The sequence below is a fragment of the Craterilacuibacter sinensis genome (assembly GCF_009831765.1).
GTDB classification, from domain to species: domain Bacteria; phylum Pseudomonadota; class Gammaproteobacteria; order Burkholderiales; family Chromobacteriaceae; genus Craterilacuibacter; species Craterilacuibacter sinensis.
In genome coordinates this window covers 56,539-108,576 of sequence record NZ_WSSB01000002.1, presented here as the reverse complement: position 1 = coordinate 108,576, position 52,038 = coordinate 56,539, and the positions used below count along the sequence as shown (strand labels likewise).

Below are 52,038 nucleotides of genomic sequence, written 5' to 3'. Positions count from 1 at the left end.
GGAACCGGGAACCGGGAACCGGGAACCGGGAACCGGGAACCGGCTTCAGCGTGATGAAAAAGCAGGCGCCATGTCAAACGCCGCGAGTCCCTGATCCCGAGTCCCCTATCCCGCTACTGTCTTACAGATCGGTAATCGCGCTCACCTGCCAGCGCTTGGGCATGGCTTTGCCCTTGCGGCCGCGCTTGCCTTCAAACTCGCCCAGGCTCAGCTTCTCGTCGGCCACCTTGCCGCGCACCGAAGTGGTGGCAAGCAAGGCTTTCTCGCCGGCCACTAAGCCCACGGCGGTCAGCGCATCCCCCTCTTCCAGCGCCATCAGCATCAGGCCGCGGCCCTTGGCCAGCTCTTTCAACTCGCTGGCAGGGAAGGCCAGCAGACGGCCCAAGGTGCTGGCGGCAACCAGCTTGCAGCTATCCAGCGCCGCGCCAACCCGTACCGGCGTCAGTACCGTGTCGTGCTCGTCCAGCGTCAGGAAGGCCTTGCCCGCCTTGACCCGGCCGGTCATGTCCGACACCTTGGCCACGAAGCCGTAACCGCCCGAGCTCGCGACCACAAAGCGCGCATCGTCAGGCGCGGCCAGCAATTGCGCCAGCTTGGCACCATCCTGCATATCAAGCAGCGAAGTGACCGGCGCACCGTCACCACGCCCGGTCGGCACCGCCGCCGCATCGATGGTGTAGGCGCGCCCCTTGGTGTCGAGCACCACCACCGGCCACACCGTGCGCGTTTCCACCACGCAGGCCAGACTGTCGCCATCCTTGAACGACAAGGCAGACAAGTCGACATTGTGGCCGACGCGCGCACGCAGCCAGCCCTTTTGCGACAGGATCAGCGTCACCGGCTCGTCGGCAACGGTCTGGTTAAGCACCGCACGCTCGGCAGCCCTGATTTCGGTACGGCGCGCATCGCCATACTTGGCGGCATCCTTGCGGATTTCGTCGGACAGCAGGGCACGGAATGCTTCCGGATCGGCCAGCAGATGGCGCAATGCATCGCGCTCTTCGCGCAACTCGGCCAGTTCCTTTTCCAGCTTGAAGCCTTCGAGGCGGGCCAGCTGACGCAGGCGGATCTCGAGAATATCGTCGGCCTGCAGTTCGGACAGGCCGAAGGCCCGCATCAGATCAGGCTTGGGCTCGTCTGCCTCGCGGATCACGCGTATCACTTCATCGATATGGATAAAGGCGATCATGCGCCCTTCCAGAATGTGGATACGCTGACCGACCTTGTCCAGGCGGTAGTTCAGCCGGCGGGTGACGGTGGTGTGGCGGAAGTCCAGCCACTCGGACAGGATGGCTTTCAGCCCCTTCTGCCCGGGTCGCCCATCCAGCCCTATCATCACCATATTCATCGACACATTGCCTTCAAGACTGGTCTGCACCAGCAAGGTATTGATGAATTCGTCCGGATTCTGCCGGCTGGATTTAGGCTCGAACACCAGCCGCACCGGGCAGGCGCTGTCCGATTCGTCACGTACCCGGTCCAGCATGGACAGCATCAGGCTCTTGAGATTCTGCTGGTCCAGCGACAGCGTCTTCTTGCCCGATTTGACCTTGGGGTTGGTTGCCTCTTCAATTTCGGCCAGAACCTTCTGCGCGCTGGAGCCCGGCGGCAGCTCGGTCACGATCACGCGCCACTGGCCACGCGCCAGCCGCTCGATTTCCCACTTGGCACGCACGCGCACCGAACCGCGCCCGCCTTCATAGGCAGACAGGATATCGGCTTCGGGGGTAATGATCTGGCCACCACCGGGAAAGTCCGGCCCCGGCACATAGGCCATCAGCTCGGAGGTCGTCAGCTCCGGCTTGGCCAATAGCGCCAGCGCGGCGCGCGCCACTTCGGTCAGATTGTGCGGCGGGATCTCGGTCGCCATCCCCACCGCGATGCCGGATGCGCCATTGAGCAGCACCATGGGCAGGCGTGCCGGCAGCAGCGCCGGCTCGTCGAATGCGCCGTCGTAGTTGGGCACGAAGTCGACGGTGCCCATGTCGATCTCGGACAGCAGCAACTCGGAAATCGGCGTCAGCCGCGCCTCGGTGTAACGCATGGCCGCCGCACCGTCGCCATCGCGCGAACCGAAGTTGCCCTGACCGTCGACCAGCGGGTAGCGCAGGGTAAAGTCCTGCGCCATACGCACCATGGCTTCATAGGCCGAGCTGTCGCCGTGCGGGTGATATTTACCCAGAATCTCGCCGACCACGCGCGCCGACTTCACCGGCTTGGCACCGGCTACCAGCCCCATGTCGCGCATGGCGTACAAAATGCGACGCTGTACCGGCTTCTGGCCATCGGCCACCTCCGGCAGCGCACGCCCTTTGACCACGCTCATCGCGTATTCGAGATAGGCACGCTCGGCATAATGATCCAGCGCAATCCAGCCATCGCCTTCCTCTTCCGTCTCCACCACGGGAGCGGGCGGGACAGGCGGCTGGGCAGCGTTCGGGACAGGGGCAAACAGATCGGGTTCGTCGTTCATCTGGCAGGCAGTTCCGCCACAAGGGCGGCCATGATATGTTGGTGAGATTAATACTTGGGGGAGATTGTACTATGGCAACTTCGCTGACGTGGCACTGCCACGGTTTTGACGGCTTTTCCATCCACACCCTGTACGCAGCACTGGCCTTGCGCGACCGGGTATTTGTGGTGGAACAGGACTCCATCTATGGCGATATCGACGGGGTCGACCCGGACTGTCTACACCTGTGCGCCTATGATGGGCAAGGCCGGCTGGCCGCCTATGCCCGCCTGATCGCCCCCGGCGACAAATACGAGGGTGCCAGCGCCATCGGCCGCGTAGTGCTGGAGCCGGCCTTGCGTGGCACAGGCTTGGGTAAAGCGTTGCTGGCCGAAGCGGTACGCCAGTGTGAAAGCCACTGGCCGGACAGTCCGGTCATGCTGTCGGCGCAGGCCGATAAACTGGGCTTCTACCAGACATTCGGCTTCAAAGCGGTGAGCGAGCCCTACGACGATGGCGGCATCCTGCATGTGACCATGCGCCGCGACTAAGCCGGGAGCCGGGAGCCGGGAGCCGGTTTCAGCGTGACGAAAAAACCGGCCCCACACCAAACTCCACGGATCACGAGTCCCTGATCCCTACTCCCCGAACACCGCCTTCCAGCTGGTGTAGCTGGTGACGTACATCACCGGAAACCACAACAGCAGGCCGAGGAAAAAGGGCAGCATGGCCAGGAACAGCATGACAGCCAGCATCAGGCCGCAAATCAGCAGCGCCTTCCAGTTGGACAGGCCGGCCTTGAGGCTGGCGCGGCAGGCGGCAATCGGGGCCAGCCCCTGCATCACCACCAGCGCCGGCGCAAACCAGTAAGCCATGCTGACAATAAACATCGGCACGCCGAACACCAGCAGCATCATCAGCATGGAGGCCGTGCCAGGCGTCTCGCCCTCGGCCGGCATCACCATCAAGCCCATGCCGCCCAACAACAGGGCCAAGGCCACCATGACCATCGCCGCGACCATGCACAGCGCCAGATAAACCAGCGCTACCCCCAAAAGCGGCTTGGGCTGGTCGCGAAAACCGGCAAACAGATCGGACAGCTCCAGCTCGCCGCCGGCTTCGGCTTTTTTCGCCGCCAGAATAAAACCGCCGGCAAAAATGGGCGACAACAGCAAGGGCAAGAGCCCGCCAATCATGGGAATCATGCTGACGCCGATATGGATGACCAGATACACCAGTGCCAGCAGTATCCAGGTCACCGGCTGTTCGCGCACCAGACGGAAGGCGGCGACAATCCACTGCCAGCCTTGGCCGGCGGGCAACAGGCGCGGGCCGGATGGACGCGCAACAGGCGGGGGCGTCATTTCAAAATCGGACATGGCTTGAATTCTCCGGCAAAAATTTTTCTGATATTGCTTAAAGAGTCGGCAGAAAAGATGCTTTCGTCAATGTCTGTCGCCGTGGCTGGTTGCCGCAATGCGACATAACAGCGATAATTTCGCCACTTTTTGATGGATGGATACCCCGTCCATCCCCGTCTTGCTAACTCTCTCGAGGTTTTTCGCATGGTCTCCCGTACCGAGCTCGCCAACGCGATCCGCTTTCTGGCTATGGACGCAGTCGAGAAGGCCAAATCCGGTCACCCCGGTGCCCCTATGGGCATGGCCGACATCGCCGAAGTGCTGTGGCGCGATCATCTGAGCCACAACCCGGCCAATCCGGACTGGGCCGACCGCGACCGCTTTGTGCTGTCCAATGGCCACGGCTCGATGCTGATCTACAGCCTGCTGCATCTGGCCGGCTATGACCTGTCCATCGACGACCTGAAAAACTTCCGCCAGTTGCACAGCAAGACGCCGGGGCATCCGGAATACGGCTACGCACCGGGCGTGGAAACCACCACCGGCCCGCTGGGTCAGGGCATCACCAACGCGGTGGGCATGGCGCTGGCCGAGAAGATGCTGGCTGCCGAATTCAACCGTGATGGCCACACCATCGTAGACCACCACACCTGGACCTTCCTCGGCGACGGCTGCCTGATGGAAGGCATCAGCCACGAAGCCTGCTCTCTGGCCGGTACCTGGGGCCTGGGCAAGCTGATCGCGTTCTGGGACGATAACGGCATCTCCATCGACGGCGACGTCGAAGGCTGGTTTACCGACGACACCCCGGCTCGCTTCGAAGCCTACGGCTGGCAAGTGATCCGCGGTGTGGACGGCCATGATGCAGTCGAGCTGCAAACCGCCATCGAGACCGCCAAGAAAGAAGGCGCGCGTCCGACGCTGATCTGCTGCAAGACCACCATCGGCTTTGGCGCCCCAAACAAGCAAGGCGGCCACGATGTACACGGCGCGCCGCTGGGTGCAGCCGAAATCGCCGCCGCCCGCGAAAACCTCAAGTGGCCGCACGCGCCGTTCGAAATTCCGGCCGATATCTACGCCGCGTGGAACGCACGCGAGGCCGGCGCCAAGCGCGAAGCCGCCTGGAACGAACGCTTTGCCGAATACAGCCGCGCCTACCCCGAGCTGGCAGCCGAATTCACCCGCCGCATGGCAGGCGAGCTGCCGGCACGCTGGGCCGAGCACAAGGCCGCCGCTTTGGCGCGCATCAATGAAGCCGCGCAGACCGTCGCCACGCGCAAGGCCAGCCAGATCGCCATCGAAGCGTTCTCGCCGCTATTCCCCGAGTTTGTCGGCGGCTCGGCCGATTTGACCGGCTCCAACCTGACCAACTGGTCCGGCTCGGAGTGGATCGATAACGAAGGCAACGGCAACTACATCAGCTACGGCGTGCGCGAATTCGGCATGGCCGCCATCATGAACGGCATGACGCTGCACGGCGGCCTGCGTCCGTACGGCGGCACCTTCCTGATGTTCAGCGAATACGCACGCAACGCGCTGCGCATGGCGGCGCTGATGAAGATCAACCCGATCTTCGTGTTCACCCACGACTCGATCGGCCTGGGCGAAGACGGCCCGACCCACCAGCCGGTGGAGCAGACCGCGACCCTGCGCTACATCCCGAACATGGATACCTGGCGTCCGTGCGACACGCTGGAAACCGCCGTGGCCTGGGCCAGCGCAATTGAACAGGACAAGCGTCCGAGCAACCTGATCCTCAGCCGCCAGAACCTGCCTTTCGTCGGCCGCGATGCACAGCAGATCGCCGACGTGGCACGCGGTGGCTATGTGCTGCGCGATGCCGCCGCCCCTAAAGCCATCCTGATCGCCACCGGCTCCGAAGTCGAGCTGGCACTGAAGGCGCAGGAAGCGCTGGCCGCAGAAGGCGTGGCCGTACGCGTAGTGTCGATGCCGTCGACCAATGTATTCGACCGTCAGGACAAGGCTTACCAGGCCAGCGTCTTGCTGTCGGGCGTGCCGCGCGTCGCCATCGAAGCCGGCATCTCCGACTTCTGGCGCAAGTACGTCGGCCTCGAAGGCGACGTGGTCGGCATCGACACCTTCGGCGAGTCGGCGCCCGCGCCGCTGTTGTTCAAGGAATTCGGCTTCACCGTCGACAATGTGGTCGCCAAGACCCGCGCCGTAATCGGCTGACAGACAGGCCACCCCGTCAGGGGTGGCCGTTTTTTTGCATTCCGCTTCCCCCCTATTCTCGGAGAGAAACTCGATGACCATCCGCGTTGCAATCAACGGCTACGGCCGTATCGGCCGTCAGGCCCTGCGTTCCATCTACGAATACAATCTGCGCGGCGATTTCGAGATCGTGGCAGTCAACGCCTCCGGCGATCTGGCGACCAACGCTCACCTGACCTCGTACGACACCGTGCACGGCCGCTTCGCCACGCCGGTTTCGTTTGAAGGCACCAACCTGATCGTCGACGGCGACGTGATCCCGTTCTTCTCCACCCGCAACCCGGCCGAACTGCCATGGAAAGAACTGAACGTCGACCTGGTGCTGGAATGCACCGGCGCGTTCACCTCCAAGGAAAAGTGTCAGGCTCATATCGATGCCGGCGCCAAGAAGGTACTGATCTCGGCCCCGGGCGGTGACGACGTCGATGCGACCGTCGTGTTCGGCGTCAACCACGACGTGCTGCGCGCCGACATGACTGTCGTTTCCAATGCCTCGTGCACCACCAACTGCCTGGCACCGGTGGCCAAGGCGCTGAACGACACCATCGGCCTGAAGAAAGGCCTGATGACCACCATTCACGCCTTCACCAACGATCAGGTGCTGACCGACGTGCGCCACAAGGACCTGCGCCGCGCCCGTTCCGCCACCGAAAACATGATCCCGACCAAGACCGGCGCCGCCAAGGCCGTCGGTCTGGTGCTGCCGGAACTGAAGGGCAAGCTCGACGGCTTCGCCGTGCGCGTGCCGACCATCAACGTATCGCTGGTTGACCTGACCTTCGAAGCCGGCCGCGACACCACGGTCGAAGAAGTAAACGCCATCGTCAAGGAAGCCGCCGACGGCAAGATGAAGGGTGTACTGGGCTACAACACCCTGCCGCTGGTTTCCAGCGACTTCAACCACAGTACCGAAGGCTCGACCTTCGACGCCACCCTGACCAAGGTCACCGGCGGCAATATGGTCAAGGTCCTGGCCTGGTACGACAACGAGTGGGGCTTCTGCCAGCAGATGCTGCGCACCGCCAAGGCGATGTTCAGCTGCTGATCAGCTGAGGGGTAGGGTGGGTTACGCCGCCGCAGGCGGCTAACCCACCCTACCCCGCGCAACGACACAACGACACAACGACACAACGAAATTACCATGCCCGACTACCGCCGCCTGTGGCGGCCCGGCGGCACCTATTTCTTTACCGTGACGCTGCTTGAGCGCCACGACAACCGGCTGCTGGTCGAACATATCGACCTGCTGCGCGCTGCAGTCAGCAAGGTTAAACAGGACTACCCGTTCACCATCCACGCGTGGGTGGTATTGCCCGAGCACCTGCACTGCGTGATCGAGCTGCCCGAAGGCGATGCCGATTTCGCCACGCGCTGGCGGCTGATCAAGTCCAGCTTCAGCCGGGCACTGCCACAAGGCGAAACCCGCTCGGCCTCGCGCCTGAAACATGGCGAGCGTGGCATCTGGCAGCGGCGTTATTGGGAACACCTGATCCGCGACGAAAACGACTTCGTGCGCCATGTGGATTATGTGCATTACAACCCGGTGAAACACGGCTGGGTGGAACGGGTCAGCGATTGGCCGTATTCGACCTTCCACCGCCATGTTACACAGGGTTTTTATCCGGCCGATTGGGGCGATGCCCCGGACGAAGATATTGGCGGGCCGGATTGATGTGTAGGGTGGGTTAGCCGCCTACGGCGGCGTAACCCACCATGTGGTGGTGGCGTTGGAGGGTGTTTGGCGGATTGTTATTGAAATGGAGGAGGGAAAGTGTTAACTGTTTGTTCTATTTTAATTGCCCTGCCGCAGATATTGGCAATTACGGCGGCCGAGGCCCCGCAAGAGAAGACTCGCACTGAAGCTGTTGAATTATTATCTAGGCTGAGTGTTCGCAATGAAAGCTATACCTCCGAAAAAACAAAATGCTTATCTTCTTACAAGAGGGAACATATTGATAAGCTATCTGGTTTCATGGTGAAGTTTACAAAGGACAATGCTGCGGAAATATTTAGCGGCGAGCAGTTTGATCAAAAATATTTGATCAATTACATGGTTAATAACAAAGAATATATTGATTTACTCTCTCGAGATAAAAGTCTGCAAAAAATACTCATAGGTGAGAATGTAGATGCTTTGATTTCAGCGAATCCAGGCTTATCTGGTTGGACATGCTCTGTCTTGGCTATGCCTGATTTGCCAATTAGATTCGCTGAGCCGATTAAAAAATGCACCATTAAATTCGGTGCTATTTTCATGAATGAATTTAATGAAAAAAGCAAAGAAAAAAATTTAACCGTTGAAGATTCTAATGCCTTCTTGAAGAAGTGGGAGCATGTTTTGAATGTCAAATAAAGGTGGTAAACCCGTCATCCACCACGATCTGCCCACGCTAGTGCATGGTGGGTTACGGCCTGCGGCCTAACTCACCCTACAAATGCCACAAATACCGATACACGAGCGGCCATCAGGAAACGGTTTTGCTAAAAACCTGTTCCCCATTTCCGACTCCCCATTCCCCAACGGAGTGACCATGCAATTCAAGAAGCTGACTGAACAGAACCTCGCCGGGCAACGCGTGCTGATCCGCGTCGACATGAACGTGCCGGTGAAAAACGGCGTGATCGGTGACGACACCCGTATCCGCGCCTCCCTGCCGTCCATCCTGCACTGCCTGAAGGCCGGTGCGTCGGTGATCCTGATGACCCACCTCGGCCGTCCGACCGAGGGTGAGCCCAAGGCGGAAGACAGTCTGACACCGGTGGCCAAGCGTCTGTCCGAACTGTTGGCGCAGGAAGTGAAAGTGTTGGCCGACTGGCAGAGCGGCATCGAACTGAAAGCCGGCGATGTGGTGATGCTGGAGAATGTGCGCCTGAACAAGGGTGAAAAGAAGAACAACGAAGAACTGGGCAAGGCTTACGCCAGCCTGTGCGACGTGTTCGTCAACGACGCCTTCGGCACCGCACACCGCGCCGAAGCCTCCACCCATGCGGTAGCCAAGTTCGCGCCCGTCGCCTGTGCCGGCGTGCTGTTGACCGCAGAGCTGCTGGCACTGGGCAAGGCGCTGCAGTCACCGGCCCGTCCGCTGGTGGCGATTGTCGCCGGCTCCAAGGTGTCGACCAAGCTGACCATTCTGGAGTCGCTGGCCGACAAGGTTGACCAGCTGATCGTCGGCGGCGGCATCGCCAATACCTTCCTGCTGGCCGAGGGCAAGAATATCGGCAAATCGCTGGCCGAAGCCGATCTGGTGGGCGAAGCGAAGAAGGTGATCGAGAAGATCCGCGCCCATGGTGGCGAAGTGCCGCTGCCGACCGATGTGGTGTGCGCGCCGGAGTTCTCCGAGAACGCCGAAGACACGCTGAAAAATGTGGCCGACGTCACCCGCGACGATATGATCCTCGACATCGGTCCGGATTCGGCCAAAGAGCTGGCCGAGATCGTAGCCAAGGCCGGCACCGTGGTGTGGAACGGCCCGGTCGGCGTATTCGAGTTCGAGCAGTTCAGCCACGGCACCCGCACCTTGGCCGAGGCGATTGCCGACTCCAAGGCGTTCTCGATCGCCGGCGGCGGCGATACCCTGTCGGCAATTGCCAAGTTCGGCGTGACCGACAAGATCAGCTATATCTCGACCGGCGGCGGCGCCTTCCTCGAGTTCCTCGAAGGCAAGGAACTGCCGGCGGTGGCGATCCTGGCCGAACGCGCCTGACCCTCACCCGGCGCTGACGCGCCACCCTCTCCCGCAAGCGGGAGAGGGCCGGGGTGAGGGTGGGTGAGGGCCGCATGGCCTTGTTAGCGCGTATCGCATAAACTTACGCATTAACTCATACATTAGGCGTAAAAATGCCCCTGGAAACCTGGCTGCTCTATGTAGTGACGGTGTTTTTCGTCTCGGCCACGCCGGGGCCGAATATGCTGCTGGCGCTGAACCACGGCATACGCTACGGCGTGCGCCATACCTTGCCCACGCTGCTGGGCTTGCTGTCGGCGCTGGGGCTGATCATGGCCGGTTCGGCCGCAGGCCTGGGGGCGCTGTTGGCTGCGTCGGAGACGGCATTTGCCGTGGTCAAGTACAGCGGCGCAGCGTATCTGATTTATCTGGGGATCAAGACCTGGCGCGCGCCGCCACAGCCGCTGAGCAGCGACGACACCGTGCCGCACGGTGCGGCATGGCAGCGTTTTTCCACCGGCTTTCTGGTGGCGATGAGCAACCCCAAGGCCTTTGTATTTTTTGCCGCACTCTTCCCGCAGTTTATGGATTCACGCTTGCCGCAAGGCCCGCAACTGGCGATACTCGCGGCGACTTTTTACGTGATCGAGACCAGCTGGCAGTTTGCCTATGCCGGCGGCGGCGCGCGGCTCAGGGTGTGGCTGGACAGCCCCAAGCGGCTTAAATGGATGAACCGCGCAGCCGGCGGTGCTTTTGGCCTGGCCGGCGTGGCACTGACCGCAGTCTCGCGGCACTGATGCAGAACAGGCGGCTCACGGGCGGCCAAAATTGAAGAATCGGATTGGCAGCGGCCATCAGGCCGCTGCCGCAACACACGGAGATAGAGATGGCACTCGTTTCGATGCGACAGCTGCTGGACCATGCGGCAGAATTTTCCTATGGCCTGCCGGCGTTCAACGTCAATAACCTCGAGCAGATGCGCGCGATCATGGAAGCGGCCGACAAGTGCGACGCACCGGTGATCGTGCAGGCTTCGGCCGGTGCCCGCAAATACGCCGGCGCCCCGTTCCTGCGCCATATGATTCTGGCGGCCATCGAAGAATTCCCGCATATCCCGGTGGTGATGCACCAGGATCACGGCACCAGCCCGGACGTATGCCAGCGCTCGATCCAGCTGGGCTTCTCCTCGGTGATGATGGACGGCTCGCTCAAGAGCGACGGCAAGACTCCGGCCGACTACGCCTACAACGCCGATGTGACCCGCACCGTGGTCAACTTCGCCCACGCCTGCGGCGTGTCGGTGGAAGGTGAAATCGGCTGCCTGGGTAGCCTGGAAACCGGCATGGCCGGCGAAGAAGACGGCGTGGGCGCCGAAGGCGTGCTCGATCACAGCCAACTGCTGACCGACCCGGAAGAAGCGGCCCAGTTCGTCAAGGACACCGGCGTGGACGCGCTGGCGATCGCCATCGGCACCAGCCACGGCGCGTACAAGTTCACCAAGAAGCCCACCGGCGACGTGCTGCGCATCGACCGCATCAAGGAAATCCACGCCCGCATCCCCAACACCCATCTGGTGATGCACGGCTCTTCCAGCGTGCCGCAAGAATGGCTGAAGATCATCAATGAATTCGGCGGCGAGATGCCGGAAACCTACGGCGTACCGGTAGAAGAAATCGTCGAAGGCATCAAGTACGGCGTGCGCAAGGTGAATATCGACACCGACCTGCGCCTGGCCTCGACCGGCGCAGTGCGCCGCTTCCTCGCCGAGCACCCGAAGGAATTCGACCCGCGCAAGTTCCTGATCGCATCGACCAACGCCATGCGCGATATCTGTATCGCCCGCTATGAAGCGTTTGGTGCCTGTGGCCAGGCCAGCAAGATCAAGGCGCTCAACCTCGACACCATGGCCGAACGCTATGCCAAGGGTCAGTTGGTACAGATCGTCAAGTAAGCCGGCCGCGTCCACACACAACAACGCCGCGCCCTTCGGGGACGCGGCGTTTTTCATGGCGGCGCCACGACCTAGTTCGGGATTTTCACCCTGTCTTCATCGAAGTCACCCTTCTCCGCGCCGGCATGGCAGGCGACACAGTTGGCTGCGCTGCCCACTGATTTTCGCCGCCACACATCAGCCCTCACTTCATCGTGCTTGCGGATAAACCATGCGGTGGTCGAGATGCGTGGCGGCTCGCCCGCCTTGGCGGATGGCTCCAGCGCCAGGCGGTTGACGCTAGAGGTGGCGGCGAGAAAGTCGCGGATGGCCTGCTCGTCCGCCTTGTCCAGCGTCGCATTACTGCCGTAGTGGTTTTTCAGCGTGTCCATCTGCTGCTTCCATGCTGCCGGCGGCAACAGCCCCGGCGGATAGGCGATATGGCAGCTGCCGCATTCAGCGCGCCAGACCTTGGGCGCAGACAGGGGCACTGACAGCTGCTTGGGACGCTTGTATTTTTTTTCGCCATGGTGCTCGCCGTCGTCATCCGCTACGGCGAAACCGGCACCCAGCGTCAGCAGGAGCAGGGCAAGACCGAGGGCTCTGGCTTTCATCTCCATCCCCTTATTTGACCGTGATGATCCAGCTGACGAAATCGCCCTTTTCCTGCGTCGTGCACTCGCGCTTGAACACATCGTCACAGTTGCGGCGGAACCACTTTTCCACCTTCTTCATATCGGTGAAGCGGTCGGCCTGCGCCGATGGCGCCAGCGCATCAACCTTGCGGAAAGCCGGCGTCTTGCCGGCCTGTTTCGGGTTGGCCGTATGGCAGGTGGTGCAGCTCATGGCCTTGCCGCTAGCCTGCGACTGGCTGTAATACAGCGCCTTGCCGCGCTCGGCAGAAAAGCCGGCAAACTTCGGGTTTTCCTGGCGTACCTGCTGCTCATAACTCTTGAGCAGACCGGCGGGGGTTTCGGCTTGCACCACGCCGGCCAGCAGGCAGGCCAGCACGATCAGCGGATATTTCATCGACTTTCTCCCTTGCGTTCAATGCCTTCAGAATACGCAGCCAAGCTTAAGCACCCATTAAGGGGGTAAACAGTCATGCACTTAATGGTGCGTTAAGCCGCACTGGATAGATTGATGGCATTGAAACGACCGCAGGATTTCGCCATGAACCCCTTCTCGCGCTTCCGCCTCTACCACTGGCTATTGGCCATCGTCTTTGGCGCAGCCTATCTCACCGGTGACGATGCCGAACTGGCCCATGTCTGGCTGGGCTACGGCCTGATCGTGCTGCTGGCCATCCGTCTGCTGCTGGCCATTGCCCGCAGCCGCGGCTTCCCCGCGTTGCTGCCATCCGCCAGCTTGTGGAAAAAACCGGGCAGCGCGCTGGCCGGCAAGGTGCTGACGCTGGGCCTGGTGCTGGGCTTTGTCTCCACTCTGGTCATCGGCGTGACCATGATAGATAACCGCGCAGCCCTGTCCGAAGGGCTCTCCACCGTGATTCCGGCGGCACAAGCCGACGATGACGGCGACTACGATGACGCAGGCGGCAGCGGCGGTCTGCTCAAGGATGCCGACGAGGTGCATGAATGGCTGGCCAACGCCACCCTGGCGCTGGTCGGCCTGCACCTGGGCTGGCTGCTGCTCTACCGCCGCCGTCAGGCCTGGACCATGCTGGGCGGCAAGCCGACGCCGCCCACCGGCCCGCGCTCGCAAGCACCAACTGGCCCCGCGCCCGGCAATCCGGACAGCCATACCCTGCAACTGCGCGTGACCGACATCCGGCGCGAAACCGCCGACGCCGTCAGCATCCGCTTCGAAGTGCCCGAGGCCCTGCGCCCACGCTTCGCCTACCGTGCCGGCCAGTTCCTGACGCTGGCAGTCCCCCTGCCGCAGGGCAAGCAGTGGCGCTGCTATTCCTTCTCCAGCACGCCGGATGCCGCGCAGCCGCGCATCACCGTCAAGCACGTCGCAGGTGGCCAGGTCTCGGGCTGGCTCAATAGCGAACTGAAAACCGGCGACATGCTGGAGGTGATGCCGCCGGCCGGCCGCTTTGTGGTGGAACACGCGGGTGGCGACCTGCTGCTGATCGCCGCCGGCAGCGGCATCACGCCGGTGTTCTCCATTCTGGGCGAGGCTCTGGCCGGCAGCCATGCCCGCATCCGGCTGATCTACGCCAACCGCGACGCGGATTCGGTCATCTTCGCATCCGAGCTTGAGCGCCTGCAGCTGGCCTACCCGGAGCGCCTGTCTGTCCACCATCATCTGGATGCGCGCGACGGTCGTATGGAGAGTGCCGCACTGGCGGGCCTGGCCAGCGGCTGGCAGCAGGCCGAGGCCTTTATCTGCGGCCCCGCCCCCTTTATGCAGGCGGCCGAGGCGGCGCTGCACGGGCTGGGCATGGATGCGGCTCGCATCCATGTCGAGCGTTTCGGCCAGCCGGCAACCGGCAGCGCCGATGGCAAGGCGGCCAGCACCACGCTGCATGTGGAAATGGGTGGGCACGCGCACCGGCTGGAGACCAAACCGGGCGAGCTGCTGCTGGACAGCATGGAGCGCGCCGGACTCAAGCCGGCAAGCGGCTGCCGCGCTGGCGCTTGCGGCGCCTGCAAGTGCAAGGTGACCGAAGGCAGGGTGAAGCTGCGCGACAATCTGGTGCTGTCCGATGCCGAGCTGGCCGAGGGCTGGACGCTGGCCTGCCAGGCCGAACCTGACAGCCGCATGCTGAAGATCCGCCTCTGAGCCGGTGCAATACTGCTAAACCGGTAGGGCAATCCGCATTCCGATACGGGAGACCCTGCCGTGAACACACTGCTCAATCTGGCCGGCCGCATCCTGCTGGCCCAGTTTTTCCTTCTTGCCGGCCTCAGCAAGATCATCAACTACGACGGCACTGCCGCCTATATGCAGGCCTTTCATGTGCCGACCTCGCTATTGCCGCTGGTCATCCTGCTTGAAGTCGGCGGTGGCGCCGCCATCCTCCTGGGCTGGAAAGTGCGCTGGTTTGCTCCGCTACTGGCGCTGTTTTCCATAATGGCCGCACTGATTTTTCACCATGATTTCAGCAACGAGACGCAATGGATTTTGTTTATCGGTGATCTGTCCACCGCAGGTGGCCTGCTGGTGCTGGCACAAGCCGGCGCACTGGCACCGGCGCTGGATGCCCGCCAGCGCCGCTATTAAAACAGGCATGACAAATAGGCACGGCGGCAGGTAGCATCATGTCTTCCCGCGACTGTACAGGCATACACATGACCGAGCTGTTGACACCATTCGAGTGGTTTTTCGTGATTTTGCTGGCGCTGGTGCCGCTGGCCGGCATGGCTTTTCATTTGTGGGTGATGTTTGCCGGCCACGGCAAACGCAAGGAGGATGAGCAATGAGCATGGATGTCATTGATTTCGAGATCTTCGGCGAGAGCATGCAATATGTCGAGGTCGAACTGGACCCGGGCGAGGCCGCCGTGGGCGAAGCCGGCGCGATGTACTACATGGAAGACGGCATCGCGATGGACACCGTGTTCGGTGATGGCTCGACCGGCCAGTCCGGCCTGATGGGCAAACTGATGGGCGCGGGCAAACGCCTGCTGACTGGCGAATCAGTCTTTACCACGGTATTTGTCAATGAAGGCAGCAGCAAGCGTAAGGTGGCATTTTCCGCCAGCTATCCGGGCAAGATCATCCCCATCCATTTGCTGGAACTGGGCGGCACGCTGATTGCACAAAAAGACAGCTTTTTATGCGCAGCCAAGGGCGTCAGCCTCGGCATCGCGCTGCAAAAACGCCTCGGCGCCGGCCTGTTCGGCGGCGAGGGTTTTATCATGCAGAAACTGGAAGGCGACGGTTATGCCTTCCTGCACGCTGGCGGCACACTGACCCAGCGCCGGCTGGCACCGGGCGAGACGCTGCGCGTCGACACCGGCTGCGTGGTGGCCTATCAGCCAACGATCAGCTTCGATATCGAATACGTGGGCAAAGTGAAGAGCGCACTGTTCGGCGGCGAAGGCCTGTTCTTTGCCCGCATGACCGGCCCGGGCACGGTGTGGCTGCAAAGCCTACCGCTATCGCGCATGGCCGACCGCATTATCGCCTCAGCCCCCAAGGCCGGCGGCAGCAGCAACGAGCAAGGCGGTCTGCTGGGCGGCTTTGGCGGCATACTGGGCAAGGACTAGCCCCTGCCTTGAACGACCGGAAAGTACATCGCCCGCATCAGCGGGCGATAGTTTTTTAAGCAGAGACGCCAGATTACTTGCCGGCGGGCGCACCCAGCTTGCTACGCCGCGCCTGCACCGCTTCGGCCAGCATCTTCAGCAGGTTTTCAGTGTCACTCCAGCCTATGCAGGCATCGGTAATGCTCTGGCCGTATTTAAGCTCGCAGCCGGGCTTCAGATCCTGGCGGCCGGCCTCCAGATGGCTTTCGACCATCACACCGTAAATATGGCTGTTGCCGGCAGCCATCTGCCCGGCCACATCCTGCGCCACTTCCATCTGGCGGCGATAGTCTTTGCGGCTGTTGGCGTGACTGAAATCCACCATCAGCTTCTGTGCCAGACCCACGCCAGCCAGCTCGGCAGCAGCGGCGTTCACATGCTCGGCCGAGTAGTTGGGCTCCTTGCCGCCACGCAGAATCACATGGCAATCCGGATTGCCGCCGGTTTCGACAATGGCGGAGTGGCCGGCCTTGGTCACCGACAGGAAGTGGTGCGGCGCGCTGGCCGCACGGATGGCGTCGATAGCGATGCGGAGATTGCCGTCGGTGCCGTTCTTGAAGCCGACCGGGCACGACAGGCCGGACGCCAGCTCGCGGTGTACCTGACTTTCGGTAGTGCGTGCGCCGATGGCACCCCAGCTGATCAGGTCGGCGAAATACTGCGGGGTAATCATGTCGAGGAATTCGGTCGCCGCCGGCATCCCCATCTGGTTCAGCTCCAGCAGCAAACGGCGTGCAATGCGCAGGCCGGCGTTGATATCGAAGGACTCGTCCATGCGCGGGTCGTTGATCAGCCCCTTCCAGCCCACCGTAGTGCGCGGCTTTTCAAAGTAGACACGCATCACCACCACCAAATCGCGGCTATACGCCTCGCGCAGCGCCAGCAAGCGGCTGGCGTACTCTTTGGCCGCCTGGGTGTCGTGAATGGAGCAGGGGCCGATCACCACCAGCAGGCGGTCGTCTTCACCGCGCAGCAGGGCACTGATTTCGCGCCGGGTATGGTAGATAACTTCGGAGGCCGGCTCGGTCAGCGGTAATTCATACAGATGCGCGATCGGAGGCAGCAGTTCCTTGATCTGGCGGATTCTGACGTCGTCGGTTTGTCGTTGCATGGTGGCGCTTCCTTTTGTTCTTGATCTGTTGCAAGAACAATACCCGTACCACGGCGACACGCCAAGCCCTTATCGCAAATGTCATTTTATTGATTAGCAATTTAAATGCGCAAAAGCATTTAAAAATTCAAAAATATGCCCGTGTTGGTGTTTGTTTTTGGCCTGTATACAGAATAACCCCCGCAAAAAAGCAAAAAGGCCAAGACACATCATCAAGTGTCCCGGCCTCGTACCGCAAGTATGCTTTCTGGTTTTAGTCTGCGTACTGGCGCTTCATACGTTCACGACGCTCTTGCGCCTCGACCGACAAGGTTGCCGTCGGGCGTGCCATCAGGCGACGCAGACCGATGATTTCACCGGTATCTTCGCAATAGCCATAGGAGCCGTCTTCGATCTGGCGCAAGGATGCCTGGATCTTCTGCAGCAGCTTGCGTTCACGGTCACGGGTACGCAACTCGAGCGCATACTCTTCTTCCAGCGTGGCACGGTCGGCTGGATCCGGCGTCGATTCCTGCTCTTGCAGGTGATTGGCCGTGGCGTTGGCGTTGTTCACCAGTTCCTGCTGCATTTGCAGCAGCAGCTCTTTGAAAAACTCGAGCTGGTCGGCGTTCATGTAATCTTCGCCATCCCAGTTGAGGATTTCCTGTTCGGTCAGTTTGGCCATAATGGGTTCTTCCAGCTAGAGAGTGGGCAGACAGGCGTGGAAGATTACCGACGGCATGGCCAAAAGGCAACATTTACTGGCCTAGCCTGCCAATAAGGGGTCGGAATCTGCACGCATTTATAGTTCTGTCTCAGGGCAGGGACAAGCTGTTCTGCCTCCGCCCCGAGAAAATTTGTCTGTAGTATTTACTTCTGGCTTAAAACCCATTTGGCCAATGCCTTAACGTCGGCGTCGGAAATCTGCGGGTTAGGCGGCATCGGCACCGGCCCCCACACGCCAGAACCACCAGCCTTGATCTTGCCGGCCATCTTGGCTTCAGCACCTTTGTCGCCCGCATAGCGGGCAGCAACGTCTTTATAAGACGGGCCGACCAGCTTCCTGTCGACCGCATGGCAGGCCGTACAGTTGTTTTTTTGCGCCAGTTGCAAGTTGGCCATGGCCGGCATCGCCGTCACACTCAACAATACAGCCAGCAATAGAGGCTTGCGCATACATTATCCTTATCATTATCCGGCATGCCCGCAATAACGCCGGGCATGCCTTGCCGCATTAGAACGCCAGTTGCAATTGCTGGAGGAAAGTCTGCTCCAGAAAGCGAACCGGCAACATCAGAATCACCTGCAGCACCAAGAGCAGCAACAGGGGCGACAGATCCGCCCCGCCGATACGCGCCCGCGAAAAGGGTGCCAAAAATGGTCGGGTCAGCGCAGACAGCATGGGTGCCAGCGGATTATACGGATTCACCCAGCTCATAATGGCCTGTACCAGCACCGCGCCCATCAATAAATATACAGATTGAGTAAAAAGCGTCAATACAGACAGCAAAGCCAGTCCCAGCCAGGTTTGCGGCGCGGCAAAATTGAACGGCATCGGGCCCAACAGAAGTACGGCACTAATCGAAACCAGGCCGACCAGCCAGGCAATGAACATGGTTGCCGTATCGTAGCCGCGCACGCTGGGCAGCAGCCGGCGCAGCGGCAGCACGGCAAAATTGGTCGCGGCCATCACAAATTGTGCCAGCGGGTGAGTAAACGGCATGCGCACCACCTGCAGGTAAAAGCGCAGCAGCAAGACCAGCACAAACAGGTCGGCAACGGTACGGATCAGAAATTGCAGAGTATTGATCAGCATCTCAGTCCTTGCTCAGCTCATGGCCCAGTTCGACCGAACGCACACGGCAATCCACTGCGCCGGCCTTGATTGCCGTCTTGACTCCATCGGCCTCGAAGCGCGCAATGGCGCGCTCGGTGGTGCCGCCTTTGGACATCACATTCTGGCGCAGGGTAGCCACCGGCACATTGCTCTGGCGAGCCAGTTCGACCGCACCGTCAAAGGTGGCCAAGACCAGGCAGCGCGCTTCGGCCTCGTCAAAGCCGGTTTCCATCGCCGCCTCTATCATGCTTTCGATGAAATAGAACACATAGGCCGGGCCACTGCCGGAAATGCAGGTGATATCGTCGATGCCCGCCTCGTCCTGCAGCCAGACCACACGGCCCACCGCACTCATGATCGCCCCGGCAGCCGCTCTATCATCTTCGCTAAGCACATCGCCGGCATACAAGCCGGACACGCCCTTGCCGACCATGGCCGGTGTATTAGGCATCACCCGCACAATGCGGCTGCTGCCCGACAACCAGCGCGACAAGGCCTCTATCCCGACACCGGCAGCGATGGAAATAAGCAGTGCCCCACCCAGGCGCGGCGCCAATGCAAGGCACACCTCTTTCAGGCTTTGCGGCTTGACCGCCAGCAGCACGACATCGTCGCTGGAGAAACTGTCCGGCAGGCCGGCCAGTGCCTCCACGCCATACTGCTCGCCCAGAATCTGGCGCTTGGCACTATCCGGCTCCACCACGCGGATGGCGTGGCCCGGCTGCTTGACCAGGCCGGCAATAATGGCGGTGGCCATATTGCCGCCACCAATAAAGGTGATCTTCATACTGCTCTCCCTTGTGCCGGAATACCGGCGTCAATGTTGATACTGGCGTCCGCCGAAAATGGCCGATCCGACCCGAACCAGCGTACTGCCTTCTTTAATTGCAGCCTCAAGATCGGACGACATGCCCATGGACAAGGTGTCCAGCGCCAGCCCCTGTGTATTCAATGCCGCAAGCAGCGTGCGCAACAAGGCAAAGCGGCTGCGCAACAAGGCTTCATCTGCCGTCGGCTCGGGAATGCACATCAGCCCGCGCAAACGCAAACCGGGCAGCGCCGCGACCGCCTGCGCCAATGCAGGCAACTCCTCCGGCGTGCAGCCGCTTTTGCTTGCTTCGCCCGAAACATTCACTTGCAGCAGGACGTTGAGTGCCGGCAGCTGCGCCGGACGCTGGGCAGACAGGCGTTCGGCTATTTTCAGGCGCTCGACCGAATGCACCCAGTGCGCGCTTTCGGCCACCGCCCGCGTCTTGTTCGACTGCAAAGGCCCGATGAAATGCCAGTCAATGGCCAGCTCGGCCAGCTCGGCAGCCTTGGCCGACAGCTCCTGCACATAATTTTCACCAAAGGCGCGCTGGCCGGCGGCATAGGCTTCGCGCAAGGCAGATGCCGGAAAAGTCTTGCTGACGGCCAGTAGCGTAATGGCCTCTGGCGGCCGCCCAGCCTCGCCAGCAGCCAAGGCAATGCGTTGATGCACGGCAGACAAGGCCGTGGCAATGGTCTGGCTCATGGTGTGTCCCGTTTGTTCACATAAAACCGCACCCATGCCCCATGGTATGCATGCCGCAATATCCAAGCAGGGACTCAACCCTTACAATCTGCGGATATCCGGCCATGCGGGCAGCAAGTACAGCCCGACTAAAAAATTATTGGGGATTATAAATGCAAATTTCCGAGCTGCTCGCATTCACCGTCAAGAACAAGGCGTCCGACCTGCACCTGTCTGCCGGCCTGTCGCCCATGATACGGGTGCATGGCGATATTCGCCGCATCAACCTGCCGGCGATGGAACAACACGAAGTTCATGACATGGTATACGACATCATGAACGACCATCAGCGCAAGGCATTCGAAGAGCATTTCGAGTGTGACTTTTCCTTTGACATGCCCGGCGTAGCGCGCTTCCGTGTCAATGCTTTCCAGCAAAACCGCGGTATGGCTGCGGTATTCCGTGTCATTCCCTCCAAAATCCTGTCGCTGGATGATTTGAACGCCCCCAAGATTTTCAAGGAAATCTCCGAGTTTCCGCGCGGTATCGTGCTGGTGACCGGCCCGACCGGCTCGGGTAAATCGACGACGCTGGCCGCCATGGTCGACTACGTCAACGAAAACCACTATTCGCACATCCTGACAGTGGAAGACCCGATCGAATTCGTGCATGAAAGCAAAAAGAGCCTGATCAACCAGCGTGAACTGGGCGCACAGACCCACAGCTTTGCCAATGCGCTCAAGTCTGCGCTGCGTGAGGACCCGGATGTGATTCTGGTCGGCGAATTGCGCGATCTGGATACCATACGCCTGGCGCTGACCGCCGCCGAGACCGGCCATTTGGTTTTCGGCACCCTGCACACCAGCAGCGCCGCCAAGACCATAGACCGTATCGTTGACGTCTTCCCCGGTACGGAAAAAGACATGGTGCGCTCCATGCTGTCCGAATCTATCCGTGCGGTCATCTCGCAAAGCCTGCTCAAGACCAAGGACGGGGGCGGACGCGTCGCCGCGCACGAAATCATGCTCGGCACACCCGCCATCCGCAACCTGATACGCGAAAACAAGATCGCACAGATCAATTCGATGATACAGACCGGCCAGCAATACGGCATGCAGACACTGGACCAGTGCCTGCAGGATCTGGTGCGGCGCAACCTGGTAACGTCCGCGGAAGCCCGTACCAAAGCCTCGCAAAAAGATCTGTTCTGAACCAGAAAGCGCCCACTATGCAAAAAGATCAGGCATCCAAGTTTATCCACGAGCTGCTGTCGCATGCCATCGCCCGCAATGCATCCGATATCTTCATTACCGCCGACTTCCCGCCTGCACTCAAGGTAGACGGCAAAATTACGCCGGTCGCACCACAGCCGCTGTCCGCGCAGCACACGCGCGAGCTGGTGCGCTCAGTGATGAACGACAGGCAGACCGAAGAATTCGAAGCCACACAGGAAGCCAACTTTGCCATCAGCCCGCCGGGCATAGGCCGTTTTCGTGTCAGCGCCTTTATCCAGCAGGGCCAGACCAGCATGGTGCTCAGGAAAATCAATACCGAAATTCCGACCTTTGACCAGCTTGATCTGCCATTCGTGCTGCGTGATATCTCCATGATCAAGCGCGGGCTGATTATTTTTGTCGGCGGCACCGGTTCGGGCAAGTCGACTTCTTCCCGGAAGAACGTCACCAGCAGGTTTTGATGGACCTGTCGCTGAATATGAAGGCCATCGTGTCGCAGCGCCTGATACCGCATAAATCAGGCAAGGGCAGGGTGGCGGCAGTCGAGATACTGCTCAACAGCCCGCTGATAGCCGACATGATCTTCAAGGGAGATGTCAGCAGTATCAAGGAGGCCATGAGCCGCTCGCGAGAACAGGGCATGCAGACCTTTGACCAGTCGCTGTTCGACCTGTTCGAGGCAGGAAAAATCAGCTACGAAGAAGCGCTGAAAAATGCCGACTCGGTCAACGACCTGCGCCTGAAAATCAAGCTATATAGCGAAGGCGCCAAGAATCACGATCCGCTATCGGGGCTGGATCACCTCGATATCGTATAATCGGCAACATGCCTACCGATTCTGCTACTTACCGCCTGTTTTTTGCCGTCTGGCCGGACGAGCCTTGTGCCCGCTGGCTGGATGAGCAAGTCGAACATCTGCACCATCAATATGGCGGCCGACAGACTCCGCCACGCCAGCATCACCTGACGCTGGCTTTTGTCGGGGAAGTGGCTCATAGCCAGCTGACGATCGTCGAAGCCATAGGCCGGCAGATCGCAGCCCAGGCCGAACCCTGCCGGCTCAAGCTCGACAAACTGGCAGTCTGGCCCAGCGGTATCGGTTGCGCCGCACCCACGCGCACGCCGACACGCATCAGCCAGCTGGCAAGTGCACTAAACGCGGCACTCAAGGCGCAGGGCCTGCCCTATGAGGAACGCCGCTTCCGTCCGCATATCACCCTGCTACGCAAAGCAACGCCCGCAGAAGATGCGCCGGCTACACCGGACAGCTTTGCCCTGCTCAAAATCGACCATCTGTCGCTGGTGGTATCCCGCCTGACCCGCTCAGGCCCGCTCTATCAGGAGCTGCGGCGCTGGCATTTGGGCCCCATCCAGGACGGAAGCTGAACTGCACTGACGGCTAGCCAGTTCGCCAAGGCGGCGCAAGGCCGCCATAAAGCGCTCGTCCAGCTCGTGGCAGCATGACAGGCGCAGGCAATGGCGGTAACGGGCCCCCGCCGAATACAACATGCCGGGCATGATGGTGATGCGCTCGGCCAGGGCGGCATGAAACAGCACCAGCGTATCCACACTATCCGGAAACTCCAGCCAGAGCAAAAAACCACCGGCCGGCCGGGTGGCGCGCGTACCGGCAGGAAACCAGCGCGCAATCAGGCCGCGAACGGTATCAATCTGCCGGCTATACAAGCGGCGCAATACGCGTAAATGATGGTCATAGCCTCCGCCCTCGAGAAACTGGCCTACGGTCTCCGCCAGCAAAGCCGGCTCGGCAATACTGGAGGTAAATTTCAGCTGGCGCACCTGCTCACTAAAACGGCCCGCCTCCATCCAGCCAATGCGAAAATCCGGTGCCAGCGTCTTGGTATAACTGGCACACACAATGACCCAACCGGCGTGATCGAATGATTTGACGGTCGGCGACAGCGTCGCGCCAAACTGCAACTCGGCATAGAGTGCATCTTCGATCAGCGGTGTCTGGTAGCGGTTCGCCAGTTGCGCCAGCCGCGCCTTGCCAGCCAAAGACATCGTGCACCCCAGAGGGTTGTGTACCGTCGGCATGGCCACCACGGCAGACAGCCGCTTTTCCGCCAGCAACAACTCCAGCACATCCAGCGACAAGCCATGCTGCGGGTCGGTCGGAATCTCCAGAGCTTTCAACCCCAAGCTTGCCAATAGTGGATACAGGTTGAAATAAGTCGGCGACTCGACGCCGACCGTATCCCCCGGACGCGTCACCGCACGCAATGCCAACTGCAAGGCCTCCATCGCGCCATGGGTCAGAATGATGTCCTCGGGGCGCAAGCACATGCCAAGCAACATGCCCCGGCGGGCAATTTGGCTGCGTAGCCGTGCCGATCCGGGCGGCAGGGCATAGCTTGCAATCAGGGAAGGTTGCTTGCGCAGAATGCCTGCGGCCAGCCGCGCCAGTTTACCCCCCGGATAAAATATCGCACCGCGCGGGCAGGCAAGCGCAAGGTCGGCATAGTCGGCCCGCTGCTGGCTTTGCAAGACGACCGCAACCAGATCCCGGGTCTCCGCAGCCTGAATGAGTACGTCGCCCGGCTCATCCCGCAATGGAGACTCTGGCGCGGGCAAGCTGCTTTTGACGTAATAGCCGGACTGCGGCCGCGCTTCGATCAGCCCCCTGTCCTCCAGCAGGCGGTAGGCCGCCGTCACCGTGTTGAAGCTGAGTGCACGCTGTGCGGCACACTGCCGAACCGAGGACAGGCGTGCGCCACTCGGCAAGGCGCCGCGGACTATCGCCGCCTCCAGATCATCGGCGAGCAATCGGTACAGGGGGGCATTCTGGAGCATGGGGATCATCCGGCAAGGTGGCAGCGACGTGGAAAATGTCAGGTGACAGTTCTCAATATACCGTAACTGTCACCACAACAATCATCAATTTCTGCAGCTGTTACCAAGCAAACAAGGGCCTTAGCATTGATCTGTCACTCATGCTTCGGAAAGACAGTCATGCTAGAAATCCTTGCGCTCACCAGCTACATGTCGGTGATGTCGATTACACCGGGCCCGAACAACATCATGCTGGCCAGCTCTGGCGTGAACTTCGGCTTTCGCCGCACCTTGCCCCATATGCTGGGCATCAGCTTGGGCTGTGCATTCCAGCTTTTTGTTACCGCGGTCTTGCTGGGCCATATTCTGGTCTGGCTAGGCAATATCAGAGGCCTGCTGGCCATGCTTGGCTGCACTTATCTGCTGTATCTTTCCTGGAAGCTGGCGCATAGCGCAGCACCGGGCAGCAGCAGCGTAGCCAGCCAACCGCTGGGCTTTATCGAGGCCGCGCTCTTTCAGTGGATTAACCCCAAAGCCTGGGTCATGGTCATCAATGCAGCCATCCTGTTTATGCCGCAGCAAGGAGGTGCCATTTATGCGGCGCTCACTCTGTCCCTGCTGACCGCACTGGTGAACCTGCCCTGTATCGCGGTATGGGCGCTGGGTGGAGATCGCTTGCGCCACCACCTGCAACAGCCGCAGCGACTGCGCCTGTTCAACCTCTGCATGGCCATGCTGATGGCCACAACCGCAGTCTGGATGCTATGGGATGAGCTGGCTTGAACATGGCTCGTGTGTAATAAATTTACGTTATTGATGATTTGTAAATTTACGCTATGAGATATTTTTGTTACACACAACCAGAAAAATGATTTACCACCAGGGAAATCCACACCACCTACAGAAAAACGCAGGCCGGAGGCTCAAGCTCAAACGACACATATGGGCAGCTACCAGCCTGCCTGTGGATAACATGGCTAAAAATCGGCCATAGAAAGAACCCTGCTTAGTTTTCTGCCTTGCTCCGCAAACTCAGCACACACTGAGCCCGCTTGTGGATAAGTTGGCCATAGAAAAACGGCCTGTGCATTGCACAGGCCGTTTTTCAGCAGGACATGGCCAGCCTTAGTGTTGCAGGATCTTGGACAGGAACTGCTGGGCGCGCTCGGAACGCGGCGTGCCGAAGAAGTCGTCCTTGCTGCAATCCTCGACGATATGACCACGATCCATAAAGATCACGCGATCCGCCACGCGGCGGGCAAAGCCCATCTCGTGGGTCACGCACATCATGGTCATGCCTTCTTTTGCCAGTTCGGTCATCACGTCCAGCACTTCGTTGATCATCTCGGGGTCGAGTGCCGAGGTCGGCTCGTCAAACAGCATGCAGATCGGGTCCATCGCCAATGCACGGGCAATGGCAACACGCTGCTGCTGACCGCCGGACAACTGGCCGGGATGCTTGTGCGCATGCGCTTTCAAACCTACACGCTCCAGCAACTTGATTCCCTTGGCTTCGGCTTCCTCTTTCGAGCGTCCCAATACCTTGGTCTGGGCAATGGCCAGGTTTTCCACGATGGTCAGATGTGGAAACAATTCAAAGTGCTGAAATACCATGCCAACGCGGCTGCGCAGCTTGGGCAAATTGGTCTTGGGGTCACCGACCGAAATGCCGTCAACGATGATGTCGCCCTTCTGGAACGGCTCCAGTGCATTCACGCACTTGATCAGCGTGGATTTGCCCGAACCGGACGGGCCGCATACCACCACCACTTCACCTTTGCTTACGCTGGTGCTGCAATCGGTCAGCACCTGAAAATCGCCATACCACTTGTTGACGTTATTGATGGAAATCATCGAACTCATACAGCCAACCTCTTTTGCAAATGTTTGACGCCGCGCGAAGCAGCAAAGCTCACCACGAAATAGATCAGACCGGCAAACAGCAGGAACTCGTGCGGCAGACCGAGAATATCACCACGCGAACGGGCGCTGCTGAGGAAATCCATCAGGCCGACGGCGTAGACCAGCGAAGTGTCCTGAAACAGAATGATGGACTGCTGCAACAGCAATGGCATCATCTTGCGGAAGGCCTGCGGCAGAACCACCAGACGCATGGCCTGACCATAAGTCATACCCAGCGCGTAAGCGGCATTGACCTGGCCTTTGGCAATGGACTGGATGCCGGCACGCACGATCTCGCAATAGTAGGCCGCTTCAAACATCATGAAGGCCACCAGGCACGAGGTGAAGGCGCCGACGGCGACAAACTCGCCGGTTATCCAGTTCAGCAGCATAGGTACCGCAAGATAGAACCAGATGATGACCAGCAGCAAAGGCACCGAGCGGAAAATATTGACGTAGGCCTTGGCCAGCCCCGACAGTACAGGGTTGCTGGACAGGCGCAGCAGCGCCAGCACCGTGCCTAGCACCACACCGCCCACCACGGCCATGACCATCAGTTTCAACGTCAGCCACATGCCGTCCATCAAGTCGGGCAGGGCAGGGATAATCTGGGAAAAGTCCATTATTTGCCTCCCTCAACCATCAGGCCGGGAATACGTACACGCTTCTCGACGATGCTCATCACTTTCATGATGCTCATATTCAGCGTAAAGTAGATCAGCGTCGCCAGCGTAAACGCCTCGAAGATGTTGGCCGAAAATTCAGCCGTCTGCTTGGCTTGTGCCAGGATCTCCATCAGGCCGATCAGCGAGGCCACCGACGAGTTTTTAAACACGTTCAGAAACTCTGAGGTCAACGGCGGAATCACCACGCGAAAAGCCTGCGGCAGCAGCACATAACGGTAGCTCTGCGCCACGGTAAAGCCCACCGCCTGCGCAGCATTGCTTTGTCCCTTTGGCAGCGCCTGAATGCCGGTGCGTACCTGCTCGCACACACGCGCGGCAGTAAACAGCCCCAGACAGACCACTACCGAGATATAAGCGGATACCGCCGGATTCAGATCCTGCTTGAACCAAATCTGTACCGACTCTGGCAGATAGTCCGGCACGACGAAATACCAGATAAACAGCTGCACCAAGAGCGGTACATTACGGAACAGTTCGACATAGCAGGTAGCGATGCCGGACAACCACTTATTGGGCAAGGTGCGCATCACACCCAACAGCCCACCCAGCAGCAGCGCAACCAGCCATGCCGCCAGCGCCAAGGCCAGCGTCCAGCCCAGACCCGTGATATACCAGTCGAGGTAGATCTCGTTACCGATTCCGGTGGACTTGAAGAAGATGTTCCAGTCCCAGTTGTAATTCATGAACGACTCCATTAAATAAAGGGGGCCGCTGCCCCCCTTGTATTACCGCATTGCTTGTACGACAGGAATCAGCTTGCCGCCGGCTTATCCGAAGGCTTGGCGATCAATGCCTTAAACTCCGGCGACATTGGGAAACCAAGGTTCAGATTCTTTGGCGGAATCGGCCGCATGAACCACTTGTCGTAGATCGCATTGATCTGCCCCGACTTGTAGGTATTCACGATAGCCTTGTCCACCAATGCCTTGAATGGCGCATCACCCTTGCGCATCATGCAGCCGTAAATCTCACTCGACTGCGGTTTGCCCACTACCACCCACTCTGCCGGGTTACGCGCCTTGGCACGCTCGCCGTAAAGCATGGCATCGTCGGTCATGAAAGCCGCAACCCGACCGGACTCCAGCATCAGGAACGACTCGCCATTATCCTTGGCCGCCACGATATTCATGCCGAGCTTCTGGTTGGCATTCATGATCCGCATCAAACGCTCGCCCGTCGTTCCGGCAGAAACCACCACATTCTTGCCCTTCAGATCGGCAAAGTCCTTGATGCCGGAATCTTTTTTCACCAGCAAGCGGGTGCCGATCTCGAAGATGCCGACCGAGAAATCGACCTGACGCTGGCGCTCGACATTATTGGTCGTAGCGCCGCACTCGATATCAACTGTCCCGTTCTGCAGCAAGGGGATGCGCGTCTGGCCGGTCACCATGTTGTAGCGCACCTTCAGGTTCGGCATGTTCAGCTCTTTCTTCACCGCATCCACCACATGCTGGGCAAGATCAAGCGAATAGCCGACTGGCTGCTTGCCTCCGGCCAGGTAGGCAAAAGGAATCGCCGAATCCCGGTGGCCAAGCACGATGGTGCCGGAGTCCCTGATTTTCTTCAGGGTTCCGGTCGGCTCGGCAGCCATGGCCGATGTGGAAAGCAAGGTGCAAGCCAGGGCAAGAGGCAATAAACGCAAGGTATGAGGCATATTCTATTTCTCCAGATAGGGATGGATGCGATTGACGGCGTACCGTCTATAACCAGCACTTCGACATCTTTCTCACCCCAATAAGCAGCACGGGGGGAGATGCCTGAAATACCGTATTCCTGGATATTGCATCGAGCCCAATACATTAGGAAACTCTAAATGAATATCTCATTCGCCTAGTTTCTATCAAAACAGAAAAGACAACCGTTGATTTGCCTCAAACTAATTGAACAAGCCCCTCAGAGAGGCTTGTTCCAGCCTGCCGAAAATCCTGCTTACAGCTGATCAACCGCGCGATCGGTAGGGCGCTTGATCAAGGCCTTGATCGCACCCGACATCGGGAAGTTCAGGTTCAGGTTTTTTGGTGGAACCGGTTGCAGGAACCACTTGCTGTAGATCTTGTTGATCTCGCCAGAAGCGTAAGTTGCCTTGATCGCATCATCGACAACCTTCTTGAATGGCGCATCGCCTTTGCGCACCATGCAGCCGTACACCTCGTACGATTGCGGCGTACCGACCACAACCCAGTTGGCCGGGCTTTTGGCCTTGGCCATTTCGCCGAACAGCAGGGCATCATCCATCATAAAGGCCGCAGCACGGCCGGACTCCAGCATCAGGAAGGATTCGCCATGGTCCTTGGCCGAGATAATGTTCATCCCCAGGCTCTTGGCTGCATTCATCGCCTTGAGCTGACGCTCCGAGGTGGTACCGGCCGTGGTCACGACGTTCTTGCCCTTGAGATCGGCAAAGTCCTTGATGCCGGTCGTCTTGGCTGTCAGCAAACGGGTGCCGATTTCAAAGATACCAACAGAGAAGTCAACCTGACGCTGACGCTCGATATTATTGGTGGTCGAACCGCACTCGAGATCCACGGTGCCGTTCTGTACCAGCGGAATACGTGTCTGCGAGGTCACCAGGTTGTACTTCACCTGCAGGTTCGGCATGTTCAGGTCTTTTTTCAGCTTCTCCACCACCTTCAGCTGCAGGTCGTGCGAGTAGCCTACCGGTGTTGCGCCGCCAGCCAGATAGGAAAATGGAATAGAAGCGTCGCGGTGACCCAAGACAACAACGCCGGAATCCTTGATTTTTTTCAGGGTACCGGTGAGCTCGGCAGCCAATGCCGGGGTAGCGACAAAAGCGGCTGCAACGGCGGTCGCAACAAGGCGGGCTTGCAATGACATGAAGTTTCTCCTTCTACAGGTTTGCAAAACAGGCAGGTCGGACACGGGGTCTCCGTGTCCGCCCTGCCATTAAATTTTTTTTATTTAGTGGGCGCGTAACTGCCCGAGGAATTGTTTGGCGCGCTCATGCTGGGGGTTGCCGAAAAACGCTTCCGGCGTCGCCTGCTCGACAATCTGGCCTTGATCGACAAACACGACATAATCGGCCACGTCACGCGCAAAACCCATCTCGTGGGTCACGCACATCATGGTCATGCCGGACTTGGCCAGATCGCGCATCACCTGCAAGACCTCACCCACCATTTCCGGGTCCAGCGCCGATGTCGGTTCGTCAAACAACATCACCTTGGGCTGCATGGCTAGGCCGCGGGCAATCGCCACCCGCTGCTGCTGGCCGCCGGATAGCTGGGCAGGAAAAGCATCTTTTTTATGTGCCAGCCCCACGCGTTCCAGCAATTCAACCGCCAGCTTGTCGGCGGCCGCCTTGTCCATTTTTTTGACGCGGATGGGGGAGAGCGTGATGTTGTCGAGTACCGACAAATGAGGATAAAGATTGAAGTGCTGGAAGACGAAACCGACTTCGGCACGCAGCAGATTAAGGTCGGTCTTGGGGTCGGTCACCGACTTGCCATCGACCCAGATTTCACCTTCGCTGATGGTTTCAAGTTGATTGATGGTGCGGATCAGCGTGGATTTTCCCGAACCGGATGGCCCGCACACCACAACCACCTCGCCCTGATTGACGTTCAGATTGACGCCATTGAGAACATGCAGGTCCTTGAACCACTTATGGACATTAATAAGCTTGATCATGGCGCGAGCCTTCACCGTTAGTGATTTTTCCCGGCTGCTGACATCACCACACACAGACCGGATCGCGCACGAATCGGATAGATACGCCTGATTGAACAGGCCGCCCCTGGGTCTGTCACTGGTCGCCGTGCCCCGAAAAACCCGGGGCACGACGCGATCAGCAAGCTACTTTGTAATTTGCATACAATATGCCGCGTTTTCGCGATCTTGTCATGTATGGCCGCATAAAATGGCCGGTTTTTATCTGTTCAGATCAGGCCGACAGATAGTTGGCAATAGCAACATACTGCTCCACCGCCAGATTTTCAGCCCGCAGGCCCGGGTCTATGCCCAGTGCCTCAAAGCCGGCCAGATCCAATACGCCCTTAAGGTTATTGCGCAAGGTCTTGCGACGCTGGGCAAAAGCCTTGGATACGATATCGGCAAACAGCGCTTCGTCTTTTACCACACCACAACGGCCCGGCACAGGAATCATGCGCACCACGGCCGAATCGACCTTAGGCGGCGGCCAGAATGCACCAGGCGGCACCATCAATACCAAATCCATATCGAAGTGGTACTGCAGCATCACCGACAGCCGCCCATAGTCGGCAGTAGACGGCTCGGCCACCATGCGCTCGACCACTTCTTTTTGCAGCATGAACTGCATGTCGATGACCCGCTCGGGAAAAGCGGACAGATGGAATAGCAGCGGCGTAGAAATATTGTAGGGCAGGTTGCCGACCAGCTTGATGCGCTCGCCCAGCGAGGAAAAATCAAATGCCAGCGCGTCGCCTTCATGTATGGTCAGGCGTTCGGGCGGGAAAGCGGTTTTCAGCTTGCTGATGATGTCGCGGTCGATTTCCACCACATGCAGGTGTTTGACCCGGTCAAGCAAGGGGCGTGTTAAAGCACCCAGACCGGGGCCGATCTCGACAACGATGTCGTCCGGCTTGGCGCCGACGGCATTTACGATACTTTCGATCACCTGCGCATCCTGCAGGAAATTTTGACCGAAGCGTTTACGGGGGATATGTTGGCTCATAGGCTTACGGATTCTCGGATGACCGATTGTAAACTGCCCGACAAGCCGGATGCTAATTTCCATGGCATAGATGGGCGTTTTTATTGCAGAACGATGCCGGCGAGCAGATCCGCACGGGTGATACAGCAAGGCTGTGACAGGGCATTCCTGTTACAGCCATGCCTTGATAGCTAGCACCAGCATGGCGTAACGCAAGCATTTGCCCAAAACGATCCAGACAAGGCAAGGCAAAACCGGCAAGCGTAGCCAGCCGGCAGCCAAAGGCAGCGCATCCCCCAACAGGGGCACCCAGGACAGCAAAAGCGCTGCCGGGCCAAAACGCTGCAAAGTGCCCAGTGCCCGGCCGGTCAGCTCTTTTCTCGGTGCCAGACGCCCCAGATACAAGCTGCTGGCACTGCCCAACGAATTGGCCAGCGTAGCCAGCAGCAAGGCGGCCAGCCACCATGATGGCCACTGGTAGAGAAAGGCCCCCAGCGCAAGCTCGGAGTTGCCAGGCAAAACCGTCGCCGATAAAAAAGCCGACAGCGCCAGACCGCCTAAGCCCAGCCAGACTGCATCCATCAGGCCGACAGCTCGAAGTCTTCACCGCTGGCCGCGCGCACCGCCTGCGACAAGGTGCTAAAGAATTCGGCACCGTCACGCGCCGCAATCCAGCGCCCGTCAGCTTGCAAGGCAAAGTGGTAGCCGCCGCTTTTGGCTGCAATCCACACCTCCTGATTGGCACTATGGCGGTTGACCACAATTTTGCCGCCATCGTCGAACTCGATTTCCAGCACATTGCCGTTCAGTACGCTGTCTACATCCAGCCCCGCCAGCTCCAGCGCTTCATCAATCCGGCTAAACAGGCGGTCGGTCAGCTCGAGAAATTCACTTTCGTTCATGTCTTTTTATCCACAGTTGCCCCCGGACTACACCGGGCTATTGGGCGACCGCGTCGCCCTTTGTTAGTATGACGATTTTGCCACATCGGGCACTTCGATATGCGAACCGTGATCACCTTGCTGGCTTTATCTGTTCTTATCAGCGCCTGCGGCTTTAAAGGCCCGCTGTATCTGCCCAAAGACGCCCCCGCCAAAACACAGGAAAAATCGTGAACGCTTTTCACTACCACCATGATCAACTGCAGGTCGAAGATCTGCCGCTGGCCGATATTGCCCGCGAATTCGGTACGCCTTGCTTTGTCTACTCGGCAGAGGCGCTGACCAAGGCCTTTACCGCCTACCAGAACGCATTTTCCGCACTGGATCCGCTGATCTGCTATGCGATCAAGGCCAACTCCAATCTGTCCATCCTGCAATTGTTTGCCCGGCTGGGTGCAGGCTTCGACATCGTGTCCGGTGGCGAGCTGGCGCGGGTACTGGCTGCCGGCGCCCGCGCCGACAAGATTGTCTTCTCCGGCGTAGGCAAGAGTGCAGCCGAGATGAAGATGGCGCTGGAAGCCGGCATCCACTGCTTCAATATCGAATCGGTCAACGAACTGCTGCGCCTGAACGAGGTCGCCGGCAAGCTGGGCTTGAAGGCGCCGGTCAGCTTGCGCGTCAACCCCAACGTTGACGCCATGACCCACCCGTATATTTCCACCGGTCTCAAAGACAACAAATTCGGCATTGCCTTCGATATGGCCTTTGATGTCTACCGTGAAGCGGCGGCCTTGCCCAACCTGCAGGTAACCGGCATCGACTGCCATATCGGCTCGCAACTGACCGACGCCAGCCCTCTGGTCGAAGCGCTCGACCGCCTGCTGGCACTGATCGACCGCCTGGACGAAGCCGGCATCACACTGCAACACGTCGATATCGGTGGCGGCTTGGGCATACGCTATAGCGATGAAACCCCGCCGGATCTGGCTGCTTACGCTTCCCAGATCGAACAGCGCCTGGCTGGGCGCGCACTCAAGCTGGTGATGGAGCCGGGGCGCTCGCTGGTAGGTAACGCCGGCGTACTACTGACGCAAGTCGAATACCTGAAGCTGGGCGAGAGCAAGAATTTTGCCGTGGTGGATGCCGCCATGAACGATCTGCTGCGCCCCTCGCTGTATTCGGCCTACCACGGCATTTTGCCGGTCGAACAACATGCCAACCTGAGCCCGCTGCTGTGCGATGTCGTCGGTCCGATCTGCGAATCCAGCGATTTTCTCGGCAAGAACCGCGAACTGGCGGTGAAAGAGGGCGATCTCTTGGCGGTGATGTCGGCCGGGGCCTATGGCTCGACCATGTCCAGCAATTACAACACCCGTACCCGCGCCGCCGAAGTGTTGGTGTCCGGCAAGGAAACCCGCCTGATCCGCCGCCGCGAAACGCTGGATGAGCTGCTGGCCAACGAGAAGGCGCTGCTGCAATGAGCATCACCATTCGCCAGATGGATCTGACCGATGCGGCCGAGCGCGACTTGCTGGTACGCCTGACCGATGCCTATGCCCATGATCCCATGGGCGGCGGGGAAGGGCTGTCGGACTATGCGCGCACCCATCTGGCAGATGCCGTCGCCGCCCATCCCGGCCTGTTTGCCTTTGTTGCCGAGCAAGATGGCGAGCCTGTCGGGCACGCCTTGTGCATTACCGGCTTCTCCAGCTTTTACGCCGCGCCCAACTGCAATCTGCACGACCTGTCGGTCTTGCCCAAGGTACGCGGCCAGGGTCTGGGACGCCGGCTATTGCAGGTAGTCGAAGCGGAAGCCCGGCAACGCCGGCTGTGCAAGGTGGTGCTGGAAGTGCGGCCGGACAATGCCATCGGCCAGGCGCTATACGGTTCGGAAGGGTTCGAGCTATCGGGGCTATGCGGCCAGGCCTACCTGATGATGGAAAAGCCGCTAGTCTGAGCGACTTTCCCGCCACGAGGCAGCCGGATGGCTGCCTTTTTTATGTCTGTCACCGGGTTCAGACCTCAGTCCACATCCTGAGCAGGTTGTGGTAGTTGGCGGTCAGCATCACCGTCTCCTCGCCGTCGCCCAGACGCGCGCGCAGGCTGCTGATGGCGCGGTCCATATCGAACAGCAAGGTGCGCTTGGCATCGTCGCGCACCATGCTCTGCGTCCAGAAAAACGAAGCAATACGCGCGCCCTCCGTCACCGGCTCGACCCGATGCAGGCTGGTTGACGGATACAGGATCATGTCGCCAGCCGGCAGTTTCACCTGATGGCTGCCATAGCAATCCTCGATCACCAGCTCGCCACCCTCATATTCGTCCGGTCCGGTGAAAAACAGCGTGCACGACACATCGGTACGCACCCACTGCCCGGAAAACGGATCACTGCGTACGGCATTATCCACATGATTGCCAAAATCCATCCCGCCTTGGTAGCAGTTGAACAAAGGTGGAAATACGGTTTTCGGCAAAGCCGCAGAAAAGAACATGGCATTGCGCTTGAGCGCCGCTTCAACCATGGTCTGCAATTCACGCGCCTCGGCTGCGTCCTGCGGCAATTGCAGATTGCGTTTGGCCTGAGCCGACTGGGTACCGGCGGTGATGCGGCCATCAGCCCACGATGCACGCGCCAGTAGTGCGCGACCATGAGCGAGTTCTTCAGCGGTCAATACTTCGGGGATATGCAACAACATGAGGGATTCCGGAATAAGAATCCGCCGGGCGCCAGAGGGAGCACACCCGGCGGCAGGGGTTTAAGGCTTAGAACTTCATGCCCAGCGTCAGCTCGGCATTGCGCTGCTCGCCATAGGAGGCGTGGCCGGCGTACAGGCCTTGGTAGTACTTCTCGTTGAACAGGTTGTTCACATTCAGTTGAACCTTGTAGTGGCGCGTCTCGTATGCCAGCATCGCGCCCACGACCACGTACTCGGGCAGCACATTGGTGTTGGCCTCGGTCGCATAACGTTTGCCGACCCAGTTGGCGCCGGCACCGGCAGTCACTTCGGGCGTGAAGCGGTAGCTGGTCCAGATGTTCGCGCTCAGATTCGGGGTATTGCGCGGACGCTTGCCTTCGGTACCCATGGTGGAGCCGGCCTTATCTATGGTTGCATCGAGATAGGTGGTTCCGGCAAACACTTCCCAGCGCTCGCTCAGACGGCCAGCCACTTCAAACTCGATACCGTCGGTATGGCGCTTGCCGGACAGGGTCACCACGTCGGGGACCAGAGGGTCGGTATTGCGTTCGTTGGTTTTCTCGATGCGGAACAGGGCACCGCGCAACTGCACATCCCCTTCCAGCAGATCGAGCTTGGCACCCAGCTCCATATTGCGGTTTTTCTCCGGGCCGACCTTCTGGGTCGCCTTGTCCAGAGCATACGCCTCACCCGACGGATTGAACGAAGTGCCGTAGCTGACGTAGTAAGACTGCGTCGCATCCGGCTGCCAGATCAGGCCCGTACGCCAGCTCCAGACATTGTCGCTGCGGCTGGCGTCATAGGAGCTGGCAAGCACGGCGCCGGTATCCTTGTTGAGGTTGCGCGTACGGTAATCGCCACTCAGATGGTCGAAGCGTGCGCCAATGAGCGCTTTCCATGTCGGATTCAGGGTGATGAAGTCCTGACCGTACAGCGCGGCACCATCAGCGACGTAGTCACGGTGGCTGGTCTTGCCCCAGCGCAGATTGGGCGTATCGGATGGATTGGGCGCACCGACACTGGTCGAGGGTTGCGAAGTACCCGTCAGATTGTCGTGGCGATCGGTATACGAACGCTCGCGCGTCAGCTCAAGGCCTGCCAGCAACTGGTGGCGCATACCGCCGAGCTCGAGGTCGGTGGTGAAATCGGTCTGGTTGGACCAGGTTTCATCGACGCCGTTGCGCTGCTTGAGTTCACGCTTCATTACCCCCGGCTTGGCACTGTCTAGCCGCGCCGCGATTGGTGCAGCATCGCGTTCGTAGCGCGCGTAGCGCAGCTGGTTCTTGATCTTGCTCTTGTCGCTGAAACGATGTTCGAGCACCGCGGTGGCAAGGTCGGTCTTGGTATCTTCGTAATCCAGCCCTTTGAGGCCATAGTAGCGATCGTACGGCACATCCAGCGGCTCGAGCGTATTCGGATCGAACGGCACACCAAAGTCGGTATTGTTGTGCTCGGTCAGGTGCATATACGACAGGGTGAGCGAGGTCGGGCCATCCAGACCGATGGCGACCGATGGCGCAAAGCCGTAGCGCTCGTCATCATTGACGGTACGGCCATTGTTCTTTTTCTCCGCCATCACATTCATGCGCAGTGCCATATTGTCGGTTTCGGCGTAATTGACGTCGACCGTGGCACGGCGCTTGTTGTCGGTGCCGATGGTCAGCTCAGCCTCCTGCTTATTGCCGGCATACGGCTGCTTGCTGACCAGATTGATCACGCCACCGGTCGAGCCGCGTCCGAACAGCATCGAGCTGGGCCCCTTGAGCACTTCGACCTTCTCGGTATTGAAGAGGTCACGCGTGTACTGGCCGATATCGCGTGCACCATCGACAAACATATCCGTGGTGGTGACAAAACCGCGCATCACCACCTGATCGCCGGTGCGTCCACCTTCACCAGCAGCAAAAGTCAGCCCGGAGACATTCTTCAACGCATCTTTCAGCGTATCGGCGCCCTGATCCGCTATCAGTTGCGGGTTGATCACCGTAACCGACTGCGGAATATCACGCAGCTGCTGCCAGGTCTTGCCTATGCTCGATGCGCCGGTGGCCAGCGTACCGCGTACCGCCTGCTCGCCGACGACTTGCACCGCATCCAGACGCTGCGCCTGCTCTGCCGCCTGAACCAGAGCAGGGCACAAGGCGGCGGCCAGCATGCCGGCCGCCAGGGTTGCGCCACGCTGCCCGGCCAAGCCGTTACGCTTCAAATCTTGCTTCATCATTTCTCTCTTATTATCAGTGGGTTGCACGTAAAACCATGTTGCCGCAAGACGCACGTCGCCCTCCCTGGGCGCGGGATAAATCGTCAGGCAGGAAACTCAGGGTTGCTGGGTGATAAAACCGATACGGCTGATACCGGCCTGCTGCGCGCTGGCCAGTGCTTTGGCCACCAGCTCGTAACGCACCGCCTTGTCGGCGCGCACATGCAGTTCAACATCGGGATGGGAAGCCACCGCAGCTTGCAGGCGTGCAGCAAGCACAGCCTCGTTCAGTGGCGCATCGTTCCACCACAATGCGCCTGCCGCATCGATGGCCAGGCGTATCTGCTCCGGCTTGTCCTGATGGGTGGCAGCAGCGGCGCGGGGCAAATCGACCCGTACCGCGTTACTGAGTAGTGGTGCGGTAACAATAAACACCACCAGCAGTACCAGCATCACATCGACCAGCGGCGTCATATTGATTTCGGCCATAGGTGCGCCGCTATCCTCGCTGAAATTACCGAACGCCATCGCTGCGCCCTCCACTGGTCAGCAACTGCGCATGCAGATCATGGGCGAAGTGGTCCATCTGCTGCGACTGGACCCGCTGCAGCCGGGTAAACGCGTTGTAGGCCAGTACCGCCGGAATCGCAGCGGCAAGACCGGCCGCCGTCGCGACCAGCGCTTCGCCTATCGGCCCGGCCACCACATCAATGCCGGCCTGACCGCTGGCACCAATGCCGACCAGCGCGTGGTAAATCCCCCATACCGTACCGAACAAGCCGACAAAGGGTGCGGTTGAGCCGACCGAGGCCAATAGCGTCATGCCAGACTCCAGTCTGGCCGCCTCGCGCATCAGGCCACGGCGCAAGGCACGGGTCAGGTATTCGTCCAGGCCGCATGCCTGCCCCAGCGACTGGCCGGCATGTACGCGGTAATGGCTGGCCGCCTCCACCCCCTCACGGGCGAGCTGCGCCAAAGGGGCCGGGCTGTCGGCAATCGTGTTCAATGCCGTACGCCAGTCGCTTGCCGCCCATACGGCTTTTTCGACTTGGGCATTGGCACGGCGCGTACGCCACAGCTGCAGCGAGCGCAGCACGATCAGCGTCCAGGTCAGGATGGACATTACGATCAGGCATAAGAAGACGGAGGTCAGGACGGCATCGCCCTGCTGGAAAACAAGCATCAGATTCATGATTGGGCAGACTTGAGTGAAAAATTGACAGGGACAACAAAGCTGTGGGCAACCGCCTGCGTACCGCGACGGGCCGGGAGGAAACGCCAGCGCTGGACGGCTTCGCGTGCCGCGCGATCCAGTCGCGGGTAGCCGCTACTTTTGGCTAGCTCCACGGACAAGGCCTCGCCCGATGCGCTGACTTCCACCCTGAATTCGGCCGTACCCTGCTCACCAAGCTCGAGCGAGAGCGGCGGATAGGCGGGTTTGGGATTGTGCAGATAGTCGCCGCGATATTGCGGCAGGGTCAGGCTGGCTTGCCCCTCTTGAGGTGTAGCGGCCGTATCGCTTTTGCCCTCGGCAGCCGCCGCTGCCTTGCTGCCGGTCTTGGTGGCCTTATCAGGCGCCACCTCGCCTTGCTGCTGGCTGACGGGAGCGGGCGCAACGGGCAGGCTCGCAGGACGCGTGGCAGTATTCGATGCCGGGCGCACAGAAGAGGGCGGCACATGCGCCGGGGTAACAGCAGGTGCAGAAACCAGTGCGGCTGCGTCGGCACTGGCCGGAATACTGGCCATCTGCATTACCACCACAGGCAGCGGCTGTGGTGGCTGCAATACGGCTTGGTTGCCGGCATACAACACGACACCGTGTAACACGGTGACGGCAGCAAGAGTGGCAATGGCAAATGGGTTTCTTTTCATGCCTGCCATGATAATGCAAATCATTATCATTTAGAACATGTTTTTTAGCTGTCCGTCGTACTTTGCAAAAAAAGCGGCAGCCAGATGGCTGCCGCTTTTGTGGAAAAGATAAGGGTTACAGCGTAGCCAGCGCGCGGCGGGCAGCGGCGATGCTCTGCTCGATAATTTCGTCGCTGTGGGCGATGGAAACAAAGCCGGCCTCATAGGCCGATGGCGCCAGATACACGCTCTCGGCCAGCATGGCATGGAAGAAACGGTTGAAGCGTTCGCGATCGGAAGCGGTCACCTCGGCAAAGGTCGACGGAATCTCTTCACAGAAGTAGAGGCCGAACATGCCGCCCACGCTGTCGCCGCATAATGTCACCCCCAGTTCGCGCGCGGCAGCCACAATACCTTCGACCAGACGGGCGGTACGCCGGCTTAATTCGGCATGGAAATCCGGCTGCTGGATCAGCTTGAGCGTAGTCAGGCCGGCAGCAACCGCGACCGGGTTACCGGACAGGGTTCCGGCCTGATAGACATTACCCAGCGGAGCGATGCAGGCCATGATGTCGGCGCGGCCGCCAAATGCCGCCAACGGCATGCCGCCGCCTACCACCTTGCCCAGCGTAGTCAGGTCGGGCTTGATGCCGTGCAGGCTCTGCGCACAACCCAGCGCGACGCGGAAGCCGGTCATAACTTCATCGTAAATCAGCACCGTGCCGTGCTGTTCGGTCAGCGCACGCAGCGCCTTGACGAAAGCCTCGCTCGGCTTGATCAAATTCATATTGCCGGCAATCGGTTCCAGAATCACACAGGCGATGGTGTGGCCGATTTCGTCGAAAGTGCGTTGCAACTGTTCGACATTGTTGTACTCCAGCACCAGCGTATGGCGGGTGAAGTCGGCCGGCACACCACCCGAGCTCGGATTGCCGAAGGTCAGCAGGCCGGAGCCGGCCTTGACCAGCAGGCTGTCGGAGTGGCCGTGATAGCAGCCTTCAAACTTGATGATGGCATCGCGCTTGGTAAAGCCACGCGCCAGACGGATGGCGCTCATGGTGGCTTCGGTGCCGGAGGACACCAGCCTTACTTGCTCTATCGATGGCACCAGCTTGCAGATTTCTTCCGCAATATCGATTTCGACTTCGGTCGGTGCACCAAACGACAAGCCGCCTTCGGCAGCCTTTTGTACCGCCGCCACGACTTCGGGATGGGCATGACCCAGAATGGCCGGGCCCCAAGAGCCGATGTAGTCGATGTACTGCTTGTCGTCGGCATCCCAGAAATACGGGCCGTTTGCTTTTTTCACAAAGCGCGGCGTCCCTCCCACCGAGCCGAAAGCGCGTACCGGCGAATTCACGCCACCGGGGATGGATTTCTTGCCACGTTCAAACAGTTCAAGATTGCGGGACATAAGGTCGTTCCTGATGGATAGGGAAAAAATCAAGCCGGACGCAGGTATCAAGCCGTCGTCCAGCGGGAGTAGGGGGTCTGGCTTAAATAGGCATAGCTGAAACGCGCATCTTGCGTCACTTCTTCACCCAGCCATGGCGGGCGGGCAAACTCTTCGTGTTCATCAGCCAGCTCTATTTCAGCCAGTACCAAGCCTGCATTGTCGCCGAAAAACTCGTCAATGACCCAGTCTTTGCCGGCGTAGCGCACGCGGGTACGCCGTTTGTCGACCCGGTAACTGCACAAGCCGGCCAGCATGGCTTCGGCGTCAGCCAGTGGTATCGCATATTCGAACTCGGGGCGACTTATCGCCATGTTCTCGCCCTTGATGGTCAGCCACGCCTGCCCGCCGGCAATGCGCACCCGCACCGAATGGTGCGCATCCAGCGAGACAAAGCCTTGGCGCAAGCATAAGCCTGTACCCGCAGTACGCCACCCCTCACCGGACAGCAAGAAACGGCGTTCGATTTCGCAGGCCATATCAGAACGGCTTGACCACAACCAGCAGCACTACCGCCACCAGCACCAGCACCGGAATTTCATTGAAGAAGCGGTACCAGACATGGCTGTGATGGTTCCGCCGTGCAGCGAAATCACGGTACAGCTTGCCGCAATACAGGTGATAGCCGATCAGACCGGCCACCAGCGCAAGCTTGGCATGCAGCCAGCCACCGGAAAAACCGAAACCCAGCCATAGCCAGATGCCCAGAGCCAGCGCCAGCAAGGCCAATGGCGCCATAAAGCGGTACAGCTTGCGCGCCATTAACAATAAACGGTCGTACTCGGCGCCTTCACCCGCCATCGCCAGATTGACGAACAAGCGCGGCAGGTAAAACAGGCCGGCAAACCAGGACATCACAAAGATGATGTGAAAAGCCTTGAGATAGAGATAAGCCAAAAGTGCGCTCCGTTTGCGGGCGTTTATCGCCCGCATGTTTCACGTGAAACAGACTCAGCGCTTGCGCAGTGCGGCCTCGTACAAAGGCATGACTTGCGGAATATGCGCCGACAATTCGGCAATGCGCGTCGAACCGGATGGGTGGGTCGACATGAATTCCGGTCCGCCGCCACCCAGTCTGGCCATTTTACGCCATACGCTCACTGCGGCATCGGGCCGGTAGCCGGCACGTGCCATCAGTTCCAGCCCCATCACATCGGCTTCGGTTTCCATGCCACGTGAAAAGGGCAGGGTCAGCGCATACTGGCCGGCCATATTGGCCATATCCATCTGGCCCTGGCTCAAACCGGCCAGTGCCCCCACCAGTGCCAGCCCCTGACGTTGCGCCACATCTTGCGAGATTTTTTCACGGCTATGTTCACGCAGGGCATGGGCGATCTCATGGCCGATAATGGCAGCCAGCTCGTCGTCGTTCAGCTGCAACTGATCGATAATGCCGCTGTAGACACCGATCTTGCCGCCCGGCATGCAATATGCGTTCACTTCCGGGCTGGTAAAGACATTCACCTCCCAGTTCCAGCTCGCCGCATCCGGGCGATAGACCGCCACCTGACGAATCAGCCTGGCGGAAATATCCTTGACCCGCCGGGTGTAGGCTTTGTTGCTGTTGAGCGTCTGGCTGTTTCTGGCCTTGAGCAGGTTTTGCTGGTAAGCCTGTGCCGAGCCGGCATTGACCTCGGCGGATGACACCAGTAGCAACTGCTTGCGCTGGGCGCCGACCGCGCCACCCATGGTCGTGCTCTGGCATGCCCCCAGCAGCAAGCTCGCAGCCACGGCCAGCAGCACCGTTTTGGCGGACGATTTTCTTAACCCCATATCCACTCCCGTCCTGCAGCAAGCAGAAACTCAGATCTCTACCATCTCAAAATCATCCTTGCGCGCACCACAATCCGGGCAAGTCCAGTTCATAGGGACATCCTGCCAGCGGGTGCCCGGCGCAATACCGTCTTCCGGACGACCAGCTTCTTCGTCGTACATAAAGCCGCAGATCAGACACATCCAGGTTTGCATGATTCAATCCCCACGATATTCAGTTAAAATGGCTATTGTAAGTCCAGCCATGCAAATGAGGTAATACCTTGGATACCCCGCGCCCGATTCCCCCTATCGTCATGACGCTTTCCGGCTCCGATCCGTCTGGCGGTGCCGGCATTCAGGCCAGCATGCTTACGCTCGCCAGCCTGGGCTGCCATCCGCTGTCCGTCATCACCGCCGTTACCGTGCGCGATAGCTGCTCCATGGAGAGTGCGCTGATTATGGAACCGGAATGGCTGGCCGATCAGGCACGCATGCTGCTGGAAGATATGCCGGTGGCGGCTTTTTGCGTCGGCATGACCGGCAGCGTAGAAAACATTGCAGTCATTACCGAACTGGTTTCCGATTACCCGGATATCCCGCTGATTCTCGATCCGGTGCTTAGCGGCACCACCGACGAATACGCCAACCAGGACCTAATTGATGCGCTGCGCGAGATGCTGATCCCACAAGCCATGCTGATTACCCCCAATCTGCACGAGGCCAGACGCCTGGCCATCAATGATACCGATGATGACGAGGACCCGGACGCGGAAGAATGCGCCCGCCGTCTGGCGGCACTCGGCTGTGAATATGTCCTGCTCAGTGGCACGCATGACAGCACCAGCGATATCTGCAATGTGCTGTACGGCCAAGGGGGGGAAATCCGCCGCGACCGCTGGCAGCGCTTGCCCGGCAGCTATCATGGTGCCGGCAGCACACTAGCCGCCGCCATCACCGGCATGGTTGCCGGGGGAGCCAAACTGCCCCAGGCGGTACGCGAGGCACAGGAATATACCTGGCAAGCCTTGCGCTATGCTTTTCGCCCCGGCATGGGCCTGATGATTCCCGATCGCCTGTTCTGGGCCAGCGGAGAAACGGAAGAAGAGGAAACCGGGGAACGTTAAGGGCTCAAACCCGGACTCTGCGCCCGGATATACTCGACAATGCGTTCGCTGGCACCTTGATATGCATGGGTAAACGCCAGCGCTGCCGCCTGCATGGCCTCACATTGTTCGCTATCGCCCAGCAAAGCCGCGACTGTTGCCAGTAACTCATCCGCGTCCGCCACTTGCAAGGCAGCACCACAAGCCAGAGCCTGCCGGCTTGCCTCGGCAAAATTGAACATGGATGGCCCGAATAGGACCGGCACGCCCAGGCTTGCCGGTTCGATCAGATTTTGCCCGCCCAAGGGCAACAAGCTGCCACCGACAAAAGCCAGATCTGCCAGCGCGTAATAGGCAAACAGCTCGCCCATCGAATCCCCCAGCCAGACTCGCGTGCCCGGTGCCACTGCGGCATTCTCGCTGCGCCTTTGCACGTCCAGACCCAAGGCAAGTGCGGCAGCATAGACTTCATCAAAGCGCTCGGGGTGACGCGGAACAAGCACCAGCAAGGTATTGTCCGGTAAATGCTTGGCCCAGGCCGCCAGAATCAGCGCTTCCTCGCCCTCACGCGTACTGCCGCACACCAGCACCTGCCGCCCGCCTACCCACTGGCGGAATGTTTCCCCCAAGGCCAGCTTGTCTGGCGGCGGAGTAAAATCAAACTTGGTATTGCCGCATACACGGACAGCCTGTGCGCCCAGTTGGACCAGGCGCGATGCGTCTTCCGGCGTTTGCGCGGCAATGCCGGACAGTGCAGCCAGCGCCGGACGAATCAGCCCGACTACGCGCAAATAGCCCTTGAGCGATTTTTCCGATAGCCGGGCATTAGCCAGAAACAAGGGAATTTTGCGCTGCTGGCAACCCGCAATCAGATTGGGCCAGATCTCGGTTTCCATCAGGATGCCGAATCTGGGTTGGTAGGCATCCAGAAAACGCTGGATGCCGTCCTCCGTGTCGTAAGGCAGATAGCGCACCTCGGCGTCAGGGTAGAGCTCCTGTGCGGTTGCACGGCCGGTAGGCGTCATCTGCGTCAACAACAGCGGCACGTCAGGCCAGGCACGGCGCAATGCCTGCACCAGTGGCAATGCTGCACGCGTCTCTCCAACCGACACCGCATGTATCCAGATCGGACTTAAGCGCGCAGGCTGCAGGTTTTCGGCAAAGCGTTCATCCCAGTGCTGCAGATAAGCGGGAGAGCGCCTGCCGCGGCGCCGCAGATAGCACCTGATCAAGGGCGCTATGCCTATCCACAGCCAGGAATAGGGCTTGCGCCAGCTCATACACCACTCCATATCGCCTGCAGCACAGCCTGAACCTCTTGCGGCGTAGGGCAGATACCGATATTGCCCAGATTACGGGCACAGGCCGTTTCAACGATACCAGTCAAAGCCGGATCGGTATCGGTATAAATTGCAGCTAGTGGTACATCGAGCGCATTGGCCAGATGAGTCAGGCCGGTATCGACACCAATCACAGCCCGTGCGTGCCCTAGCAAGCCCGCAGCCTCACGCAAACGCAAGCGCGGTGCCGCGACAGCACCATCAATCGCCTCAGCCAGGCGCAGGGCGCGTACACGCTCGCGCTCATTACCCCATGGCAGGATGCTCTGTACACCCTGTGTATTAAGCCAGGTCCCCAGCGTCACCCAACTGGTTTCAGGCCATTCCTTTGACTCGCGGCTGGTCGCGTGCAATAGCACGGCATAGTTATCCACAAGCAACCAGTCGGGACGCTCCCCCCTATCTATGCCGAAGCATGGTGCGCCGCCCGACTGATAGCCGAATGCACGGGCAAACAATTGCCGGTTGCGTTCTATGGCAGACAATTTACGGCTTACAGCCATTTTTTTGTCATACAACAGGCTGGCCAAAGGCTCACGAATACTTTGCCTGTCGTAACCCACCAGCGTTCCTCCGGCCAGGCGGGCCGGAATAGCGCTTTTCACCAGGCCCTGGCTATCCAGAACACAGTCCCAATGCGTAGCACGCAATCGTGCACGCAAAGCCCCTATCTCGGACCAGGTAGCAGGAGACAGCAAGGATCGACGCCAGCGACGCCAGGCAATGGGAATCACATCAGAGATACCCGGATGCAGGCCGGCAATATCGCAAAAATTTTCTTCGGCCATCCAGGACAGCCGCAGGTTGGGGTAGTGCGCAAGCAGTTCGGTAATGGCCGGCCAGGTGTGGATAAGGTCGCCCATCGACGAAGTACGCACAATCAGCACGTTTATCATGCCGCGCATTGTACGAGGGAGGCTGTCGTTAACCAAGCTAAACACAGCAAACTGAATGTGCATAAGTCGTTGTGGAAAACTTTTATGAGAACTACCCACAAGCTGTCAGACCTCAGACAACCCAAACTATCCATAGCTAATCCACAGCTCTAAGCCATGATTTTATTGGATTTTTACCGCTTACCCACAAAATTAGCCGCCTTCATCAGTATCATCAATTTTAATAAGAGAACTTAGTGAAGCAATGATGAGCAGGCAAAAAAACATATACATGCGCAGACACAAACAAGCACGTACAGCATGTGGATAAGAGTCTTACCAACTAAGCATGCAAAATTACCCACAAGCCATCCAAGCTAAAAACAGCAAGGGCAAACAAGCTCGCAGCGAACTTAGTTGATTGAATTTAAAGGATAAAATTGACTTATCAACAGATGGGCACCTACTTCATCAAGCTTCATCAGTTTTTATATGAATAAAACAAGACTAAAAAACCTAACCCTTGAACAACCTTGCCAAACAGAACGTTTTCAAAAAGCGGTCTACAAAAAGTACTTGGCAAGGTCAAGGCTTGAAGTACACAGCTATACGAAATAGACCATTGGCAATAGGTTTCACCTATCGCGGCATGATTACCCACAGAGGATGATCTGCAAAAATACATAAATCGTTTAAAAACAGAGTGTTACTGTTTTTTTGTTTGCTGTGCGTGATAACGCAAGCTGCTCAACATTGAGTTTTGATCTTGCAAGCAATAGAGCAAGCTGAATGCAAATCCGGATGGGCAAGCTTGTGAACAACTTTTTTACCGGCAAACAGGCTGATAAAAATCCGGTTTTCTCTACTACACAGTGAGAAATAGACTGTAGAAACGGCGGGGAGTAGCAGATTCATACCCAGCATCACGCTTGCAAACGGTGTTGACTGAGTAGATTCCTGAACTTATCCACATCAAGGCTGGGTATGAACGGAATCGGTGATGACGTAGCCGGCTTGGGCTAAAGATGATGAGCCGCTAAAGGCGGCTGCAAGGACGCTACGGCTTTTAACTGGGGGTGATGAGGCAGCGATAGCGAAAAGCGTGTACAGCCAGCTTGCTGCGCTTAACAGAGCCCAGCAGATAACAGGTGGACTGTCTGTTTAGAGCCAAATGAATGAAATACAGGCTTTACCGCACCGTAAGGATGCCGGGATGAGGGGCGCTTGCATATTGCAAGCGCGGAAGATATGTTATTTTGCAGACCAGTCGATGGCAGCATAACCATGTGCCTGTAACCAGGCATTGGCTTGCGAAAAATGGCGGCAGCCAAAAAAACCACGATAGGCCGCCAAGGGAGAAGGGTGAGCCGCACAAAAAACCGCATGGCGCTGGCTGTCGATTCGCTTTGCCTTGCTTTGCGCCCAGTTTCCCCAGAGCAAAAAGACGCAGCCCGGGTTTTCCCGGTTAAGCGTATCGAGCAGGGCATCGCAAACATGCTGCCAACCCAGTTTTCCATGACTGCCCGCCTGATTGGCAGCTACCGTCAAAACACTGTTCAGTAGCAAAACGCCTTGGTCTGCCCAGCCTGAAAGATTGCCGGACGTTGGCAGACTCAGGGCAAGGTCACTGGCTATTTCCTTATAGATATTGCGCAGACTAGGTGGAATACGGACGCCGTCTGGTACGGAAAAGCTAAGGCCCATGGCTTCTCCGTCACCGTGGTAGGGATCCTGTCCCAGGATCACGACCCGTATTTTGTCTGGTGCTTTGCCCAGAGCCGCAAAAATGGCATCACGTGGCGGATAGATGATTTCCCCCGCCTGAGTGCGTTTTGTCAGTGCTTGGTCAATTTGCTGTAACTGGTGTGCGATATCGGCTTGCCTGAAAGTGGCAAGCCATGCCGGATGAACCCGTGAGAGGGCAGTATCGAGATAATTCAGTTCTGACATGGGTGCACTATAGAAAAGAGCCGCTCAAGGCGGCCCGGTTTGTTGTCAAATACGGCATCTGCTTGTTGTTCAGTAGTGTGCCATGGCTGGATCAATGGCAGATGCCCATGCTTCGACACCGCCTGCCAGACTTTGCACATCGTCGAACCCGGCATTTTTCAGATAAAGCGCCACCTGAAAGCTGCGTACACCATGATGGCAGATGGTGACGATGGGCGTGTCGTCCGGCAATTCGTTCATGCGTAGCGGAACAAGGTGCATAGGAATAGTACGGGAGCCGGCAATATGGGCAATTTCGACTTCCCATGGTTCTCGCACATCAAGCAGCAAGGGCTGGGGACGTTGATCGTCTGTCAGCCAGTCCGACAGTTCGCCGGCACGGATTTCGCGCACCATCAGAAAACGAAGCGTTCTGGTTCGACGGCTTCTGCGTGTTCAAGGCGAGCGACGCAAGTATCGAACATTTCTTCGCTGCTGAAGTCCTGCTCGCTTACACGCTTGATCAGCAGGGCACGCATAACAGGCAGGTCGCCGGTGACAATCATCATGCGTCCACCGATGGCCAGCTGCTGCTTGAGCTCATCGGGAACCACGGGCAGCGATCCACCCACGAAAATGACATCATAAGGCGCATGGGCCGGCAAACCGGAGACACCATTGCCTTCAAGCAGAGTGATGTTTTGCAAACGAACTTGCTTGAGGTTTTCTGCCGCGCGTTCGCGCTGCTTGGCATCGATTTCCACGCTGTAAACATGGCTGGCCAGACTAGCCAATAGTGCCGTGACATAGCCGGAGCCTGTACCGATCTCCAATGCTTTGTCTGTCGGCTGCACGTTCAGGTCTTGCAGCATGCGTGCTTCGATTTTGGGCTGCAGCATCAGGCTGCCATTGGGCAACGGCAGTTCATTGTCGGTAAAAGCGAGGGTGCGCAGCGCTTCACTGACAAAATCTTCGCGTTTCACGTGAAACATCAGATCCAGAATATCGGTGTCGAGTACATTCCACGGACGGATCTGCTGCTCAATCATATTGAATCGTGCTTTTTCGAAATCCATGCTCAGCCTCATGCCTGCTTCATAATAATAACGCCAAAGTATCGCATATTTACTTGTTCTTTACAGTAGCCTTGATTCAAGCCAGATCCTGCAGCCGTAGCGCTTTATCTGGCGGATACCGGGTGTACTTGTTTATCCAAGTGTCTGATTCCGCTATACTTCCGCCCCTTGCCTGTTTGTGCCCAACTATTTTTGCCCCAAGGATGTTTAATGAGTCTGCTATCGCACCAGCTGGAGCTTCTGTCGCCTGCCAAAACCGCTGAAATAGGGCGCGAGGCCATTTTGCATGGCGCGGATGCGGTGTATATAGGCGGACCCAGCTTTGGGGCAAGACATAATGCCGGTAATAGTGTGGCCGACATCGCCGAGCTGGTGCGGTTTGCCCATCGCTACCATGCCCGCATTTTTGTTACGCTCAATACCATTTTGCATGAGGCCGAGCTAGAACCTGCCCGTGCCCTGATCCACCAGCTATACGATGCCGGCGTCGATGCGCTGATTGTGCAGGATATGGGCATTCTGGAAATGGATTTGCCGCCTATCCAGCTGCATGCCTCGACCCAATGCGATATACGCGGTGTGGAAAAAGCCCGTTTTCTGTCCGATAGCGGGTTTTCACAGCTGGTGTTGGCACGTGAACTGACCATTCCGCAGATACGGCAGATTTCTGCGGCGGTAGGTGACGGGGCTGCCATCGAGTACTTTATTCATGGCGCTTTATGCGTTGCATTTTCCGGGCAATGCTATATCAGTCATGCCGATAATGGCCGCAGTGCCAACCGTGGTGATTGCTCGCAGTCCTGCCGTCTGCCTTACACCCTGACCGATGATCAGGGCAGGGTCGTGGCATTCGACAAGCACCTGCTATCGATGAAGGACAATAACCAGAGCGCCAATCTGGAAGCGCTGGTTGATGCGGGAGTACGCTCGTTCAAGATAGAAGGGCGCTACAAGGATGTGTCCTACGTCAAAAACATCACCGCACATTACCGCTTGCTGCTCGACGAAATCATTGAACGCCGGCCTGAACTTGCGCGTGCATCCAGCGGCGATAGCGAGATCTTCTTTGCGCCGGACCCGGACAAAACCTTCCATCGCGGTGCCACTGATTATTTCGCCACCGGGCGCAAGGTCGATATCGGTGCTTTCGATTCGCCCAAATTTGTCGGTTTGGGTTTGGGCGTCGTTACCAAGGTGGGACAGGACTGGTTCGAACTGGAGGCAAAGGAAGAACTGCACAACGGTGACGGCCTGAATTTCATGCAGAAGCGTGAAGTGGTCGGCTTTCACGCCAATACCGTGAAAAAGATCGGGCGTGGTGGCGAAGGTGAAATCTGGCGGGTCGAGCCACATGATGTCTCCCTGCTTAAGGGCTTGAAGCCGGGTACCGATATCTGTCGTAACCGCGATCATGCCTGGGAGTTGGCGCTGCTGAAAAAATCGGCCGAGCGCAAAGTCGGGGTATGGCTCACGTTGAGCGATAACGACAAGGGCTTGCTGCTATCGCTGACCGATAGCGACGGTGTGCAGGTGGAAGTGGCTGCCGACATGGCATTGGAGCCGGCGAAGGATGCAGCGCGCGCAGAGTCGGGTTTGCGCGACAATCTGGGCAAGCTCGGCAATACCATGTTCTGCGCACATGATATCGAGCTGAGATTACGGCAGCCATGGTTTGTGCCGAGCGCCACCATTAATGCCTTGCGCCGTGAGGCAATAGCCAGACTGGAGGCCGCACGCGTTGCCGCCTGGCCACGCCAGCTACGCAAAGCGGCGGTCGAGCCGCCGGTTGCTTATCCGGAGAAAACGCTCAGCTATCTGGCCAATGTCTACAACCCGCTGGCGTGGCAGTTTTACCGCAAGCATGGGGTCGAAGTCATGGACATGGCTTACGAGGCGCATCAGCAAGAGGGTGAAGTCAGCCTGATGATCACCAAGCATTGCCTGCGTTACAGCTTCAATCTGTGCCCCAAGCAGGCCAAGGGCGTAAAAGGGGTGATGGGGCAGGTACGTGCCGACCCGATGACACTCAAGTCTGGAAACGAGACCTATACCCTGGTTTTTGATTGCCGTCCGTGTGAAATGCATGTGATGGGCACGATGAAGAAACATGTACTGAAAACGCCGCCGCCATCCGACGTGCCGGTTACCATGCCGCTGACTTTCTATCGCCAGCGTCCGCAGTAAGGTGTTTCACGTGAAACACGATAATGACATGACAGGAAAACATAGTGTGTGCTGATGTAAACCGGACCGATACCTGGACCAAATACAAGCAGGGTCTGTGCGATAGCTGCATCAGTAGTTGTTGCTCCATGCCTGTCGAGGTGCGCTTGCCTGATTTGATCAGGATGGGGCTGGCTGACGAGTTCGAAATGGAAGAGCCAATCAAGGATATTGCCAAGCGTCTGCAAAAGCAGAAGCTGATTGAGCATTTCAACTTCAAGAACAGCCTGTTTACCTTGTCGCGCCGCGCCAATGGTGATTGCAGTTATCTGGATCAAAAGACGCGTTTGTGCACTATTTACGATGTGCGGCCCAATACCTGCCGCAAACATCCGCAGGTCGGTCCTAGACCGGGCTTTTGTGCCTATACCAAAAAAACGACTTTTAGTGGCTGATAACGGATAAAAGCAGAACTTCCCTTAATCAGGGGCTGAAATTCCGAATGAAAATGTGGTAAAGTCTGCAACCTGACTGCATCTGCTGCAGTCTGGCCCCGGTGGTGAAATTGGTAGACACAAGGGACTTAAAATCCCTCGGCTTCGGCTGTGCCGGTTCGACCCCGGCCCGGGGCACCACCCTAATTTATGTAGCAAAAAAGCGCCTGATGGCGCTTTTTGTTTTATGGCTGGGCAAGCGCCTATGCTGAATCTTCGTTCCCTCTCTGAAAGCCTGCTATGACCTCGCCCCAACCTGATAATCCCATGCATGGCATCACGCTGGAAGCGATGCTGAACGAACTGGTTGCGCATTATGGCTGGGAAGATCTCGGGCAGCGCATCAAGATTCGCTGTTTTACCTTTCAGCCCAGCATCAAGACCAGCCTTATTTTCCTGCGGCGTACGCCATGGGCGCGTGCCAAGGTTGAGTCGCTGTTTGCCAATATGAAGGCCAGACAGGCCAGAGCAGCTGCGCCGCGTGCAGCCAAGGTGGTGCAAGCCGCGGCTCCTTCGGTTGCGGATTCGACGGATACGCGTCCACGTCTTTTTTCCCGCAAATCCTGACCGAGGCGATCATGGCGATGAACCGGGATAAGCTGCTGGATGCGGCGCGCTTGCTGCAAGCGCTGCAGAATTTTGCCGATGCGCGGGATTGGCAGCGCTTTCATACACCGAAA

At 58.7% G+C, this 52,038-nt stretch carries 58 protein-coding genes, 1 tRNA gene and 1 pseudogene (1 of these 60 only partly in view); 25 read left to right on the top strand and 35 right to left on the bottom strand.

What is annotated here, in order from left to right; translation table 11 throughout:
* Positions 1-121 precede the first annotated feature (121 nt).
* Positions 122-2,473, bottom strand: coding sequence for a DNA topoisomerase IV subunit A (parC, locus tag GQF02_RS03085; RefSeq protein ID WP_160794769.1), 2,352 nt, complete (start codon positions 2,471-2,473; stop codon positions 122-124).
* A 71-nt stretch (positions 2,474-2,544) separates the two neighbouring features.
* Here parC and GQF02_RS03080 point away from each other — a divergent pair, with 71 nt between their 5' ends.
* The gene (locus GQF02_RS03080; protein ID WP_160794767.1) at positions 2,545-3,003 is read left to right on the top strand and encodes a GNAT family N-acetyltransferase; all 459 of its coding nucleotides are present in this window, start codon (positions 2,545-2,547) and stop codon (positions 3,001-3,003) included.
* Positions 3,004-3,090: 87 nt separating this feature from the next.
* Here GQF02_RS03080 and GQF02_RS03075 read toward each other — a convergent pair whose 3' ends face one another.
* Positions 3,091-3,831, bottom strand: coding sequence for a BPSS1780 family membrane protein (locus GQF02_RS03075; protein ID WP_160794765.1), 741 nt, complete (start codon positions 3,829-3,831; stop codon positions 3,091-3,093).
* A gap of 186 nt (positions 3,832-4,017) precedes the next feature.
* On the opposite strand from GQF02_RS03075, the gene tkt reads away from it, so the two are divergent.
* From tkt to fba, 7 genes are all read left to right on the top strand, one after another.
* Positions 4,018-6,006, top strand: a complete 1,989-nt coding sequence (gene tkt / locus GQF02_RS03070; RefSeq protein ID WP_160794763.1) for a transketolase — start codon at positions 4,018-4,020, stop codon at positions 6,004-6,006.
* Positions 6,007-6,079: 73 nt separating this feature from the next.
* Positions 6,080-7,090, top strand: coding sequence for a type I glyceraldehyde-3-phosphate dehydrogenase (gap, locus tag GQF02_RS03065; protein WP_160794761.1), 1,011 nt, complete (start codon positions 6,080-6,082; stop codon positions 7,088-7,090).
* 96 nt (positions 7,091-7,186) lie between these two features.
* Positions 7,187-7,717 (top strand): REP-associated tyrosine transposase, encoded by a 531-nt coding sequence (locus tag GQF02_RS03060; protein ID WP_160794759.1) that lies wholly within the window; start codon positions 7,187-7,189, stop codon positions 7,715-7,717.
* A 99-nt stretch (positions 7,718-7,816) separates the two neighbouring features.
* Positions 7,817-8,398 (top strand): hypothetical protein, encoded by a 582-nt coding sequence (locus tag GQF02_RS03055; protein WP_160794757.1) that lies wholly within the window; start codon positions 7,817-7,819, stop codon positions 8,396-8,398.
* Between the two features lie 178 nt (positions 8,399-8,576).
* The gene (locus GQF02_RS03050; protein ID WP_160794755.1) at positions 8,577-9,749 is read left to right on the top strand and encodes a phosphoglycerate kinase; all 1,173 of its coding nucleotides are present in this window, start codon (positions 8,577-8,579) and stop codon (positions 9,747-9,749) included.
* Positions 9,750-9,883: 134 nt separating this feature from the next.
* Positions 9,884-10,507 (top strand): LysE family translocator, encoded by a 624-nt coding sequence (locus tag GQF02_RS03045; protein ID WP_124735487.1) that lies wholly within the window; start codon positions 9,884-9,886, stop codon positions 10,505-10,507.
* A gap of 89 nt (positions 10,508-10,596) precedes the next feature.
* Positions 10,597-11,661 (top strand): class II fructose-bisphosphate aldolase, encoded by a 1,065-nt coding sequence (fba, locus tag GQF02_RS03040; RefSeq protein ID WP_160794753.1) that lies wholly within the window; start codon positions 10,597-10,599, stop codon positions 11,659-11,661.
* Between the two features lie 71 nt (positions 11,662-11,732).
* Here the strand turns inward: fba and GQF02_RS03035 are convergent, their stop codons facing one another.
* Both GQF02_RS03035 and GQF02_RS03030 read right to left on the bottom strand, forming a co-directional pair.
* A complete protein-coding gene (locus tag GQF02_RS03035; protein WP_160794751.1) occupies positions 11,733-12,254 on the bottom strand; it encodes a diheme cytochrome c in 522 nt (173 codons plus the stop codon).
* Positions 12,255-12,264: 10 nt separating this feature from the next.
* On the bottom strand, positions 12,265-12,669 hold the full coding sequence (locus tag GQF02_RS03030; protein ID WP_124735490.1) for a DUF1924 domain-containing protein: 405 nt from the start codon (positions 12,667-12,669) through the stop codon (positions 12,265-12,267).
* Between the two features lie 114 nt (positions 12,670-12,783).
* Here GQF02_RS03030 and GQF02_RS03025 point away from each other — a divergent pair, with 114 nt between their 5' ends.
* From GQF02_RS03025 to GQF02_RS03015, 4 genes are all read left to right on the top strand, one after another.
* Positions 12,784-14,388, top strand: coding sequence for a 2Fe-2S iron-sulfur cluster-binding protein (locus GQF02_RS03025; RefSeq protein WP_160794749.1), 1,605 nt, complete (start codon positions 12,784-12,786; stop codon positions 14,386-14,388).
* A gap of 60 nt (positions 14,389-14,448) precedes the next feature.
* The gene (locus GQF02_RS03020) at positions 14,449-14,829 is read left to right on the top strand and encodes a DoxX family protein (protein ID WP_160794747.1); all 381 of its coding nucleotides are present in this window, start codon (positions 14,449-14,451) and stop codon (positions 14,827-14,829) included.
* A 68-nt stretch (positions 14,830-14,897) separates the two neighbouring features.
* Entirely contained in the window at positions 14,898-15,029 is a 132-nt protein-coding gene (locus GQF02_RS16050; RefSeq protein WP_268890986.1) for a hypothetical protein, read from the top strand.
* On the top strand, positions 15,026-15,817 hold the full coding sequence (locus tag GQF02_RS03015; protein WP_160794745.1) for a TIGR00266 family protein: 792 nt from the start codon (positions 15,026-15,028) through the stop codon (positions 15,815-15,817). Before GQF02_RS16050 ends, GQF02_RS03015 begins: the two co-directional genes overlap by 4 nt.
* A gap of 73 nt (positions 15,818-15,890) precedes the next feature.
* Here the strand turns inward: GQF02_RS03015 and aroG are convergent, their stop codons facing one another.
* From aroG to GQF02_RS02985, 6 genes are all read right to left on the bottom strand, one after another.
* Positions 15,891-16,967 carry a 3-deoxy-7-phosphoheptulonate synthase AroG gene (gene aroG / locus GQF02_RS03010; RefSeq protein WP_160794743.1) on the bottom strand — a complete coding sequence of 359 codons (1,077 nt, stop codon included), beginning with the start codon at positions 16,965-16,967 and terminating at the stop codon, positions 15,891-15,893.
* 253 nt (positions 16,968-17,220) lie between these two features.
* Positions 17,221-17,631, bottom strand: coding sequence for an RNA polymerase-binding protein DksA (dksA, locus tag GQF02_RS03005; RefSeq protein WP_124735495.1), 411 nt, complete (start codon positions 17,629-17,631; stop codon positions 17,221-17,223).
* A gap of 185 nt (positions 17,632-17,816) precedes the next feature.
* On the bottom strand, positions 17,817-18,122 hold the full coding sequence (locus GQF02_RS03000; RefSeq protein ID WP_124735496.1) for a c-type cytochrome: 306 nt from the start codon (positions 18,120-18,122) through the stop codon (positions 17,817-17,819).
* A gap of 58 nt (positions 18,123-18,180) precedes the next feature.
* Entirely contained in the window at positions 18,181-18,762 is a 582-nt protein-coding gene (locus tag GQF02_RS02995) for a YggT family protein (protein WP_124735497.1), read from the bottom strand.
* A 1-nt stretch (position 18,763) separates the two neighbouring features.
* Complete coding sequence (gene proC, locus GQF02_RS02990; protein WP_160794741.1) at positions 18,764-19,570, bottom strand: pyrroline-5-carboxylate reductase; 807 nt, start codon at positions 19,568-19,570, stop codon at positions 18,764-18,766.
* Between the two features lie 30 nt (positions 19,571-19,600).
* Positions 19,601-20,296, bottom strand: a complete 696-nt coding sequence (locus tag GQF02_RS02985) for a YggS family pyridoxal phosphate-dependent enzyme (RefSeq protein ID WP_160794739.1) — start codon at positions 20,294-20,296, stop codon at positions 19,601-19,603.
* Positions 20,297-20,448: 152 nt separating this feature from the next.
* Here GQF02_RS02985 and GQF02_RS02980 point away from each other — a divergent pair, with 152 nt between their 5' ends.
* From GQF02_RS02980 to thpR, 3 genes and pseudogenes are all read left to right on the top strand, one after another.
* On the top strand, positions 20,449-21,486 hold the full coding sequence (locus GQF02_RS02980) for a type IV pilus twitching motility protein PilT (RefSeq protein ID WP_124735500.1): 1,038 nt from the start codon (positions 20,449-20,451) through the stop codon (positions 21,484-21,486).
* A gap of 17 nt (positions 21,487-21,503) precedes the next feature.
* Positions 21,504-22,327 (top strand): annotated as a pseudogene (locus tag GQF02_RS02975) (ATPase, T2SS/T4P/T4SS family).
* A gap of 8 nt (positions 22,328-22,335) precedes the next feature.
* Complete coding sequence (gene thpR, locus GQF02_RS02970) at positions 22,336-22,896, top strand: RNA 2',3'-cyclic phosphodiesterase (RefSeq protein WP_124735502.1); 561 nt, start codon at positions 22,336-22,338, stop codon at positions 22,894-22,896.
* Here thpR and GQF02_RS02965 read toward each other — a convergent pair.
* Complete coding sequence (locus GQF02_RS02965) at positions 22,834-24,324, bottom strand: aminotransferase-like domain-containing protein (protein WP_235930039.1); 1,491 nt, start codon at positions 24,322-24,324, stop codon at positions 22,834-22,836. The two genes, thpR and GQF02_RS02965, sit on opposite strands and share 63 nt — an antisense overlap.
* A gap of 159 nt (positions 24,325-24,483) precedes the next feature.
* Between GQF02_RS02965 and GQF02_RS02960 the strand changes: the two genes are divergently transcribed.
* Positions 24,484-25,086 (top strand): LysE family translocator, encoded by a 603-nt coding sequence (locus GQF02_RS02960; RefSeq protein WP_124735504.1) that lies wholly within the window; start codon positions 24,484-24,486, stop codon positions 25,084-25,086.
* 342 nt (positions 25,087-25,428) lie between these two features.
* Here GQF02_RS02960 and GQF02_RS02955 read toward each other — a convergent pair whose 3' ends face one another.
* The 9 genes from GQF02_RS02955 to cyaY form a co-directional block, all read right to left on the bottom strand.
* Complete coding sequence (locus GQF02_RS02955; protein ID WP_124735602.1) at positions 25,429-26,157, bottom strand: amino acid ABC transporter ATP-binding protein; 729 nt, start codon at positions 26,155-26,157, stop codon at positions 25,429-25,431.
* Positions 26,158-26,162: 5 nt separating this feature from the next.
* Positions 26,163-26,828: an amino acid ABC transporter permease gene (locus tag GQF02_RS02950; protein WP_124735505.1), complete on the bottom strand. Its 666-nt coding sequence runs from the start codon at positions 26,826-26,828 to the stop codon at positions 26,163-26,165.
* Positions 26,828-27,574, bottom strand: a complete 747-nt coding sequence (locus GQF02_RS02945) for an amino acid ABC transporter permease (protein ID WP_160794735.1) — start codon at positions 27,572-27,574, stop codon at positions 26,828-26,830. The genes GQF02_RS02950 and GQF02_RS02945 overlap by 1 nt, the downstream gene beginning before the upstream one ends.
* A 68-nt stretch (positions 27,575-27,642) precedes the next feature.
* The gene (locus GQF02_RS02940; RefSeq protein ID WP_124735507.1) at positions 27,643-28,545 is read right to left on the bottom strand and encodes a glutamate/aspartate ABC transporter substrate-binding protein; all 903 of its coding nucleotides are present in this window, start codon (positions 28,543-28,545) and stop codon (positions 27,643-27,645) included.
* A 275-nt stretch (positions 28,546-28,820) separates the two neighbouring features.
* Positions 28,821-29,726, bottom strand: a complete 906-nt coding sequence (locus GQF02_RS02935; RefSeq protein ID WP_160794733.1) for a glutamate/aspartate ABC transporter substrate-binding protein — start codon at positions 29,724-29,726, stop codon at positions 28,821-28,823.
* A gap of 84 nt (positions 29,727-29,810) precedes the next feature.
* On the bottom strand, positions 29,811-30,539 hold the full coding sequence (locus tag GQF02_RS02930; RefSeq protein ID WP_124735509.1) for an amino acid ABC transporter ATP-binding protein: 729 nt from the start codon (positions 30,537-30,539) through the stop codon (positions 29,811-29,813).
* Positions 30,540-30,792: 253 nt separating this feature from the next.
* Complete coding sequence (rsmA, locus tag GQF02_RS02925) at positions 30,793-31,563, bottom strand: 16S rRNA (adenine(1518)-N(6)/adenine(1519)-N(6))-dimethyltransferase RsmA (protein ID WP_124735510.1); 771 nt, start codon at positions 31,561-31,563, stop codon at positions 30,793-30,795.
* Between the two features lie 150 nt (positions 31,564-31,713).
* Positions 31,714-32,124, bottom strand: coding sequence for a YqaA family protein (locus tag GQF02_RS02920; RefSeq protein ID WP_328698587.1), 411 nt, complete (start codon positions 32,122-32,124; stop codon positions 31,714-31,716).
* Positions 32,124-32,444 carry an iron donor protein CyaY gene (gene cyaY, locus GQF02_RS02915; RefSeq protein WP_160794731.1) on the bottom strand — a complete coding sequence of 107 codons (321 nt, stop codon included), beginning with the start codon at positions 32,442-32,444 and terminating at the stop codon, positions 32,124-32,126. The genes GQF02_RS02920 and cyaY overlap by 1 nt, the downstream gene beginning before the upstream one ends.
* A 99-nt stretch (positions 32,445-32,543) precedes the next feature.
* Between cyaY and lptM the strand changes: the two genes are divergently transcribed.
* From lptM to GQF02_RS02900, 3 genes are read left to right on the top strand one after another with little or no spacing between them, the layout of a single operon-like run.
* Complete coding sequence (lptM, locus tag GQF02_RS16190; RefSeq protein ID WP_124735513.1) at positions 32,544-32,657, top strand: LPS translocon maturation chaperone LptM; 114 nt, start codon at positions 32,544-32,546, stop codon at positions 32,655-32,657.
* A complete protein-coding gene (gene lysA, locus GQF02_RS02905; protein WP_160794729.1) occupies positions 32,654-33,904 on the top strand; it encodes a diaminopimelate decarboxylase in 1,251 nt (416 codons plus the stop codon). Before lptM ends, lysA begins: the two co-directional genes overlap by 4 nt.
* A complete protein-coding gene (locus tag GQF02_RS02900; protein WP_220789305.1) occupies positions 33,901-34,380 on the top strand; it encodes a GNAT family N-acetyltransferase in 480 nt (159 codons plus the stop codon). Before lysA ends, GQF02_RS02900 begins: the two co-directional genes overlap by 4 nt.
* Before the next feature lie 58 nt (positions 34,381-34,438).
* On the opposite strand, the gene GQF02_RS02895 is transcribed toward GQF02_RS02900, so the two are convergent.
* The 10 genes from GQF02_RS02895 to GQF02_RS02850 form a co-directional block, all read right to left on the bottom strand.
* Positions 34,439-35,119 (bottom strand): Fe2+-dependent dioxygenase, encoded by a 681-nt coding sequence (locus tag GQF02_RS02895; RefSeq protein ID WP_160794727.1) that lies wholly within the window; start codon positions 35,117-35,119, stop codon positions 34,439-34,441.
* A 67-nt stretch (positions 35,120-35,186) separates the two neighbouring features.
* Positions 35,187-37,337 (bottom strand): TonB-dependent receptor, encoded by a 2,151-nt coding sequence (locus GQF02_RS02890; RefSeq protein ID WP_235930038.1) that lies wholly within the window; start codon positions 37,335-37,337, stop codon positions 35,187-35,189.
* Positions 37,338-37,436: 99 nt separating this feature from the next.
* Positions 37,437-37,847, bottom strand: coding sequence for an ExbD/TolR family protein (locus tag GQF02_RS02885; RefSeq protein WP_160794723.1), 411 nt, complete (start codon positions 37,845-37,847; stop codon positions 37,437-37,439).
* Positions 37,834-38,511 carry a MotA/TolQ/ExbB proton channel family protein gene (locus GQF02_RS02880; RefSeq protein ID WP_124735519.1) on the bottom strand — a complete coding sequence of 226 codons (678 nt, stop codon included), beginning with the start codon at positions 38,509-38,511 and terminating at the stop codon, positions 37,834-37,836. The genes GQF02_RS02885 and GQF02_RS02880 overlap by 14 nt, the downstream gene beginning before the upstream one ends.
* Positions 38,508-39,191 (bottom strand): energy transducer TonB, encoded by a 684-nt coding sequence (locus GQF02_RS02875; RefSeq protein ID WP_235930037.1) that lies wholly within the window; start codon positions 39,189-39,191, stop codon positions 38,508-38,510. Before GQF02_RS02875 ends, GQF02_RS02880 begins: the two co-directional genes overlap by 4 nt.
* Before the next feature lie 115 nt (positions 39,192-39,306).
* Positions 39,307-40,584: a glutamate-1-semialdehyde 2,1-aminomutase gene (hemL, locus tag GQF02_RS02870; RefSeq protein ID WP_160794719.1), complete on the bottom strand. Its 1,278-nt coding sequence runs from the start codon at positions 40,582-40,584 to the stop codon at positions 39,307-39,309.
* 47 nt (positions 40,585-40,631) lie between these two features.
* Positions 40,632-41,102: a CYTH domain-containing protein gene (locus GQF02_RS02865; protein WP_124735522.1), complete on the bottom strand. Its 471-nt coding sequence runs from the start codon at positions 41,100-41,102 to the stop codon at positions 40,632-40,634.
* Between the two features lies 1 nt (position 41,103).
* Positions 41,104-41,520 carry a CopD family protein gene (locus GQF02_RS02860; protein ID WP_235930036.1) on the bottom strand — a complete coding sequence of 139 codons (417 nt, stop codon included), beginning with the start codon at positions 41,518-41,520 and terminating at the stop codon, positions 41,104-41,106.
* A 54-nt stretch (positions 41,521-41,574) separates the two neighbouring features.
* On the bottom strand, positions 41,575-42,396 hold the full coding sequence (locus GQF02_RS02855; protein ID WP_160794715.1) for a M48 family metallopeptidase: 822 nt from the start codon (positions 42,394-42,396) through the stop codon (positions 41,575-41,577).
* 30 nt (positions 42,397-42,426) lie between these two features.
* A complete protein-coding gene (locus tag GQF02_RS02850; protein WP_124735525.1) occupies positions 42,427-42,591 on the bottom strand; it encodes a rubredoxin in 165 nt (54 codons plus the stop codon).
* 68 nt (positions 42,592-42,659) lie between these two features.
* Between GQF02_RS02850 and thiD the strand changes: the two genes are divergently transcribed.
* Positions 42,660-43,502 carry a bifunctional hydroxymethylpyrimidine kinase/phosphomethylpyrimidine kinase gene (thiD, locus tag GQF02_RS02845; protein ID WP_220789304.1) on the top strand — a complete coding sequence of 281 codons (843 nt, stop codon included), beginning with the start codon at positions 42,660-42,662 and terminating at the stop codon, positions 43,500-43,502.
* On the opposite strand, the gene waaA is transcribed toward thiD, so the two are convergent.
* The 5 genes from waaA to GQF02_RS02820 all read right to left on the bottom strand — a co-directional run bounded on the left by waaA (position 43,499) and on the right by GQF02_RS02820 (position 48,701).
* The gene (gene waaA / locus GQF02_RS02840; RefSeq protein WP_160794713.1) at positions 43,499-44,761 is read right to left on the bottom strand and encodes a lipid IV(A) 3-deoxy-D-manno-octulosonic acid transferase; all 1,263 of its coding nucleotides are present in this window, start codon (positions 44,759-44,761) and stop codon (positions 43,499-43,501) included. The two genes, thiD and waaA, sit on opposite strands and share 4 nt — an antisense overlap.
* Positions 44,758-45,717, bottom strand: a complete 960-nt coding sequence (gene waaC / locus GQF02_RS02835) for a lipopolysaccharide heptosyltransferase I (RefSeq protein WP_160794711.1) — start codon at positions 45,715-45,717, stop codon at positions 44,758-44,760. The genes waaA and waaC overlap by 4 nt, the downstream gene beginning before the upstream one ends.
* 1,230 nt (positions 45,718-46,947) lie before the next feature.
* Positions 46,948-47,646, bottom strand: coding sequence for a uracil-DNA glycosylase (gene ung, locus GQF02_RS02830; RefSeq protein WP_160794709.1), 699 nt, complete (start codon positions 47,644-47,646; stop codon positions 46,948-46,950).
* Positions 47,647-47,715: 69 nt separating this feature from the next.
* Positions 47,716-48,042 carry a rhodanese-like domain-containing protein gene (locus GQF02_RS02825; protein ID WP_160794707.1) on the bottom strand — a complete coding sequence of 109 codons (327 nt, stop codon included), beginning with the start codon at positions 48,040-48,042 and terminating at the stop codon, positions 47,716-47,718.
* On the bottom strand, positions 48,042-48,701 hold the full coding sequence (locus GQF02_RS02820; RefSeq protein WP_124735530.1) for a protein-L-isoaspartate O-methyltransferase family protein: 660 nt from the start codon (positions 48,699-48,701) through the stop codon (positions 48,042-48,044). The genes GQF02_RS02825 and GQF02_RS02820 overlap by 1 nt, the downstream gene beginning before the upstream one ends.
* 210 nt (positions 48,702-48,911) lie before the next feature.
* Here GQF02_RS02820 and GQF02_RS02815 point away from each other — a divergent pair, with 210 nt between their 5' ends.
* From GQF02_RS02815 to GQF02_RS02795, 5 genes are all read left to right on the top strand, one after another.
* Positions 48,912-50,885 carry a peptidase U32 family protein gene (locus tag GQF02_RS02815; protein ID WP_160794705.1) on the top strand — a complete coding sequence of 658 codons (1,974 nt, stop codon included), beginning with the start codon at positions 48,912-48,914 and terminating at the stop codon, positions 50,883-50,885.
* A 44-nt stretch (positions 50,886-50,929) separates the two neighbouring features.
* A complete protein-coding gene (locus tag GQF02_RS02810) occupies positions 50,930-51,319 on the top strand; it encodes a YkgJ family cysteine cluster protein (protein ID WP_160794703.1) in 390 nt (129 codons plus the stop codon).
* Between the two features lie 95 nt (positions 51,320-51,414).
* Positions 51,415-51,499: transfer RNA gene (locus tag GQF02_RS02805), tRNA-Leu, on the top strand.
* Positions 51,500-51,598: 99 nt separating this feature from the next.
* Positions 51,599-51,925, top strand: coding sequence for a VF530 family protein (locus GQF02_RS02800; RefSeq protein WP_160794701.1), 327 nt, complete (start codon positions 51,599-51,601; stop codon positions 51,923-51,925).
* A gap of 17 nt (positions 51,926-51,942) precedes the next feature.
* On the top strand, positions 51,943-52,038 hold the 5' portion of the coding sequence (locus GQF02_RS02795) for a nucleotide pyrophosphohydrolase (protein ID WP_124735534.1). The gene runs 237 nt beyond the window's last position; only the first 96 of its 333 coding nucleotides appear in the window; its start codon is at positions 51,943-51,945; its stop codon lies off the right edge, out of view.

What these genes read in the sequence shown, in the direction of transcription:
- GQF02_RS03050 (WP_160794755.1), top strand. Translation starts at nt 8,577, where the DNA reads ATGCAATTCAAGAAGCTGACTGAACAGAACCTCGCCGGGCAACGCGTG.
- GQF02_RS02800 (WP_160794701.1), top strand. Translation starts at nt 51,599, where the DNA reads ATGACCTCGCCCCAACCTGATAATCCCATGCATGGCATCACGCTGGAA.
- GQF02_RS03025 (WP_160794749.1), top strand. Translation starts at nt 12,784, where the DNA reads ATGGCATTGAAACGACCGCAGGATTTCGCCATGAACCCCTTCTCGCGC.
- gap (WP_160794761.1), top strand. Translation starts at nt 6,080, where the DNA reads ATGACCATCCGCGTTGCAATCAACGGCTACGGCCGTATCGGCCGTCAG.
- GQF02_RS02960 (WP_124735504.1), top strand. Translation starts at nt 24,484, where the DNA reads ATGCTAGAAATCCTTGCGCTCACCAGCTACATGTCGGTGATGTCGATT.
- GQF02_RS02890 (WP_235930038.1), bottom strand. Translation starts at nt 37,337, where the DNA reads ATGAAGCAAGATTTGAAGCGTAACGGCTTGGCCGGGCAGCGTGGCGCA.
- GQF02_RS02880 (WP_124735519.1), bottom strand. Translation starts at nt 38,511, where the DNA reads ATGAATCTGATGCTTGTTTTCCAGCAGGGCGATGCCGTCCTGACCTCC.
- GQF02_RS02950 (WP_124735505.1), bottom strand. Translation starts at nt 26,828, where the DNA reads ATGGACTTTTCCCAGATTATCCCTGCCCTGCCCGACTTGATGGACGGC.
- GQF02_RS02855 (WP_160794715.1), bottom strand. Translation starts at nt 42,396, where the DNA reads ATGGGGTTAAGAAAATCGTCCGCCAAAACGGTGCTGCTGGCCGTGGCT.
- GQF02_RS03035 (WP_160794751.1), bottom strand. Translation starts at nt 12,254, where the DNA reads ATGAAAGCCAGAGCCCTCGGTCTTGCCCTGCTCCTGCTGACGCTGGGT.
- GQF02_RS02920 (WP_328698587.1), bottom strand. Translation starts at nt 32,124, where the DNA reads ATGGATGCAGTCTGGCTGGGCTTAGGCGGTCTGGCGCTGTCGGCTTTT.
- GQF02_RS02930 (WP_124735509.1), bottom strand. Translation starts at nt 30,539, where the DNA reads ATGATCAAGCTTATTAATGTCCATAAGTGGTTCAAGGACCTGCATGTT.
- GQF02_RS02945 (WP_160794735.1), bottom strand. Translation starts at nt 27,574, where the DNA reads ATGAATTACAACTGGGACTGGAACATCTTCTTCAAGTCCACCGGAATC.
- parC (WP_160794769.1), bottom strand. Translation starts at nt 2,473, where the DNA reads ATGAACGACGAACCCGATCTGTTTGCCCCTGTCCCGAACGCTGCCCAG.
- thpR (WP_124735502.1), top strand. Translation starts at nt 22,336, where the DNA reads ATGCCTACCGATTCTGCTACTTACCGCCTGTTTTTTGCCGTCTGGCCG.
- GQF02_RS02995 (WP_124735497.1), bottom strand. Translation starts at nt 18,762, where the DNA reads ATGCTGATCAATACTCTGCAATTTCTGATCCGTACCGTTGCCGACCTG.
- GQF02_RS02820 (WP_124735530.1), bottom strand. Translation starts at nt 48,701, where the DNA reads ATGGATTTCGAAAAAGCACGATTCAATATGATTGAGCAGCAGATCCGT.
- GQF02_RS03030 (WP_124735490.1), bottom strand. Translation starts at nt 12,669, where the DNA reads ATGAAATATCCGCTGATCGTGCTGGCCTGCCTGCTGGCCGGCGTGGTG.
- hemL (WP_160794719.1), bottom strand. Translation starts at nt 40,584, where the DNA reads ATGTCCCGCAATCTTGAACTGTTTGAACGTGGCAAGAAATCCATCCCC.
- GQF02_RS02895 (WP_160794727.1), bottom strand. Translation starts at nt 35,119, where the DNA reads ATGTTGTTGCATATCCCCGAAGTATTGACCGCTGAAGAACTCGCTCAT.
- ung (WP_160794709.1), bottom strand. Translation starts at nt 47,646, where the DNA reads ATGTCAGAACTGAATTATCTCGATACTGCCCTCTCACGGGTTCATCCG.
- tkt (WP_160794763.1), top strand. Translation starts at nt 4,018, where the DNA reads ATGGTCTCCCGTACCGAGCTCGCCAACGCGATCCGCTTTCTGGCTATG.
- GQF02_RS03080 (WP_160794767.1), top strand. Translation starts at nt 2,545, where the DNA reads ATGGCAACTTCGCTGACGTGGCACTGCCACGGTTTTGACGGCTTTTCC.
- GQF02_RS02875 (WP_235930037.1), bottom strand. Translation starts at nt 39,191, where the DNA reads ATGAAAAGAAACCCATTTGCCATTGCCACTCTTGCTGCCGTCACCGTG.
- GQF02_RS02900 (WP_220789305.1), top strand. Translation starts at nt 33,901, where the DNA reads ATGAGCATCACCATTCGCCAGATGGATCTGACCGATGCGGCCGAGCGC.
- GQF02_RS03000 (WP_124735496.1), bottom strand. Translation starts at nt 18,122, where the DNA reads ATGCGCAAGCCTCTATTGCTGGCTGTATTGTTGAGTGTGACGGCGATG.
- waaA (WP_160794713.1), bottom strand. Translation starts at nt 44,761, where the DNA reads ATGAGCTGGCGCAAGCCCTATTCCTGGCTGTGGATAGGCATAGCGCCC.
- GQF02_RS02935 (WP_160794733.1), bottom strand. Translation starts at nt 29,726, where the DNA reads ATGTCATTGCAAGCCCGCCTTGTTGCGACCGCCGTTGCAGCCGCTTTT.
- GQF02_RS02965 (WP_235930039.1), bottom strand. Translation starts at nt 24,324, where the DNA reads ATGCTCCAGAATGCCCCCCTGTACCGATTGCTCGCCGATGATCTGGAG.
- GQF02_RS03015 (WP_160794745.1), top strand. Translation starts at nt 15,026, where the DNA reads ATGAGCATGGATGTCATTGATTTCGAGATCTTCGGCGAGAGCATGCAA.
- lptM (WP_124735513.1), top strand. Translation starts at nt 32,544, where the DNA reads ATGCGAACCGTGATCACCTTGCTGGCTTTATCTGTTCTTATCAGCGCC.
- GQF02_RS02865 (WP_124735522.1), bottom strand. Translation starts at nt 41,102, where the DNA reads ATGGCCTGCGAAATCGAACGCCGTTTCTTGCTGTCCGGTGAGGGGTGG.
- aroG (WP_160794743.1), bottom strand. Translation starts at nt 16,967, where the DNA reads ATGCAACGACAAACCGACGACGTCAGAATCCGCCAGATCAAGGAACTG.
- GQF02_RS02815 (WP_160794705.1), top strand. Translation starts at nt 48,912, where the DNA reads ATGAGTCTGCTATCGCACCAGCTGGAGCTTCTGTCGCCTGCCAAAACC.
- GQF02_RS02980 (WP_124735500.1), top strand. Translation starts at nt 20,449, where the DNA reads ATGCAAATTTCCGAGCTGCTCGCATTCACCGTCAAGAACAAGGCGTCC.
- GQF02_RS02985 (WP_160794739.1), bottom strand. Translation starts at nt 20,296, where the DNA reads ATGAGCCAGACCATTGCCACGGCCTTGTCTGCCGTGCATCAACGCATT.
- GQF02_RS02885 (WP_160794723.1), bottom strand. Translation starts at nt 37,847, where the DNA reads ATGGCGTTCGGTAATTTCAGCGAGGATAGCGGCGCACCTATGGCCGAA.
- GQF02_RS02825 (WP_160794707.1), bottom strand. Translation starts at nt 48,042, where the DNA reads ATGGTGCGCGAAATCCGTGCCGGCGAACTGTCGGACTGGCTGACAGAC.
- fba (WP_160794753.1), top strand. Translation starts at nt 10,597, where the DNA reads ATGGCACTCGTTTCGATGCGACAGCTGCTGGACCATGCGGCAGAATTT.
- GQF02_RS03075 (WP_160794765.1), bottom strand. Translation starts at nt 3,831, where the DNA reads ATGTCCGATTTTGAAATGACGCCCCCGCCTGTTGCGCGTCCATCCGGC.
- dksA (WP_124735495.1), bottom strand. Translation starts at nt 17,631, where the DNA reads ATGGCCAAACTGACCGAACAGGAAATCCTCAACTGGGATGGCGAAGAT.
- GQF02_RS03060 (WP_160794759.1), top strand. Translation starts at nt 7,187, where the DNA reads ATGCCCGACTACCGCCGCCTGTGGCGGCCCGGCGGCACCTATTTCTTT.
- GQF02_RS02955 (WP_124735602.1), bottom strand. Translation starts at nt 26,157, where the DNA reads ATGATTTCCATCAATAACGTCAACAAGTGGTATGGCGATTTTCAGGTG.
- rsmA (WP_124735510.1), bottom strand. Translation starts at nt 31,563, where the DNA reads ATGAGCCAACATATCCCCCGTAAACGCTTCGGTCAAAATTTCCTGCAG.
- GQF02_RS02850 (WP_124735525.1), bottom strand. Translation starts at nt 42,591, where the DNA reads ATGCAAACCTGGATGTGTCTGATCTGCGGCTTTATGTACGACGAAGAA.
- GQF02_RS03045 (WP_124735487.1), top strand. Translation starts at nt 9,884, where the DNA reads ATGCCCCTGGAAACCTGGCTGCTCTATGTAGTGACGGTGTTTTTCGTC.
- GQF02_RS02940 (WP_124735507.1), bottom strand. Translation starts at nt 28,545, where the DNA reads ATGCCTCATACCTTGCGTTTATTGCCTCTTGCCCTGGCTTGCACCTTG.
- waaC (WP_160794711.1), bottom strand. Translation starts at nt 45,717, where the DNA reads ATGATAAACGTGCTGATTGTGCGTACTTCGTCGATGGGCGACCTTATC.
- proC (WP_160794741.1), bottom strand. Translation starts at nt 19,570, where the DNA reads ATGAAGATCACCTTTATTGGTGGCGGCAATATGGCCACCGCCATTATT.
- GQF02_RS16050 (WP_268890986.1), top strand. Translation starts at nt 14,898, where the DNA reads ATGACCGAGCTGTTGACACCATTCGAGTGGTTTTTCGTGATTTTGCTG.
- cyaY (WP_160794731.1), bottom strand. Translation starts at nt 32,444, where the DNA reads ATGAACGAAAGTGAATTTCTCGAGCTGACCGACCGCCTGTTTAGCCGG.